Origin of the sequence: Curtobacterium sp. NPDC089689, assembly GCF_044749145.1 — a bacterium.
Classification (GTDB): Bacteria; Actinomycetota; Actinomycetes; order Actinomycetales; family Microbacteriaceae; genus Curtobacterium.
The window spans coordinates 1,331,977-1,386,687 of sequence record NZ_JBIVHJ010000001.1; the positions used below are offsets into that span (position 1 = coordinate 1,331,977).

General features: G+C 71.7%; 59 protein-coding genes and 1 pseudogene (2 of these 60 cut by a window edge). 41 read left to right on the forward strand and 19 right to left on the reverse strand.

All coding sequences use genetic code 11. The features are described 5' to 3' along the window. Positions 1-880 carry the 3' portion of a PP2C family protein-serine/threonine phosphatase gene (locus ACIPYW_RS06495; RefSeq protein ID WP_400411923.1) on the forward strand. Its footprint begins 275 nt before the window's first position, so only the last 880 of its 1,155 coding nucleotides appear in the window; the start codon falls outside the window, past its left edge; the stop codon is at positions 878-880. Between the two features lie 4 nt (positions 881-884). Here the strand turns inward: ACIPYW_RS06495 and ACIPYW_RS06500 are convergent, their stop codons facing one another. After that, on the reverse strand, positions 885-1,319 hold the full coding sequence (locus ACIPYW_RS06500) for a hypothetical protein (protein WP_290133443.1): 435 nt from the start codon (positions 1,317-1,319) through the stop codon (positions 885-887). A gap of 99 nt (positions 1,320-1,418) precedes the next feature. On the opposite strand from ACIPYW_RS06500, the gene ACIPYW_RS06505 reads away from it, so the two are divergent. The 8 genes from ACIPYW_RS06505 to ACIPYW_RS06540 all read left to right on the forward strand — a co-directional run bounded on the left by ACIPYW_RS06505 (position 1,419) and on the right by ACIPYW_RS06540 (position 8,400). Further along, positions 1,419-2,090: a ScbR family autoregulator-binding transcription factor gene (locus ACIPYW_RS06505; RefSeq protein WP_400411925.1), complete on the forward strand. Its 672-nt coding sequence runs from the start codon at positions 1,419-1,421 to the stop codon at positions 2,088-2,090. A gap of 107 nt (positions 2,091-2,197) precedes the next feature. Further along, positions 2,198-3,109: a phosphotransferase gene (locus ACIPYW_RS06510; protein ID WP_400411926.1), complete on the forward strand. Its 912-nt coding sequence runs from the start codon at positions 2,198-2,200 to the stop codon at positions 3,107-3,109. 39 nt (positions 3,110-3,148) lie between these two features. After that, on the forward strand, positions 3,149-3,772 hold the full coding sequence (locus tag ACIPYW_RS06515) for a hypothetical protein (protein ID WP_400411929.1): 624 nt from the start codon (positions 3,149-3,151) through the stop codon (positions 3,770-3,772). Then, complete coding sequence (locus ACIPYW_RS06520) at positions 3,769-4,434, forward strand: DinB family protein (RefSeq protein ID WP_400411932.1); 666 nt, start codon at positions 3,769-3,771, stop codon at positions 4,432-4,434. The genes ACIPYW_RS06515 and ACIPYW_RS06520 overlap by 4 nt, the downstream gene beginning before the upstream one ends. Before the next feature lie 206 nt (positions 4,435-4,640). Next, positions 4,641-5,288 carry an ABC transporter permease gene (locus ACIPYW_RS06525; protein WP_400411934.1) on the forward strand — a complete coding sequence of 216 codons (648 nt, stop codon included), beginning with the start codon at positions 4,641-4,643 and terminating at the stop codon, positions 5,286-5,288. A 91-nt stretch (positions 5,289-5,379) separates the two neighbouring features. After that, the gene (locus ACIPYW_RS06530) at positions 5,380-6,606 is read left to right on the forward strand and encodes an ABC transporter ATP-binding protein (RefSeq protein WP_400412528.1); all 1,227 of its coding nucleotides are present in this window, start codon (positions 5,380-5,382) and stop codon (positions 6,604-6,606) included. Then, on the forward strand, positions 6,599-7,363 hold the full coding sequence (locus ACIPYW_RS06535) for an ABC transporter permease (RefSeq protein WP_400411936.1): 765 nt from the start codon (positions 6,599-6,601) through the stop codon (positions 7,361-7,363). The genes ACIPYW_RS06530 and ACIPYW_RS06535 overlap by 8 nt, the downstream gene beginning before the upstream one ends. Before the next feature lie 5 nt (positions 7,364-7,368). Beyond that, positions 7,369-8,400 carry a glycine betaine ABC transporter substrate-binding protein gene (locus ACIPYW_RS06540; protein ID WP_400412529.1) on the forward strand — a complete coding sequence of 344 codons (1,032 nt, stop codon included), beginning with the start codon at positions 7,369-7,371 and terminating at the stop codon, positions 8,398-8,400. Between the two features lie 77 nt (positions 8,401-8,477). Here the strand turns inward: ACIPYW_RS06540 and ACIPYW_RS06545 are convergent, their stop codons facing one another. Beyond that, entirely contained in the window at positions 8,478-8,849 is a 372-nt protein-coding gene (locus ACIPYW_RS06545) for a hypothetical protein (protein ID WP_290133451.1), read from the reverse strand. Between the two features lie 248 nt (positions 8,850-9,097). Continuing rightward, positions 9,098-9,712: a TetR/AcrR family transcriptional regulator gene (locus tag ACIPYW_RS06550; RefSeq protein ID WP_290133452.1), complete on the reverse strand. Its 615-nt coding sequence runs from the start codon at positions 9,710-9,712 to the stop codon at positions 9,098-9,100. A 57-nt stretch (positions 9,713-9,769) separates the two neighbouring features. Between ACIPYW_RS06550 and ACIPYW_RS06555 the strand changes: the two genes are divergently transcribed. After that, positions 9,770-10,297: a GNAT family N-acetyltransferase gene (locus tag ACIPYW_RS06555; RefSeq protein WP_400411940.1), complete on the forward strand. Its 528-nt coding sequence runs from the start codon at positions 9,770-9,772 to the stop codon at positions 10,295-10,297. A gap of 173 nt (positions 10,298-10,470) precedes the next feature. Here the strand turns inward: ACIPYW_RS06555 and ACIPYW_RS06560 are convergent, their stop codons facing one another. Continuing rightward, entirely contained in the window at positions 10,471-10,746 is a 276-nt protein-coding gene (locus ACIPYW_RS06560) for a hypothetical protein (protein ID WP_290133456.1), read from the reverse strand. 103 nt (positions 10,747-10,849) lie between these two features. Between ACIPYW_RS06560 and ACIPYW_RS06565 the strand changes: the two genes are divergently transcribed. The 3 genes from ACIPYW_RS06565 to ACIPYW_RS06575 are packed head-to-tail and all read left to right on the forward strand — an operon-like array spanning position 10,850 to position 13,463. Continuing rightward, positions 10,850-11,521: a hypothetical protein gene (locus ACIPYW_RS06565; protein WP_400411942.1), complete on the forward strand. Its 672-nt coding sequence runs from the start codon at positions 10,850-10,852 to the stop codon at positions 11,519-11,521. 49 nt (positions 11,522-11,570) lie between these two features. Then, positions 11,571-13,016, forward strand: a complete 1,446-nt coding sequence (locus ACIPYW_RS06570) for a phytoene desaturase family protein (RefSeq protein WP_400411944.1) — start codon at positions 11,571-11,573, stop codon at positions 13,014-13,016. Between the two features lie 3 nt (positions 13,017-13,019). Beyond that, positions 13,020-13,463, forward strand: a complete 444-nt coding sequence (locus ACIPYW_RS06575; protein WP_400411946.1) for an SRPBCC family protein — start codon at positions 13,020-13,022, stop codon at positions 13,461-13,463. A gap of 64 nt (positions 13,464-13,527) precedes the next feature. On the opposite strand, the gene ACIPYW_RS06580 is transcribed toward ACIPYW_RS06575, so the two are convergent. Continuing rightward, positions 13,528-14,346 (reverse strand): shikimate 5-dehydrogenase, encoded by an 819-nt coding sequence (locus tag ACIPYW_RS06580; RefSeq protein ID WP_400411949.1) that lies wholly within the window; start codon positions 14,344-14,346, stop codon positions 13,528-13,530. 76 nt (positions 14,347-14,422) lie between these two features. Between ACIPYW_RS06580 and ACIPYW_RS06585 the strand changes: the two genes are divergently transcribed. From ACIPYW_RS06585 to ACIPYW_RS06595, 3 genes are all read left to right on the forward strand, one after another. Then, entirely contained in the window at positions 14,423-15,361 is a 939-nt protein-coding gene (locus ACIPYW_RS06585; RefSeq protein ID WP_400411952.1) for an NADP-dependent oxidoreductase, read from the forward strand. An 81-nt stretch (positions 15,362-15,442) separates the two neighbouring features. Further along, positions 15,443-15,655 carry a PspC domain-containing protein gene (locus tag ACIPYW_RS06590; protein ID WP_290133462.1) on the forward strand — a complete coding sequence of 71 codons (213 nt, stop codon included), beginning with the start codon at positions 15,443-15,445 and terminating at the stop codon, positions 15,653-15,655. 44 nt (positions 15,656-15,699) lie between these two features. Next, entirely contained in the window at positions 15,700-17,085 is a 1,386-nt protein-coding gene (locus tag ACIPYW_RS06595) for an L-serine ammonia-lyase (RefSeq protein ID WP_400411954.1), read from the forward strand. On the opposite strand, the gene ACIPYW_RS06600 is transcribed toward ACIPYW_RS06595, so the two are convergent. Then, positions 17,066-17,374 carry a hypothetical protein gene (locus ACIPYW_RS06600; protein WP_400411957.1) on the reverse strand — a complete coding sequence of 103 codons (309 nt, stop codon included), beginning with the start codon at positions 17,372-17,374 and terminating at the stop codon, positions 17,066-17,068. The genes ACIPYW_RS06595 and ACIPYW_RS06600 overlap by 20 nt on opposite strands. Positions 17,375-17,457: 83 nt before the next feature. On the opposite strand from ACIPYW_RS06600, the gene ACIPYW_RS06605 reads away from it, so the two are divergent. From ACIPYW_RS06605 to ACIPYW_RS06640, 8 genes are all read left to right on the forward strand, one after another. After that, positions 17,458-17,670 carry a hypothetical protein gene (locus ACIPYW_RS06605; RefSeq protein ID WP_290133465.1) on the forward strand — a complete coding sequence of 71 codons (213 nt, stop codon included), beginning with the start codon at positions 17,458-17,460 and terminating at the stop codon, positions 17,668-17,670. A gap of 89 nt (positions 17,671-17,759) precedes the next feature. Further along, a complete protein-coding gene (locus ACIPYW_RS06610; RefSeq protein WP_400411960.1) occupies positions 17,760-17,939 on the forward strand; it encodes a YegP family protein in 180 nt (59 codons plus the stop codon). A gap of 43 nt (positions 17,940-17,982) precedes the next feature. Continuing rightward, positions 17,983-19,671 (forward strand): bifunctional 3'-5' exonuclease/DNA polymerase, encoded by a 1,689-nt coding sequence (locus ACIPYW_RS06615; RefSeq protein ID WP_400411963.1) that lies wholly within the window; start codon positions 17,983-17,985, stop codon positions 19,669-19,671. Positions 19,672-19,709: 38 nt separating this feature from the next. After that, a complete protein-coding gene (locus ACIPYW_RS06620; RefSeq protein ID WP_400411966.1) occupies positions 19,710-20,516 on the forward strand; it encodes a phosphatase PAP2 family protein in 807 nt (268 codons plus the stop codon). 10 nt (positions 20,517-20,526) lie between these two features. Beyond that, on the forward strand, positions 20,527-22,161 hold the full coding sequence (locus ACIPYW_RS06625; protein ID WP_400411968.1) for a protein kinase: 1,635 nt from the start codon (positions 20,527-20,529) through the stop codon (positions 22,159-22,161). A gap of 36 nt (positions 22,162-22,197) precedes the next feature. Then, positions 22,198-25,335, forward strand: coding sequence for a GH92 family glycosyl hydrolase (locus ACIPYW_RS06630; RefSeq protein WP_400411971.1), 3,138 nt, complete (start codon positions 22,198-22,200; stop codon positions 25,333-25,335). Positions 25,336-25,369: 34 nt separating this feature from the next. Further along, complete coding sequence (locus ACIPYW_RS06635; protein ID WP_400411974.1) at positions 25,370-25,612, forward strand: hypothetical protein; 243 nt, start codon at positions 25,370-25,372, stop codon at positions 25,610-25,612. A 46-nt stretch (positions 25,613-25,658) separates the two neighbouring features. After that, complete coding sequence (locus ACIPYW_RS06640) at positions 25,659-25,859, forward strand: hypothetical protein (RefSeq protein WP_290133471.1); 201 nt, start codon at positions 25,659-25,661, stop codon at positions 25,857-25,859. Between the two features lie 178 nt (positions 25,860-26,037). Here ACIPYW_RS06640 and ACIPYW_RS06645 read toward each other — a convergent pair whose 3' ends face one another. The 3 genes from ACIPYW_RS06645 to ACIPYW_RS06655 form a co-directional block, all read right to left on the reverse strand. Next, positions 26,038-26,964, reverse strand: coding sequence for an aldo/keto reductase family oxidoreductase (locus ACIPYW_RS06645; protein ID WP_400411977.1), 927 nt, complete (start codon positions 26,962-26,964; stop codon positions 26,038-26,040). Positions 26,965-27,025: 61 nt separating this feature from the next. Continuing rightward, positions 27,026-27,646, reverse strand: coding sequence for a hypothetical protein (locus tag ACIPYW_RS06650; RefSeq protein ID WP_400411980.1), 621 nt, complete (start codon positions 27,644-27,646; stop codon positions 27,026-27,028). 23 nt (positions 27,647-27,669) lie between these two features. Beyond that, positions 27,670-28,425 (reverse strand): SDR family NAD(P)-dependent oxidoreductase, encoded by a 756-nt coding sequence (locus ACIPYW_RS06655; protein WP_400411982.1) that lies wholly within the window; start codon positions 28,423-28,425, stop codon positions 27,670-27,672. Positions 28,426-28,459: 34 nt separating this feature from the next. On the opposite strand from ACIPYW_RS06655, the gene ACIPYW_RS06660 reads away from it, so the two are divergent. Together ACIPYW_RS06660 and ACIPYW_RS06665 are read left to right on the forward strand one after the other, a co-directional pair. Continuing rightward, on the forward strand, positions 28,460-29,302 hold the full coding sequence (locus ACIPYW_RS06660; protein ID WP_400411985.1) for a putative RNA methyltransferase: 843 nt from the start codon (positions 28,460-28,462) through the stop codon (positions 29,300-29,302). Then, a complete protein-coding gene (locus tag ACIPYW_RS06665; protein ID WP_400411988.1) occupies positions 29,299-29,742 on the forward strand; it encodes a hypothetical protein in 444 nt (147 codons plus the stop codon). The genes ACIPYW_RS06660 and ACIPYW_RS06665 overlap by 4 nt, the downstream gene beginning before the upstream one ends. 3 nt (positions 29,743-29,745) lie before the next feature. Here the strand turns inward: ACIPYW_RS06665 and ACIPYW_RS06670 are convergent, their stop codons facing one another. After that, the gene (locus tag ACIPYW_RS06670; RefSeq protein WP_400411989.1) at positions 29,746-30,258 is read right to left on the reverse strand and encodes a hypothetical protein; all 513 of its coding nucleotides are present in this window, start codon (positions 30,256-30,258) and stop codon (positions 29,746-29,748) included. A gap of 52 nt (positions 30,259-30,310) precedes the next feature. Further along, on the reverse strand, positions 30,311-30,730 hold the full coding sequence (locus ACIPYW_RS06675; protein ID WP_400411991.1) for a VOC family protein: 420 nt from the start codon (positions 30,728-30,730) through the stop codon (positions 30,311-30,313). 61 nt (positions 30,731-30,791) lie between these two features. On the opposite strand from ACIPYW_RS06675, the gene ACIPYW_RS06680 reads away from it, so the two are divergent. The 7 genes from ACIPYW_RS06680 to ACIPYW_RS06710 all read left to right on the forward strand — a co-directional run bounded on the left by ACIPYW_RS06680 (position 30,792) and on the right by ACIPYW_RS06710 (position 39,811). Continuing rightward, positions 30,792-31,733: a helix-turn-helix transcriptional regulator gene (locus ACIPYW_RS06680; protein ID WP_400411994.1), complete on the forward strand. Its 942-nt coding sequence runs from the start codon at positions 30,792-30,794 to the stop codon at positions 31,731-31,733. Positions 31,734-31,959: 226 nt separating this feature from the next. Continuing rightward, complete coding sequence (gene kdpF, locus ACIPYW_RS06685; protein WP_042724093.1) at positions 31,960-32,049, forward strand: K(+)-transporting ATPase subunit F; 90 nt, start codon at positions 31,960-31,962, stop codon at positions 32,047-32,049. Further along, positions 32,049-33,734, forward strand: a complete 1,686-nt coding sequence (kdpA, locus tag ACIPYW_RS06690; protein ID WP_400411997.1) for a potassium-transporting ATPase subunit KdpA — start codon at positions 32,049-32,051, stop codon at positions 33,732-33,734. Before kdpF ends, kdpA begins: the two co-directional genes overlap by 1 nt. Before the next feature lie 29 nt (positions 33,735-33,763). Further along, the gene (kdpB, locus tag ACIPYW_RS06695) at positions 33,764-35,857 is read left to right on the forward strand and encodes a potassium-transporting ATPase subunit KdpB (protein ID WP_400412000.1); all 2,094 of its coding nucleotides are present in this window, start codon (positions 33,764-33,766) and stop codon (positions 35,855-35,857) included. Between the two features lies 1 nt (position 35,858). Then, complete coding sequence (kdpC, locus tag ACIPYW_RS06700; RefSeq protein ID WP_400412001.1) at positions 35,859-36,458, forward strand: potassium-transporting ATPase subunit KdpC; 600 nt, start codon at positions 35,859-35,861, stop codon at positions 36,456-36,458. A 162-nt stretch (positions 36,459-36,620) separates the two neighbouring features. Beyond that, the gene (locus tag ACIPYW_RS06705; RefSeq protein ID WP_400412003.1) at positions 36,621-39,113 is read left to right on the forward strand and encodes an ATP-binding protein; all 2,493 of its coding nucleotides are present in this window, start codon (positions 36,621-36,623) and stop codon (positions 39,111-39,113) included. Beyond that, positions 39,110-39,811 (forward strand): response regulator, encoded by a 702-nt coding sequence (locus tag ACIPYW_RS06710; RefSeq protein WP_400412006.1) that lies wholly within the window; start codon positions 39,110-39,112, stop codon positions 39,809-39,811. Before ACIPYW_RS06705 ends, ACIPYW_RS06710 begins: the two co-directional genes overlap by 4 nt. Before the next feature lie 190 nt (positions 39,812-40,001). Here the strand turns inward: ACIPYW_RS06710 and ACIPYW_RS06715 are convergent, their stop codons facing one another. Then, on the reverse strand, positions 40,002-41,576 hold the full coding sequence (locus ACIPYW_RS06715; protein WP_400412008.1) for a tetratricopeptide repeat protein: 1,575 nt from the start codon (positions 41,574-41,576) through the stop codon (positions 40,002-40,004). A 304-nt stretch (positions 41,577-41,880) separates the two neighbouring features. Continuing rightward, the gene (locus tag ACIPYW_RS06720; protein ID WP_400412011.1) at positions 41,881-42,186 is read right to left on the reverse strand and encodes a hypothetical protein; all 306 of its coding nucleotides are present in this window, start codon (positions 42,184-42,186) and stop codon (positions 41,881-41,883) included. A gap of 226 nt (positions 42,187-42,412) precedes the next feature. On the opposite strand from ACIPYW_RS06720, the gene ACIPYW_RS06725 reads away from it, so the two are divergent. Continuing rightward, entirely contained in the window at positions 42,413-42,922 is a 510-nt protein-coding gene (locus ACIPYW_RS06725; RefSeq protein WP_400412013.1) for a GNAT family N-acetyltransferase, read from the forward strand. Then, complete coding sequence (locus ACIPYW_RS06730; RefSeq protein WP_400412015.1) at positions 42,919-43,746, forward strand: alpha/beta hydrolase; 828 nt, start codon at positions 42,919-42,921, stop codon at positions 43,744-43,746. Before ACIPYW_RS06725 ends, ACIPYW_RS06730 begins: the two co-directional genes overlap by 4 nt. Positions 43,747-43,832: 86 nt before the next feature. Here ACIPYW_RS06730 and ACIPYW_RS06735 read toward each other — a convergent pair. Further along, positions 43,833-44,270: pseudogene (locus tag ACIPYW_RS06735) on the reverse strand (NUDIX hydrolase); the annotation flags it as partial. Between ACIPYW_RS06735 and ACIPYW_RS06740 the strand changes: the two are divergent. Next, entirely contained in the window at positions 44,164-44,718 is a 555-nt protein-coding gene (locus ACIPYW_RS06740; protein ID WP_400412017.1) for an AAA family ATPase, read from the forward strand. The pseudogene ACIPYW_RS06735 and the gene ACIPYW_RS06740 overlap by 107 nt on opposite strands. Here the strand turns inward: ACIPYW_RS06740 and ACIPYW_RS06745 are convergent. Next, positions 44,708-46,066, reverse strand: a complete 1,359-nt coding sequence (locus ACIPYW_RS06745) for an APC family permease (RefSeq protein WP_400412019.1) — start codon at positions 46,064-46,066, stop codon at positions 44,708-44,710. The two genes, ACIPYW_RS06740 and ACIPYW_RS06745, sit on opposite strands and share 11 nt — an antisense overlap. Positions 46,067-46,229: 163 nt before the next feature. Between ACIPYW_RS06745 and ACIPYW_RS06750 the strand changes: the two genes are divergently transcribed. Further along, positions 46,230-46,997, forward strand: coding sequence for an HAD family hydrolase (locus ACIPYW_RS06750; RefSeq protein ID WP_400412021.1), 768 nt, complete (start codon positions 46,230-46,232; stop codon positions 46,995-46,997). Between the two features lie 64 nt (positions 46,998-47,061). Further along, on the forward strand, positions 47,062-49,572 hold the full coding sequence (locus tag ACIPYW_RS06755; protein WP_400412022.1) for a glycoside hydrolase family 65 protein: 2,511 nt from the start codon (positions 47,062-47,064) through the stop codon (positions 49,570-49,572). A 51-nt stretch (positions 49,573-49,623) separates the two neighbouring features. On the opposite strand, the gene ACIPYW_RS06760 is transcribed toward ACIPYW_RS06755, so the two are convergent. The 3 genes from ACIPYW_RS06760 to ACIPYW_RS06770 are packed head-to-tail and all read right to left on the reverse strand — an operon-like array spanning position 49,624 to position 50,839. Next, positions 49,624-50,037, reverse strand: coding sequence for a VOC family protein (locus tag ACIPYW_RS06760; RefSeq protein ID WP_400412024.1), 414 nt, complete (start codon positions 50,035-50,037; stop codon positions 49,624-49,626). Next, a complete protein-coding gene (locus ACIPYW_RS06765; RefSeq protein ID WP_400412026.1) occupies positions 50,034-50,549 on the reverse strand; it encodes a DUF1697 domain-containing protein in 516 nt (171 codons plus the stop codon). The genes ACIPYW_RS06760 and ACIPYW_RS06765 overlap by 4 nt, the downstream gene beginning before the upstream one ends. A 26-nt stretch (positions 50,550-50,575) precedes the next feature. Beyond that, entirely contained in the window at positions 50,576-50,839 is a 264-nt protein-coding gene (locus tag ACIPYW_RS06770) for a hypothetical protein (RefSeq protein ID WP_290133498.1), read from the reverse strand. Between the two features lie 150 nt (positions 50,840-50,989). On the opposite strand from ACIPYW_RS06770, the gene ACIPYW_RS06775 reads away from it, so the two are divergent. After that, the gene (locus ACIPYW_RS06775; RefSeq protein WP_400412028.1) at positions 50,990-51,466 is read left to right on the forward strand and encodes a hypothetical protein; all 477 of its coding nucleotides are present in this window, start codon (positions 50,990-50,992) and stop codon (positions 51,464-51,466) included. Between the two features lie 123 nt (positions 51,467-51,589). Here ACIPYW_RS06775 and ACIPYW_RS06780 read toward each other — a convergent pair whose 3' ends face one another. Then, the gene (locus ACIPYW_RS06780) at positions 51,590-53,059 is read right to left on the reverse strand and encodes an NCS2 family permease (protein ID WP_400412030.1); all 1,470 of its coding nucleotides are present in this window, start codon (positions 53,057-53,059) and stop codon (positions 51,590-51,592) included. Between the two features lie 139 nt (positions 53,060-53,198). On the opposite strand from ACIPYW_RS06780, the gene folE reads away from it, so the two are divergent. Next, positions 53,199-53,828, forward strand: a complete 630-nt coding sequence (gene folE / locus ACIPYW_RS06785) for a GTP cyclohydrolase I (RefSeq protein ID WP_400412032.1) — start codon at positions 53,199-53,201, stop codon at positions 53,826-53,828. Further along, positions 53,825-54,711: the 5' portion of a dihydropteroate synthase gene (gene folP, locus ACIPYW_RS06790; RefSeq protein ID WP_400412034.1), read on the forward strand. The gene runs 52 nt beyond the window's last position; only the first 887 of its 939 coding nucleotides appear in the window; the start codon lies at positions 53,825-53,827; its stop codon lies off the right edge, out of view. The genes folE and folP overlap by 4 nt, the downstream gene beginning before the upstream one ends.

The following is a 54,711-nucleotide window of genomic DNA, read 5'->3' on the forward strand; positions in this document are numbered from 1 at the left end:
GATCCCCGACACGACGCTCGACGCCCGCTTCGCCACCACGGCGGCGGTCGCCGAGCACGGGATCCGCTTCTACGCCGGCGCTCCGCTGTCGATGCTGGACGGCACCCGCGTCGGGACGCTCTGCATCATGGACGCCCAGCCGCGCGAGTTCGGCGCGGACGACGTCGCTCTGCTCCGCGACCTCGCGCGGTGGGCGGAGCGTGAACTCGGTCACGCGATCGACCGTCGGCGGGTCCGTCGGGTGCTCGAGAGCCTCGCGCCGGAGCCGGTGGACGTCGCGGAGTACACGGTCACGACGGCCTCGGCGCAGCCGGACGGCGGCGGCGGCGACGTCGTGGACCAGCGGGTGGCAGCGGACGGCGCTCTGCACCTGACGGTCGGCACGGTGGCCGCCGGTCGGGCGTCGGCGCTCCTCGCCTCCGCGGTCCGCGGGGCGGTCGCCGCCCGGACGGACGTCCCGCTCGAGCGTGCGGTGGCCGGCCTGGAGGCACAGCTCGCCCCCGACCTGTCCCTCGCCGGAGCGGTCGCCACGCTGGTGCACGCGCGGGTCGACCCGGGGACCGGTCACGTGGACGTCGTGGACCTCGGACACGGCCTGGCGGCCGTCGTCCGCGCGGACGGACCGGTCGAGGAACTCCGGAGCGCGAGCCTGCCGGTCGGTCTGCGGCCGCAGGGCTCCGACCGGACGCCGGTCCCGGTCGACCTCCGGTCCGGGGACGTCCTCGTGCTCGTGTCCGACGGCGCGCTCGCGCTCCCCGGCGTGGACGGCCTGACCGACCTCGCACGGACCGCCGCCGGTGCGGACGGAGCCGTCAGGGCGCTGATCGACGCCGCGGCACCGACGCTCGCGGCGACCGTCACGACCGTCCGCCGCGACTGACCCCTCAGCGCTGCCGCGGGCGTGCGGTGGGTCCGGTCAGGGCGACCACGAGCAGCGTCGCGAGCATGCCGACGCCCGCGAGCACGAGACCGAGGCCGGCGACCTTCCAGTAGGCGCTGCCGACGACCTGCGGCTGCGTGATCGCGTCCGGCCACCACGCATCGATGACGGGGACCGTGGGCGGGAACGGATCGAGCGCGAACACCACGAGCCCGCCGAGCAGGAGCGCGATGCCGACACCGGCCATCGCGCCGCGGGAGCGCCGCAGCATGCGGACGACCAGGGCGGCCGCCATGGCGACGAGTCCGGCCACGGCGACGAGGAACGCCGTCACGACCACGGCCTGCGGCGCGAGCGCGAACCAGTCGAGCACCGCCACGGGCAGCAGCAGCCACCGACCCGTCCGGGCCAGGAGCGCCGGGTTCGTCCACGCCTGCATGCCGACGACCGTAGGGCACGAGGGCTGGACGACGCCCGGTGGTGGGCTGTGACCCGGCCGGACGTCGGACCTCGGTAGCATCCACTCCGGAGGTCGTGCATGGCAGAGGACGGACCCTCCCGGCAGCGGCGGGCCGTCGCGACCCGGGCGGCGATCATCGAGGGTGCCGCGAGGGAGTTCGACGAGCGCGGGTACGTCGGTGCGTCGATGGACGGGGTCGCCGAACGGGCCGGGGTGACGAAGGGCGCGCTGTACTTCCACTTCGCGTCCAAGGCCGACCTCGCCGGGGCCGTCGTCGCCCGCCAGCACGAGGTGTCCCGCGCCTACGCCGAGGTCGCGCACGCTCGGGGTCGGACACCGCTGGAGTCGGTGATGTGGATGTCGCAGGGACTCGCGGTCCAGATGACCACCGAGGTCGTCGTCAGCGCGGGCATCCGGCTCTCGACCGAGCCCGCCGGCAACGGGATCGCCCGCCAGGACCCCTACACCGACTGGATGCGCGTGACGGCCGACATCTTCCGCGACGCCATCGCGGCCGGCGAGGTCGACGACCGCTGGGACCCGGCGCTCATCGGCCGTGTCGTCAGCCCCGCGTACACCGGCGTGCAGGCGGTCTCGGACGTCCTCGCGGACCGGGCGGACCTGTTCGAGCGGCTCCGGGAGCTCTGGACCGTGCTCCTCGCCGCGTTCGTGACGGAACGGACGCGGCCGGAGATCCCGCGCCTGGTCGCGATCATCGCCCCCGACGCCGAGGGACGACCGGTTCGGTGACGCGGGTCCCCCCAGGGACACCCACGTCACCTCAGCACGAGGATACCAACCGGTACGTTCCCGTTCCGGCCCCCGTTCACGGGTGCCGACGGCGGTAGCCTCGAGCCGTGCCCACCCCCGCCGCCGAGGTGCAGGTCGACGTCCCGCTCGTGCGGGCGCTCCTCCGTGCCCAGCACCCCGACCTCGCCGACCGGCCGCTCGAGGTCGCCGCGAACGGCTGGGACAACGTGCTCGTCCGGCTCGGCGACGACCTGGCGGTCCGACTCCCCCGACGGGCGGCGGCCGCGCGGCTGATCGAGCACGAGCAGCGTTGGTTGCCGGAGATCGGCCGTCGGGTCGCGCCGGTGGTCCCGGTCCCCGCGCCCGTGCGGACCGGCGTGCCGACCGACGGCTACCCGTGGGCGTGGAGCGTCGTGCCGTGGCTGCCGGGCGTCGCCGCGGGCGAACGGGTCGGCGGCAGCCGGGTCGGTGCGGCGCTCGCCGCCTTCCTCGACCTCCTGCACGTGCCCGCCCCCGCGGACGCGCCCGTGAACCCGGTCCGGGCCGTCCCCCTCGCGCAGCGCTCCGACGCGGTGCTCCACCGGTTGGCGACCGCGGACGTGCCCCGCGCCCTGGAGCTGGCCGCGGTCTGGCGGACCGCCGCCGCCCTGCCGGCGTCCACCGAGCCTCCCGTCTGGGTCCACGGTGACCTGCACCCCTTCAACCTGCTCGTCGAGCCGGACGCCGACGGCGACCGCCTGACGGCGGTCGTCGACTTCGGGGACGTGACCTCGGGGGACCGCGCCGTCGACCTCGCGACCGCCTGGCTGACGCTCGACCGGGAGGCCCGTTGCGGCTTCCGGACAGCGCTGGCCGTCGACGACGAGACCTGGGAGCGGGCCCGCGGCTGGGCCGTCTCGATCGCCTCGGCCCTGCACACCACCTCCGACCCCGCGTTCCGCGCGGTCGGCCGACGTGCGATCGACGCCCTCCTCGACGACCGAGGGCTGTTGCGGCGCACGGACCCGGGGTTACCCTGACCCCCACACATCCGTGCACGTGAAGATCGGAGGGGCCTGATGACCCTCGAGTTCCGCGTCCAGCACGACGTCGCCACCGACGCCTCCCCCTTCCCCAGTCCGCCCGCACGCCGAGGGATCCGCGGCCTGCTCGACCGGTACGCCGTCCACCGCGCGGCCGTCCGGACCCGCCGTGCCACAGCCCGCGTCGAGGAGCTGCACGAGCTCGAGGCGCTGCTCTCCAGCGCACGCGCGGTCATCGAGCGCGGTTGGATCCAGCACGCCTGGTTCGCGTACCTCGACGACCACGGCCGCGTGCGCAAGGCCTCGAGCGCCTCCGCGGTCGGCGTGCAGGGCCGACCGCTCGTCGGCGCCTGCCTCGTCGGTTCGGTCGTCTACGCGGCCGGCGGTCCGACGGCCGTGCACTCGCAGCGGGTCCAGCGCGCCCTCGACCTCGTGTGGAACGCGCTCGCGGTCGAGGAGGGCTCCCCCGTGCTCTGGTGCCCGGCGCCCGACGTGCGGATGGCACGCGTCCGCGACCTGACGAGCTGGAACGACCGGGCCTCCCGGACCTCGGCGGAGGTCGCCGGGCTGCTCCTGACGGCCGAGCGCGTCGCCGTGCACGAGTCGGCGCGCGTCCAGGCGACCGTCCGCGACCCCGGCCTGGCACGATCGGGAGCATGAACGACGAGGTCCCCGACGACGACGTCCCCGAGGTCCGCCCCGCGGCCCCGGGGACGGCCGTCGCCGACCGTGCGGTGACCGGCTCCGAGAAGGAGACGCTGCACCGCTACCTCAGGAAGCACCGGGCGGCACTGCTCGCCAAGGTCGAGGGGCTGGCCGAGCGGCAGGCGCGCTGGCCGTTGACCCCGACGGGCACGAACCTGCTCGGGCTCGTCAAGCACGTCGCGGGCGTGCAGGCCGGGTACCTCGGCGAGGTCTTCGGTCGCCCGCTGCCCGACTCCCCCGCCTGGCTCGAGTCGTGGGAGGGCGACGACATGTACGCGTCCCTCGACGAGACCATGGCCGACGTGATCGCGTTCCACCACCGGTCCGCCGCGCACGCCGACGCCACGATCGCGGCGCTCGACCTCGACGCCCGCGGCGCCGTCCCGTGGTGGCCCGAGGAGCGCCGCGAGGTCACCCTCCACCAGGTCCTCGTGCACCTCGGGTACGAGGTCGCCCGGCACGCCGGCCACGCCGACATCGTCCGCGAGATGCTCGACGGCACCGCGGGCGACGGGGACGGCAACCTCGCCGAGAAGAGCGCCACCGACTGGGTCGCGTGGCGCGAGCACCTCGTCGACGTCGCCGAGCGGGCCGGGCTCCGCGACCTGCGCGCATAGCCGACCCCCGCTCGGTATCGTTACCGTTCTCCCAGGGAGGACGTGCGGCACCACGGTTGACCAGGCGTTTTCATCGCACCTGCTCGGCCCTGACCCGTCGATCCGAACATTTGCAGATGTACAAGAAGCGACGCGCTGCGTAGCTTGGTCCGCGTTCGTGCCCCGATCTGTGGGCACTTCGACCGACCAGGAAGGAGCGCCCACCCGTGTTCCAGTACGTCGTGGAGCGATGGGACCAGATCTGGTTCTCCTCGTGGCAGCACTTCTCGCTGGTGGTCCAGTGCGTCGTCCTCGCCACCCTCATCGCCGTGGTGCTCGCCGCACTCGTCTACCGCATCCCCGGACTCCGGGCCGCCGCGAACGAGGTGTCGACCGTCGGGTTGACGCTGCCGTCGTTCGCCGTGATCGGCCTGCTGCTCGTCCCGCTCGGCTTCGGTGTCGTCCCGTCCGTGGTGACCGTGACGTTCTTCGCCGCCCTGCCGATCCTCCGGAACGCAGTCGTCGGGCTCGGTGAGATCCCGGACACCGTCGTCGAGTCCGCCCGTGGCATCGGCATGAGCCGCTTCCGCACCCTCGTGCGGGTTGAGCTGCCGATGGCGTGGCCGATCATCCTCACCGGCGTGCGGGTCTCCGCGCAGATGGTGATGGGCGTCGCCGCGGTCGCCGCGTACGCGCTCGGCCCGGGGCTCGGTGGCTTCATCTTCTCCGGGCTGTCCCGACTCGGTGGCGCGAACGCCCTCAACTCCGTGGTCGTCGGCACCGTGGGCGTGGTCCTCCTCGCCCTGGTCCTCGACCTCCTGCTCCTCGGCCTCGGCCGTCTGACCATCTCGCGAGGTATCCGTGTCCAGCACTGAACGCAGCAGCACTGAACGCAGCAGCACCGACCAGGCCAGCGCTGCCCACACCGGCACCGCCACCGCCGACCCCGCCGTCACCGGGCGCGGGATCCTGCTCGACGAGGTCACGAAGCGCTACCCCGGCCAGGCGAAGCCCGCGGTCGACGGCATCACGCTCGAGATCCCGGCCGGCAAGGTCGTCATGCTCGTCGGCCCGTCCGGCTGCGGCAAGACCACCACGCTCAAGATGATCAACCGCCTGATCGAGCCCACCGAGGGCCGCATCGTCGTGGGCGAGGACGACGTCACGAACATCGACGGCGACGAGCTCCGTCGGCGTATGGGCTACGTGATCCAGGCCGGCGGCCTCTTCCCGCACATGACCGTCGCGGCGAACATCGCGATCGTGCCGAAGATGCTCGGCTGGTCGAAGGACAAGATCGCCGCCCGCGTCGACGAGCTGCTCGACCTGGTCTCGCTCGACCCGGACACCTACCGTGACCGGTACCCCCGTGAGCTCTCCGGCGGCCAGCAGCAGCGCGTCGGTGTGGCCCGGGCGCTCGCCGCGGACCCGCCCGTCCTGCTGATGGACGAGCCCTTCGGCGCCGTCGACCCGATCACCCGGCAGCGGCTGCAGGACGAGCTGCTCCGCATCCAGGAGGAGCTGCACAAGACCATCGTCATCGTCACGCACGACTTCGACGAGGCCGTGAAGCTCGGCGACTGGATCGTCGTGTTCTCCGAGGGTGCCCACATCGTGCAGTACGACACCCCGGAGCGCATCCTCGCCGAGCCCGCGAACGAGTTCGTGGAGAACTTCATCGGGTCGGGCGCCGGGCTCAAGCAGCTCACGCTGAACCGGGTGCGGGACGTCGAGGTCGAGTCGGCCGTGACCTGCTCTCCCGGCGAGGAGGCGAAGGCCGTCCTCCAGCGCATGCGGGAGGCCGGTGGACACGGGCACGCCGTCGTGGTGGACCGTCGCCAGCGGCCGATCGGTTGGCCGACCCGCCGCCAGGTCGAGCGGCTCGACCGCATCCCGGAGGGCATCGACCCCGACCTGCCCGTCGTCGGCGAGGCCGCGACCCTGAACGACGCGCTCGACACCATGCTCGTGTCGAGCGCCGGCGCCGCGCTCGTCACCGGACGTCGTGACGCCTTCCGCGGGGTGATCACCGTCGAGACCGTCATGGACGCCATCACGAAGTCGCGCGCCGCCGCGGCCGAGGAGCAGGCGTACACCCCGGTCGGCACGAACACGAACCCGATCGAGACGATGCCGTCCGCACCGGCGCCCACGACGGCACCGGTCGCCGACCCGGAGCGCGCCGATGGCTGACGTCGTCGCGACCGGCACCGACCGTCCCACGCGCAGCGCATGGCGCTCCCTCGTCGTGCAGCCGGTGGTCATACTCGTGGCACTGATCGTGTTCGCCGTTTGGCTGAACACGGCCGAGCTGACCGCCACCGAGCGCAGCACCCTGAACCCGGCGGACATCCTCGACCTGACCTGGCAGCACCTGACGCTCACCGCCGAGGCGACGGCGATCGTCCTCGTGCTGGGGATCCCGCTCGGGATCGTGCTGACCCGAGGCTGGCTCCGGAGGGCGAGCGGGGTGGTCCTGGCCGTCGCAAACTTCGGGCAGGCCGCGCCAGCGGTCGGCCTCATCGTGCTGCTCGCGGCGTGGTTGGGCCTCAACAGCTGGTCTGCTGTCGTCGCCCTCGTCCTCTACGCGATCCTGCCGGTGCTCCGCAACACGATCATCGGCATCGAGAGCGTCGACCAGCGACTCGTCGAAGCCGGCCGAGGGATGGGGATGAGTGCCTCCGCGGTCCTCGTCCGGGTGGAGCTCCCCCTCGCCGTACCGGTCATGCTCGCGGGCATCCGTACTGCGCTGGTGCTCCTCGTCGGGACCGCGACGCTCGCCACCTTCATCGGTGCAGGCGGTCTCGGACTCCTCATCACGACGGGCGTGAAGCTGTTCCTCCCGTCGGTACTCATCTCGGGCGCGGTTCTGGTCGCACTGCTCGCCCTCGCCATCGACTGGCTCGGCCGCGTCGTCGAGACGGTTGCCCGACCGAAGGGACTTCGATGAAGCGCATGTGCTCCGACAACACGGTGCTCGACCCTCGGAGGAGCCGACGACGGCCACGGACCGTTGCGGTCGCCCTCGGTGCCCTCGCAGTGATCTCCCTCGCGGGCTGCGGACTTCAGCCGTCCACGGCCTACGTCCCCGGCGTCGAGCCGGCGTCGATCGAACGGATCGAGGACCTCCCAGCCGGGGCCCACGTCACCGTGACCTCGAAGGACTTCACGGAGCAGCTCGTCCTCGGCAAGATCGGCGTCATCGCGGCCAAGGCAGCGGGCTTCGAGGTCACGGACGAGACCAACGTCCCCGGCAGTGTCGCGGTGCGGCAGCTGATGCTCGACGGGGGAGCGGACATGACCTACGAGTACACCGGAACCGCCTGGCTCTCGTTCATGGGCCACTCCGATCCGATCCGCGACGCGGAGGACCAGTACGTTGCTGTCCGGGACCAAGACGAGCAGAACGGGCTCACCTGGCTGCGACCTGCACCGATGAACAACACGTACGCATTCGCGGTCCGGTCCGAAGCGGTCGACGAACTCGATGGCATCACGCGGCTGTCCCAGGTGAAGGACCTACCGAAATCCGAGCGGACGTTCTGCGTCGAGTCGGAGTTCTACTCCCGGCCTGACGGGTTCAAGCCGATGCTCGAGAAGTACGGATTGCAACTCGGCGATGGTGCTGACGGAATTCCTCGCGACAATGTGAGTATCCTTGACACCGGCACCGTCTACACCGCGACGGACCGGGGGAAGTGCAATTTCGGCGAGGTGTTCACGACCGACGGAAGAATCAAGGCACTCGGACTCTCCGTGCTCGAGGACGACGAGCAGTTCTTCCCGAACTACAACGTTTCGCCCGTGCTGAACAGCACGACACTCAAGAAGTACCCGCAACTGCAAGACGTTTACGACCAGATATCGCCGAAGCTCACCGACGCTGTCCTGCAGGAACTCAACCGTCAGGTGGACGTCGAAGGACGGGAGCCCGCCGACGTGGCGCTCGACTGGATGGTCAACGAGGGGTTCGTCGAGCAGCGCTGACGTCCGGCTCGCCTTGTCGTTCCTGGCTCGGGACGGAAGCCTGCCCCGGATCGACCGGCGGCAGGCTTCCGGCCTCATCAGAGCGAGCAGCTGACGTACGGCTTCTCCGCGGACGTGGCCTTGCCGTAGAGCGTGGTCACCGCGAAGTACGTCGTGCCGACAGGGAGGACGTGATCCTTGACCTTCCCTGCTTTCCACTGCAACGCACCCGATCCCCCGTCTTGGATGAGGATCCCTCCGCGCTTACCGGTCGTGATCCCGACCCCGACTCGTCGTGACGAGCCGCAGTACCCTCCGAGAGCGACGACGTTGCAGGTCGTGACGCCGCCGCTGTACTTGCATTCGATCTTCGGGAGCTTGGCGGCACTCGCCGGCGCGGGTGCAATCATGAGCCCCGCTGCGACGACGACCGCGCCGATGATCCCGAACATTCCCTTGCGTGTGTTCATCACTTTCCCCTTCGTGATTGTACGGCAGGGCCGTTCTGACCCCCTCGACCACCCTCGTGCACATTCGCAGAGTCGGCAACCCCAAGCCAGAAATGATGTCCGAACCACATGACTGCGGCAATTCGGCAGATCCGCCGACGTCGCCTTCGAGTGGATGACGAAGGAAGGCTTCATCAGCAAGGGCTGACGCGACCAGGAGACGGACTGGAGGCCCGTGGCGACCCCGCCACGGGCCTCCAGTCCGCGTGTCAGACGGTCGCGATCCGCGACGCCGTGTCGCGGATCAACGCGACCACCTCGGCGCGCACCTCGTCCGCGCTCTCGCCCTCCTGGCGCGCCGCGCTCCGCAGCGCAGTCATGCACATGCCGAGCAGCATCTCGGCGGCCTGGGCGGTGGCGGCCTCCGGCCCCCACGCCGGGTCGCGTGCCAGCACGGTCCGGACCGCGCCGACCATCGCCTCCGACACCGTCGTCATCCGCGTGACCTGCCGCCGCATGAGCTGCGGGAACCGCACGACGAGCTCCTTGCGGGCTGTCCGCTCGGTCTCGTCCGCGAACGTGTCGCCGAACACCAGGAACGCGAGGTCGACGACCGCCTGTGCCGCCGGCTCCCCCGCGACCGCCTCGAGGTGCGCGGCCAACGCCTCCGCCGACAGGTCGAGCTCGGTGTGCCCGAGGACGGCGTCCTCCTTCGAGTCGAAGTAGTTGAAGAACGTCCGGGGCGAGATGTCCGCCCGCGCCGCGATCTGCTCGATCGTGGTGTGGTCGATCTCGTGTTCGAGCGCCAGCGACCGGGCCGACTCGGCGATGCGTCGTCGCGTCTCGATGCGCTTCCGGTCGCGCAGACCCAGTGGCTCGGGCATGCACCGACTGTAGCCGTCGGTGGGCACCGCGGCGGTGACGTGCATAGTGTCGGGTCCGTGGCGGCGTTCGGACGGGACATCGGGGACGGGTGCACGCTGACGCTGCGCGACCTCACGACCGTCGAGCCGCTGCACGACCTCGTCGTCGCGAACCTCGACCGGCTCCGGGCCGCCGAACCCTGGGCGTGGCAGGTGCAGAGCGTCGACACGATCGCCGTGCACACCGAGCACCTGCTCGGCCAGTACGCCATGGACCGGTCGCTCCCGTGCGTCATCCGGTCGGACGACCGCATCGTCGGGGCTGCGTCACTGGCCTTCGACCCGTACCTGGGGCAGGCGTCGCTCGGCTACTGGATCGACGCCGGCCAGGAGGGACGGGGCATCGTCCACCGCGCGGCCACCGTCCTCGTCGGCGTGGCCCGGTTACGGGGGTGCGCGCGGGTCGAGATCCGGACGGCGGTGGACAACGAGCGCAGTCGCCGGCTCGCCGAGCGGCTCGGGTTCGTGCACGAGGGGACGCTGCGGAGCGCGATGCCGCTGGGGTCGCGGCGTGTGGACGTGGCGGTGTACGGGTTGGTGCTCTGAGCGGGCGCCATCGAGGGCGCGGGGGCGCGGGGGCGCGCGGGGGCGCGGGGGCGCGCGGGCGCGGTGGCGCGGTTCGTCTTCGCACAACGAAAGGCAGCGCGCGCCACGGTTCCCCGTGGTTCGGTGTGCCTTTGGTTGTGCGGCGCTCCGCGCTCGGCGGCCGGCGTCGCGCGTCAGCGGCCGGTGGTCACCCCGTGCCAGACGGCGAAGGAGCCGCCGATGACGAGCAGGGCGCCGACGAGCACCCAGATCGCGAGCGCGACGAGGTTGAGCAGGATGCCCCAACCGGCCCGGCCGCGTGCCATCGGCTCCCGTGACCGCGACGCGATGCCGAGGCAGAGCCCGACGATCGGTGCGAAGAACGTCCAGCCCGCCAGCAGCGAGCAGATGCCGAGGACGAGGCTGGCCGTCCCGAGGCCGGTACGGGGAGCAGTCGGGTACGTGGTCATGTCCCCGACACTACGGGCGCCGTGGTGACGCGTCGTCCGCCCGAGCGCTGACCCGGGGTCCGTCGGACGGTTGACGGTCACCCGTCGCCGGTATCGTCGTGGCATGGCCCTGTTCGGACGACGCAGCAAGAACGACGTGCGCGACCGACCCGTGAGTCAGGTCGAACTGAAGCGCGCCGTGGACGAGGGGTTCCTCATCGCGAAGGCCGCGGTCGTCGTGGCGGTGGCGAACCGGATCATCACGAACGCCCTCCGCGACCAGGGGTACTTCGACCACGCGCTCATCGCCGACGCCGCACGCCAGGAACTCCACCGGATGGCCGAGGAGCAGCGGGGGGACGCCGCAAGGATGCGGGAGATCCGTGCCACCTCCAGCAAGCAGAAGGGCCGATCGCGGCACCAGCACGACTACCGCCGCGGTGACGACCACAAGCTCCGCACACGAGAGGCCACGTACGAGGAGCTCGCCGCCCGGCTCGACGCCCGTCGCGACGACCAGAAGTTCGTCGACGGCATCGTGCTGCAGGCCCGGGCCCGCGCGTGGGACGACATCGGGACGACGGTCGTCGGACGTCTCGGCTGGGCACAGCGTCCGGCCGACGACTACGAGGTCGGCCGCGACGAACGCCTGCAGCAGATGCTCGACGAGGACTTCGCCACCCTGCTCGCCGAGCACCCGGTCGGGTCCACCGCTCCCGATGCCGACGAGCCCGACGACGCCGACGGTGACGAGGACGGCTCCGACCCGGCCGACGCCGACACCGCCCGCGCCTGACGACCCGCCCTGAGCGCTCGCCGACGCCCGGGTCCCTAGGCTCAGACCCATGGTGGACGCGGTGGTGGTCGGAGCAGGGCCGAACGGACTCGCGGCAGCGGTGACGCTCGCGCGCGCCGGGCTGAGCGTCGAGGTCGTCGAACGGAACGACACGATCGGCGGGGGAGCCCGCACGGCCGAGCTCACCCTGCCCGGCTTCCGTCACGACGTCTGCTCCGCCGTGCACCCCATGGCCCTGCAGTCCGAGTTCTTCCGCGCGTTCCGCCTCGAGGACCGCATCGAGTTGCGCCTGCCGGAAGTCCAGTACGGCCACCCGCTCGACGGCGGCCGCGCGGGCATCGCGTACCGGGACATCGCCGAGACCGCGGCGGGGCTCGGCGCCGACGGCCCGGCGTTCCACCAGCTCATGGCCCCGCTGGCGCGGCACTCCGACCAGGTCGCCGACTTCGCGACCGACGCGCTCCTGCACGTCCCACGGCACCCGGTGACCGTCGCGAAGTTCGGCCTCCGGGCGCTCGAGCAGGGCACACGCGCCTGGAACGCCCGGTTCCGCGAGGACGTGGCACCGGCGATGGTCACGGGCGTCGCCGCGCACTCGATCCAGCACGTGCCCTCCCTGTCGACGGCTGCGGCAGCCCTGTCGCTCGGCTCCTACGCCCACGCCCGGGGCTGGCCCGTCCCGATCGGCGGCAGCCAGGCGATCGTCGACGCGCTCGCTGCCGACCTCCTCGCGCACGGCGGCACGATCGAGACCGGCCGTGAGGTCACCAGCCTTGGCGACCTCACCCTCGCCAAGGCGGTCTTCTTCGACACGAGCGTCCCGGGCATGCTCCGGATCGCGGGGAAGCAGATCCCGACCCCGAAGCGCGGGGCACTCCGGCACTTCCGGTTCGGCAACGCCGCGGCCAAGGTCGACTTCGCGCTGTCGGGGCCGGTCCCGTGGGAGAACGAGCTGCTCCGGAAGGCGGGCACGGTGCACATCGGCGGGACGCGCGCCGAGATCGCCGCGGCCGAGGGGGCGGTGGCCCGCGGGCAGCACGCCGAGCGGCCCTACGTCCTCGGTTCGGAGCCCACCGTGGTCGACCCGAGCCGGGCTCCGGAGGGGAAGCACGTCTTCTGGGCGTACGCGCACGTGCCGGCCGGCTCCGACGTCGACCAGACCGAGGCCGTCACTCGGCAGATCGAGCGGTTCGCCCCGGGGTTCCGCGACCTCGTGCTCCACGCCGCGAGCCGCACGGCGGTCCAGATGGCCGAGTACAACCCGAACTACCAGGGCGGCGACATCGCGGCGGGGGCGGCGAGCTTCTGGCAGCTCGTCAAGCGCCCGGTGCTGTCGTCGGACCCGTGGCGCATGGGCGGCGGCATGTACCTCGCCTCCCAGAGCGCGGCGCCGGGTCCCGGCGTGCACGGCATGGCCGGTTGGCACGCCGCGAGGAGCGCGCTGCGGCACACGTTCGGCCTGCCCGTCGACGTCGATCTCGCACCGGAGGACTGACCCATGGCGAAGAACGTCCGCATCCTGCACTGCCGGCCCGAGGACGTCTTCGACGTCCTGCGCGACGGCTGGCTGTTCACGACCTGGGTGGTCGGGGCCTCCCGGATGCGCGGGCAGGACCCTGGGTGGCCAGCGGTCGGCACCCGCATCCACCACTCGTTCGGCGTGTGGCCGGTCGTCATCGACGACACCACGACCGTCGAGGTCTGGGCCCCGCCCCGGGCGATGACGATCCGGCCGAAGGGCTGGCCGATCGGCGAGGCCCGGGTCGCGCTCACGGTGGAGCAGCACCGTCGCGGGTGCAAGGTCACGATCGTCGAGAACGCGATCGCTGGACCGGGTTCGTACGTTCCCGACTTGCTCATGCAGCCGGCGATCTGGGTGCGGAACCGCGAGACGCTCCGACGGCTCGGCTGGGTCGCCGCGGGTCGCGCCGGGCGCGATTGAACGATGGACGGGAGGCCCGTGGCGGCGCCGCCACGGGCCTCCCGTCCGGTGGCGACGGACGTCGCTACTCCGCGCGACTGAACTCGCTCGCGCGACGCACCTGGTCGTCCGTCAGGGCGACGCCCGTGTACCGCTCGAACTGCCGCGCTGCCTGCAGGGCGATGACCTCGGCGCCCGTGATGACGTGCTTGTCGGCCGCGCGTCCCGCGCGGACCAGCGGCGTCTCGGAGGGGAACGCGACCACGTCGAAGACGGTGTGCGCGGCGGCGATGCGGGCGTCGGCGAAGGCGAGGGCGTCCTGGTCGTCGCCCCGCATGCCGAGGGGGGTGACGTTCACGAGGACGTCGGCGTCACCGGCGTCGCGCTCGTCGGCGACCCGCTCGTACCCGTACTGCGCCGCGAGGGCCGGTCCGGTCTCGTCGTTGCGGGCAACCACGGTGAGGTGCTCGAACCCGGCGCCGCGGAACGCCGCCGTGACGGCCTTGGCCATGCCGCCGGACCCGCGCAGCAGCACCCGTGAGGCGGTGTCGACGTCGTGGCTCGCGAGCAGGGACGCGACGGCCTCGTAGTCGGTGTTCGACGCGGTGAGGACGCCGCCGTCGTTCACGACGGTGTTGACGGACTGGATCGCCGCCGCGGACTCCTCGATGACGTCGACGAGCGGGATGATCGCCTCCTTGAAGGGCATCGACACCGAGCAGCCGCGGATGCCGAGCGCGCGGATGCCCGCGACGGCACCGGGGAGGTCGGTGGTCGTGAACGCCTTGTAGAGGAAGTTCAGCCCGAGTTCGTCGTACAGGAAGTTGTGGAACCGGGTGCCGATGTTGCTCGGACGGGCCGCCAGTGACATGCAGACCTGCATGTCCTTGTTGAGGATGGGCATGGCGTCAGTCTCCCATGCTGGTGCTGATGGAGCGGTCCATGTCCGCGGACCGGACGCCTGGCGTACCGTCGGGGGCATGGCAGAGCTCCCCGACACCATGCGCGCCGTCCGGTTCTCCGAGTGGGGTGACCGATCCGTCCTGCACGTGGAGGAGGTCCCGCTGCCGTCCGTCGAGCCGGGCCGGGTGCTCGTCCGGGTGCGAGCGGCCGGCATCAACCCGGGGGAGTCCGCGATCCGTCAGGGTCTGTTCGACGGTGAGGACCCGTCGAAGCTGCCGTCGGGGCAGGGCACGGACTTCGCGGGCATCGTCGTGGCCGTCGGCGAGGGTGTGGACGGCGTCGACGAGGGCGAGGAGGTCCTCGGCTGGTCGTGGGAACGGTCGAGCCAGGCCGAGTACGTGTCCGTGCCGGCCGGTCAGGTCGTGCAGAAGCCGCACCGACTCTCGTGGGAGGTCGCCGGCGGGCTCGACATCGTCGCGACCACCGCGGCCGCTGCGGTCCGCGCCGTCGATCCGCGACCGGGAGAGACGGTCGTCGTCTCCGGAGCCGCTGGTGGTGTCGGCGGCTTCGTCACGCAGCTCCTCACGAACGAGGGCATCGACGTCATCGCCGTCGCGTCCGAGGCGAACCACGACTGGCTCCGGTCGAAGGGCGCGCGGCCCGTGGCCTACGGCGACGGTCTGCAGGAGCGGATCACCGAGCTGGCGACGAACGGCGTCGACGCACTCATCGACACGTACGGCCCCGAGTACGTCCACCTCGGCGTCGCGCTCGGGGTCCCGGTCGACCGCATCGAGACGATCATCGCGTTCGAGGCGGCGTCGGAGCTCGGGGCGAAGGCCTCGGGCAGCGCGGACACGGCGGACCCGGAGATCCTCGGGGCGCTCGCGCTGCAGGTCGCCGACGGGGCCATCGAGGTCCCGATCGCAGCGGCCTACCCGCTCGACCGCGTGCAGGACGCGTACGCCGAGCTCGAGCAGCGGCACACGCGCGGCAAGATCGTCCTCGTCCCGTAGCCGTCCGGGGGACACCCCCACCCCGAGATGGTGGGTGGACCGGGTGTCCGCGGTCGTCGGTCGGTCCGTAGCGTGGTCGGCATGAGCACCTTCCTCCGTCCCCGTTCCGGCCGCCTGCTCGCCGGGGTCTGCGCCGGCATCGCCGACCGGCTCGGCTGGTCCCGTACCCTCGTCCGCGTCGTGTGGGTGATCCTGAGCCTGTTCCCCGGCCCGCTCTGGGTCCTCTACGTCGTGCTGTGGATCCTCATGCCGGGCGAGGGCTCGCAGCGACTACGCCGCGTCCGTCGCCGCTGACCGCTGCTGGGCTCCCGTCCGTCCGGACGGGCTAGTGTGGCGGCGTGCCGGTCTCCGTCTTCGATCTGTTCAGCATCGGTGTCGGCCCGTCGAGCTCCCACACCGTGGGACCGATGCGCGCCGGGGCTGCCTTCGCCGCTGCCCTGCCCACGTCGGGCGTCGTCGGGGTCCGGGTCGACCTCTACGGTTCGCTGGCCTCGACCGGCCACGGCCACGGCACGCTCGGCGCGGTCGCCGCAGGGCTGACGGGCGCCGACCCGGAGACGATCGACCCCGACCGGATGGCGCTCGACCTGGCCGACCTCGAACGTACGGGGGTGCTCCGGCTGGCGAACGGGGCGACGGTGCCGTTCCGGCTCGCGGACATCGTCCTCCACCCGCTGACGATGCTGCCGCGCCACCCGAACGGCATGCGGCTGCGGGCGACCGACGCCGACGGGGGCGTGCTCGCCGACGAGACCTACTACTCGATCGGCGGCGGGTTCATCACCCGTGACGGCGAGACCGACGCCGCGGAGGTCGCGGGCGCGGCCATCCCCGTCGACGACCACGTGCCCCACCCGTTCTCCAGCGGCGCCGAACTCCTCGCGGAGTGCGCGCGCTCCGGCCTGCCCGTGAGCGGCATCGCGCTCGCGAACGAGGTCGCGCTCGACACCTCGGAGGCCGCCGTCCGCGAGCGACTGCTCGCGATCCACGCCGTCATGGAGCAGTGCGTCGACCGTTCGGTGCGCCGTACGGGCACGCTCCCGGGCGGACTCGACGTCCGCCGCCGATCGGCCACCTGGTACGAGCAGCTCGTCCGCGACGACCCCGACCACGACCCGCTGTTCGCGATGGAGTGGGTGAACCTCGTCGCGATGGCCGTGAACGAGGAGAACGCCACCGGCGGCCGGGTCGTCACCGCGCCGACGAACGGCGCCGCCGGGATCATCCCCGCGGTCCTGTCGTACGCGCTCACCTACGTGCCCGAGGTCACCCCCGATCGCCGGGACGACGCCGTGGTCCGGTTCCTGCTCACCGCCGGTGCCGTCGGCTCGATCTACAAGGAGCGGGCGTCGATCTCCGGCGCCGAGGTCGGCTGCCAGGGCGAGGTCGGCTCGGCGGCGTCGATGGCGGCCGCCGGCCTCGCGGAGGTCCTCGGTGGGACGCCCGAGCAGGTCGAGAACGCGGCCGAGATCGCCATGGAGCACAACCTCGGGCTGACCTGCGACCCGATCGGCGGTCTCGTGCAGATCCCCTGCATCGAGCGGAACGCGATCGCGGCGAACAAGGCGATCAACGCCGCACGGATGGCCCTGCGCGGCGACGGCGTCCACCACGTGTCCCTCGACCAGGTCGTCGAGACCATGCGGCAGACGGGCGCCGACATGTCGACGAAGTACAAGGAGACGGCGATGGGCGGGCTGGCGGTCAACGTCCCGCTGTGCTGACCCGGACCTCATCGACTCGGCCCTCGCTGACCCGGACCTCGTCGACCCGGCCCTCGCTGGCCCGGATCTCGCTGACCCGCATCTCGAGCCGGGCTTCGGTGGGGACCACCCTCGGCGCACCGTCCGCGTCGAGCACCACGAGCGCGGTCGCACCCGGTGTCGCGAGCTCGTCGACCACGGTGCCGACGAGCCGCTCGCCGCGGTCGTCGTAGCGCACGGTCGCGTTCACGGGGACCTCGTCAGCGGGCACCTCCCGCCACGCGTCGTGGTCATCGATGGTCTGTTGCACCGCTCCATCATCCTCGAATGTCCGGAAGACGCAGAATCGTCGAACCATCGTCACGTTCATCGGCCGCGCGTACGGTCGGCCCCATGACCGAGCACGACGGACACCAGCACCCCGACCGCGACCACCTCGACGACGGCGTCGACATGTCCTTCGAGGAACGTCGGCAGGACACCCTGCGCCGCATGTCCGGGTCCGACGAGCACGACGCCGAGCCCCGGGTCGAGGTGTCCGAGGCGCCGGACGGTGACGTCCGGATCGACGTCGCCGACACCGCTGCGGTCCGTCCGGGGGAGTGACCTTCCGCGGTTCGCTCACCGGCGGTACTGTTCCGTCAGATCCGCGTTCTGCGGACACGGGCACCACCGGACGCGCCCGAGGAGTCGACATGGCTGGGAAGTTCGAGATCACGAAGGACGCGAGCGGACAGTTCTGCTTCCACCTCGAGGCGGGCAACGGCGAGGTGATCGCCGTCTCCGAGGCCTACACGACGAAGGCCGCCGCGAAGAACGGCATCGCGTCGGTCAGGAAGAACGCGCCGGACGCCGAGGTCGTCGAGCTCGACTGACGGCGCGGACGCCGGGGACGGTGGTCCACGGCATGATCGTCCCGTGCACTACGTCCTCCGCCGCGTCGACGGCGGCGTCTCCGCGACGCCCCTGACCGACGCGGGGACCGCCGGGGGCGAGTCGATCCGCCTGGCCGAGCCGGGCCTCCCGGCCTTCGTCGCGGACCACGACGCCGCCGACGTGCGCTGGGTCTGGGACGACACCACACGCTGGTACCCGGACGTGCTCGCGGCTGGCGGACGGGTCGCGCGCTGCGTGGACCTCCGGCTCGACCGCCGCGTCCTGCGGGGCGCGCTCGCGGCGCGCGGGACGGCGCTGCAGGCGTCCCCGCCCGACGCGCTCGACGCGCCACCCGCCCTGGAGGCACGGGTCGCCCAGCCGACGCAGGCCCGGCTCTTCGACGACGCACTGTTCGCCGCGCCGGTGCCGGACGACGCGCTGGACCCGGTCGCCGAGTTCCGGGCGCAGCTCGACGCCGTCGCGTCGTCGACCGCGCCGAGCGCGCTGCGACTGCTCCTGACCGCGGAGTCGGCCGGGGCGCTCGTCGCGGCCGAGATGCTGCACGCCGGACTCCCGTGGCGCGTCGACGTCCACGAGCGGCTGCTCGAGCAGGAACTCGGGCCACGGGTGCCGTACGGCGTCCGACCGCGACGCCTCGAGGAGGTCGCGACGGTGGTCCGGGAGCGTCTCGACGACCCCGGCCTCAACCCCGACTCGCCCGCCGACGTCCTCCGGTCGCTCCGGCGCGCCGGTCTCACCGTGACGAGCACCCGGAAGTGGGAGCTCCGCGAACTCGACCACCCGGTCATCGAGCCCCTGCTCGAGTACAAGCGGCTCGCCCGGCTCCTCACCGCGAACGGGTGGACGTGGCTCGACGACTGGGTCCGCGACGGTCGGTTCCACCCGAAGTACGTCGTCGGCGGGGTCGTGACCGGACGGTGGGCCGCGGACGGCGGCGGGGCGATGCAGCTGCCGAAGGGCATCAGGAGCGCCGTGGTCGCCGACGACGGCTGGAAGCTCGTCGTCGCCGACGCCGCCCAGCTGGAACCCCGGGTGCTCGCGGCGATGGCGGGGGACCGGGCGATGGCGGCGGCCGGCGACGGACGCGACCTCTACGACGGCGTCGTCGCCTCGGGGGCGGTCGAGACCCGGCAGCAGGCGAAGGGCGCGATGCTCGGCGCGATGTACGGCGCCACCCAGGGCGAGGGCGGCCGGCTCGTGCCCCGACTGGCCCGGGCGTTCCCGCAGGCACTGGCACTCGTGGAGCGTGCCGCCCGGGCGGGGGAGCGCGGCGAGCCCGTCACGACCCTGCTCGGTCGGACGTCGCCCGTGCCGGATCCGTCCTGGTTCGAGGCGCGCAACCGTGCGTACGCGGTGGAGGGCACCCCGGCGATGCAGCGGGCCGTGGAGTCGCGGGCCCGGAGCTGGGGACGGTTCACCCGGAACTTCGTCGTGCAGGGAACCGCCGCGGAGTGGGCGCTCGCGTGGATGGGGTCGCTGCGGACGCGCCTCGCCGCACGCTTCCCGGGGCCGGTGACGGCAGGGCCGCACCTGGTGTTCTTCGTGCACGACGAGATCGTGGTGCACGCGCCGGCCGAGCACGCCGAGTGGGTCGCCGACCAGGTGCGGGCGGCAGCGGTCGACGCCGGCCGACTGCTCTTCCGCGACTTCCCGGTGACGTTCCCGCTGAGCGTCGCGGTGGTCGACTCGTACGCCGACGCGAAGGACTGACCCGGCCGCTCACACCGACGACCGGGCAGGGTGGGTCGATGGACCGTACCCACGCCGAGGCACCCGACGAGCACGTCGGCGACGTCGACCTCACCCGGTGGCGCACCCGCGCGGGTCGGACGGTCGCCGACACCTGGGCAGCGCTGGGTCACCGCTACGGGGCGCTCCCCGTCCTCGTGCTCACGCTGACGATCGGCATCGCGGTGGCGGTCACGGCGACGTGGGCCGCGTCCGAGGTGTACGACGCCGTCCGCGCCGGGGACGACGTGGCGGTGCTCGACCGGCCGGTGCTCGACTGGGTGCTCACGCTCCGGTCACCGACCACGGACACCCTCGTCACGTGGTGGACCGACGTGGCCGGCACCGTCGGGATGCCGATCGTCGCCGTCGGGTTCCTGATCGGCTTCACCGTCCAGCGCCGGGCGTGGACCCCGTTGGTCCTGCTCGTCGCGGCGAGCGGTGGCTCGCTGCTCATGACCGTCGCGGGCAAGGACCTCATCGGACGGGCCCGTCCGCCGCTCGCCGACGCGGTGCCCCCGTACGAGCACTCCGCGTCGTTCCCGTCCGGCCACACCCTGAACGCCACGGTGGTGGTCGGCACGATCGTCTACCTGCTCGTCCTGCGGCAGTCCCGGCTGGTCGTGCGGGTGTGGACGATCGCCGTCGGGACGGCGTTCGTGCTGTCGATCGGGGCGTCGCGCGTGTTCCTCGGTCACCACTGGCTGACCGACGTCCTGGCGGCGTGGGCGCTCGGACTGGCGTGGCTCGCGATCGTCGTCACGGCGCACCGGTTGTACCTGACGGCGCTCCGCCGCGGTGCGCGGCCCGTCAGGTCGCCCCGGTAGGTTGCCGGACATGGAGGAACGGGTCTTCGGCGGCAGGTACCGCGTCACGGGCACGCTCGGGCACGGCGGCATGGCGTCCGTCTACCGGGCGGTCGACGAGATGCTCGGACGCGAGGTCGCGGTCAAGGTGTTCCGCATCGGCCCGGTCGACCACGGGGAGCGAGCCCGTGCCGAGGCGGAGATCCAGGTCCTCGCGTCACTCCGCAGTCCGGCGCTCGTGACGCTCTACGACGCCGCGCTCGACGACGTCGACGGCGACTCCTACCTGATCATGGAGCTCGTCCCGGGCAGCGACCTCGCGACGCGGCTCCGCGAGGGGCCCCTCGACACCGTCACGACCGCGCGCGTCGGTGCGCAGATCGCCGAGGGTCTCGCCGCGGCGCACGCGCAGGGTGTCGTCCACCGCGACGTGAAGCCCGCGAACGTCCTGCTCGAGTCCGACGGCACGCACGTCAAGCTCGCCGACTTCGGCATCGCCCTGCTCCGGGACTCCGCCCGGGTCACCGGGACCGGCACGGTGATGGGCACCGCCGCCTACATCGCGCCGGAGCAGGTGATGGGGCAGCCGATCACGGGCAAGGCGGACGTCTACGCGCTCGGCCTGGTGCTCCTCGAGACCCTCAGCGGCAAGCGGCCGTTCCCGGGCAGCGCCGTGGAGTCCGCGACCGCCCGGCTCGCCCGCAGCCCGGAGATCGACCAGCACCTCCCGACCGCGTGGCGCACCCTCCTGCACGTCATGACCGCCACCGATCCCGACGAGCGGCCCACCGCAGCGGAGGCGGCCGAGCGACTCCAGGCTCTGGGGCGCGACGACGTGGCACCGGCGACGCAGCTCCTGCCGGGCGCGCCCGGGGCGATGACCCGCGCCGGTGCCGCCGGTGCCGCCGGAGCGGCGGCAGCCGCCGCGGCGGCGGCACGTCCGGACGACGCGCAGGCCGCGACCGCCCGGATGGACGCGACCGCACCCATGGACCCGGCCGACCGACCGGACGACGCGACCCGCGTGATGCCGGCGGCCCGTGCCTCCCGGTCGGACGACGTGGCGACCACCGTGCTCGGAGCAGCAGGAGCCGGAGCAGCCGGCGCCGGAGCGGCAGGAGCCGGAGCAGCAGGGGCCGGTGGCGGCGCAGCCGGCAGCGCGCCGCCCCGTCCACCGGCCGGCGGACCGGCCGGGCGACCGGACGAGGACGACCGTCGCCGTCGCCGTGGACCGATCGTCCTCGCCATCGTGATCGCCGTGCTCGTCATCGCGGGCATCGTCGCCGCGGTGGCCGCCCTCGGCCCCGGATCGACACCGGCCCCGACCGAGTCGAGCACGACGAGTCCCGACGACCAGCAGCCGAGCACCGAGCCGAGCCAGCCCGAGGAACAGCCGAGCCAGCCGGAGCAGCAGCCGAGCGAGCCCGAAGATCAGCCGAGCGAGCCCGAAGACCAGCCCAGCGAGCCCGCCGAACCGAGCGAGGAACCCTCGGAGGATCCGGTGCCGTCCGGACTCCCCGAGCCGTCGAGTCCGGCGTCGAACCCGGTCGAGGCTCCCCAGGACAGCACGGACACCGCAGCCGACACCGGACCGGGCAACGGGCGTGACACGGGCCCCGGCGCCGGCCCGGGCAACTCCGGCAACGCGCCCGGACACGGCGGGTAGGTTTCCTCCAGTCGATGGAGCAAATAGGCTCGTCGTGTGGATGAGCTGCAACGGAGCGGCGGGCCGACGACGGCCGTCGCGGCACGCAACGGTGTCGGGTACGCCTCGGCGGAGGCCTGGCTGGTCGAACGACCGTCCGGAGCCGACCCGATCGAGGGGGTCGTGCCCGGGTTCGCCGGCCGCACGATCGCGCCCGGCGACGAACTGTCGTGGGTGTGGTTCCCCGAGCGGACGCTGCCCGACGGCCTGACCGAACCCACCGAAGCCGACCTCCCGCACTTCTGGGATGCCACCGCGTTCGGCGTCGACCTCGTCTGCACCGACGGCACACGGCTGAGCGACACGGCACGCGACCAGTACGGCGACGCGCTGACACCGGACGCCCAGGACGCCGCACGCAAGCAGTGGGTCGACCAGTGGAACCGCCGGGCTGTGGACCTCACGCCTCTCGCAGGCCGGGTGGTGGACCGCCTGGAGGCACGGCTCGGCTCCGCCACGCCGCACCCGACCGGCGACGGCGAGCGTCCGGCACTCCGCGGATGGCTCGACGACGTCCGGCTCGGTCCGGCTCGGCCCGCTCCGGAGACGCCGCTCGACCACGTCCGCACGACCCGGGGCACGCAGGCGTCGTCCCGGTTCTCCCGCGGCAACAACGCGCCGCTCGTCGGCCTGCCGCACGGTGGGGTCTTCGGGCTCCCGATGACCGACGCCTCGAGCAACCGGTGGCCGTACGCGTTCCACGAGCACGCGCGGGTCGAGGGCGACCGGGTCCGCCCGGCGATCCAGGGCTTCGCGACGAGCCACATCCCCTCGCCGTGGATGGGGGACCGCGGCGTGTTCCAGGTGATGCCGTCCCCGCTCGACACCCCGGATCCCGACCGGACCGCACGGGCGCTCGGGTTCGACCACGACGACGAGCACGACGGTCCGCACCGCTACCGCGTCGCGCTCGACCACGGCGTCACGGCCGAGGTGACCGCGGGGAAGTTCGCCCTCGGGTTCCGGTTCACGGGCACCCGCAGCGTCGTGCTCGACCACCACGGCCGCGTCTCCGACGTGTCGGTGACGATCACCGACGGGACGGCCGTGGTCGAGTGCGTGCTCGACGACCGGCCGGGCACACCGCCGCACCACGTGCACGTGCGGGTCCCGCGGGTCACCGCCGACCACACGAGCACCGGGCAGGACGAGCTGCGCGGCTGGCTCACGGTCGACGGGGACGTGGACGTGCTGCTCGGCATCTCGACGGTGTCGATGGCGGACGCCCGCGCGAACCTCGAGGCCGCGGGGGACCACGACGCGATGCGCGCGCACGCCGAGGAGCGGTGGACCGCGGAGCTGTCCACCATGTCCTTCGAGGGAGCGACCCCGGACCAGCTGACCGCGCTGTACTCGGGGCTCTACCGGCTGTTCCTCTACCCGAACCGTGCCGGCGAGACCGCCCGGGACGGCGTGCCGCGCCACCGGTCCCCGTACGGAGCGGTGCAGGCGTCACCGATCCGCGACGAGCCCGGCCCCGAGGTCGTCGAGGGGCTGTTCACCACGACGAACGGGTTCTGGGACACGTACCGGACGGCGTGGCCGCTCCTCGGACTCCTCACCCCGGACACGGCGGGCGAGCTCGCGCAGGGCTTCGTCGAGCACCACCACGACGGCGGGTGGACGCCCCGGTGGAGTGCCCCGGGCGCCGAGGACTGCATGACCGGCACCACGAGCGACACCGTGTTCGCCGACCTCGCGGCGAAGGGCATCGACGGCTTCGACCTCGCGGCGGCGTACCGGAGCGCGGTCCGCAACGCGACCGTCCCGCCGCGTGACGAGCGCGTCGGACGGAAGGGGAGCCTCCCGGGTGCCTTCCGCGGCCACGTCGACACAGCGACCCACGAGGGGATGAGCTGGACCCTCGACGCCGCGATCAACGACTGGGGCCTCGCCGTCATGGCGGACCTGCTCGCGCGTCGAGCGTCGACCGACGCCGAACGGGAGCGTCTGCTCGCCGAGCACGAGTGGTTCGCCCGTCGCTCGCTGCAGTACCGGAACGTGTTCGACGCCGAGCGCGGGTTCTTCATCGGGCGCGACCAGGACGGCACCTGGCGGGTCGGCACCGAGTTCGACCCGCGCGACTGGGGCGACGACTACACCGAGACGAACGCCTGGGGCACCGCGTTCACCGCGCCGCACGACGGCGCCGGCATCGTCGACCTGCACGGCGGACCCGCACGGTTCGACGCCGCCCTCGACACGTTCTTCGCCACACCCGAGACCGGTTCGACTGCCCGCTCCGGCTCCTACGGCTTCCCGATCCACGAGATGACCGAGGCCCGCGACGTCCGGATGGGCATGCTCGGGCTCTCGAACCAGCCGGCGCACCACATCCCGTTCTTCCCGATGTTCACGGGGCGACACGACGACGCCCACCGGATCGTCCGCTCGGCCCTGGACCGCCTGTTCGTCGGCTCGGACCTCGGGCAGGGGTACCCGGGCGACGAGGACAACGGCGAGATGAGCGCCTGGTACGTCTTCGCGACGATCGGCCTGTACCCGCTCGCGCCCTCGACGGGGACCTACGTGCTCGTGCCGCCGTCGGTGCGACGGACCGTGCTGCGTCCCGCCACGTCGGACGGTCGCGCCACGCCGACCGTGATCGAGGTCGAGTCCGGACCGGTCGGCGGCTTCGTCGCGTCGGTCACCGTCGACGGGACGCCCTGGGAGGCGGTCAGCATCCCGCACGAGGTCGTGGCCGCGGCGTCGCGCATCGCGTTCACCCTGTCCCCGGAACCCACCGGGTGGGCATCGGACACGCGGCCGGTGTCCGCATCCGCCGTGCACGGGTTCCGGGACACCCCGGTCGACCTCCTGCCAGGGGGGACGCACCCCCTCGTCGACGACACGGGGCGGACCGCGACGGCGCTCGCCGCCGGTGCGTCCGTGACGTTCGAGGTCCCGTCGGCGCCCGTGTCGCTGTACACGGTCACGGTCGAGGCGCCGGGGACGTACTCGTGGGACGTCGCCCTCGGCGCGACGGAGGCGTCGGTGCACGACGCCGAGTTCGCCTGGGCCGGGCAGACGCGGGTCTTCCGGCTGGAGGGCACCGGGTCGGCGTTCACGTTCTCCGCGGTGACGGACGTCGCGCTGACCCAGCTCGAGCTCGTCGCGGCGGACGGACACCGTTGACCCGCCGTTCACCCGTGCGGAGCATGCTCGCCGCATGTCGATGAGCACACCGTTCGATCCGGAGCAGCCCGGCGCGTCCGTCCCCGTGGACGGCTCCGACGCCACCGAGCTCGAGGTGGAGGAGGAGCGTGGCGCCGACGTCGGGCCGGACGCCGGTCCCGCCGCTGCCGACCCGAGCGTCTCGCCGGTCGACCACCACGACGAGGACGAGGCCGGCGGCGGTCCGGTCTTCCGACGGCCGCAGGCAGGCGCCCGGCTCCACCCGGACGACCTCTGACGCGCCTCTTGGCGGATTGCCATGCGCGTCGGGCATGCTCGGCCGCATGTCGATCGCGAACTCCTGGGACCCCTCCGGTGGCCGAGCCATCCCCGAGGACCAGGTGAAGGAAGACGGACTCGAACTCGACGAGGACACGGCTGCCGAGCTCGGCATCTCGTTCGACGTCGTCGGAGGAGCGTCGTCCGACCCGGCGCGCGTGTCGCCGGTGGACGTCGCCGTCCCCACCCCGCCGACGTCCGACTGACGCGGGAGCGCGCCGTCGGGGGCTGCGCCCGCGGTGGCGTGCTCCGGTTCCGCACGACCGAAGTCGTCTCGAACCACGGGGAACCGTGGTTCGACGTGACTTCGGTTGTGCTCGGCGCGGCGACCGCGGCGCGGCGCGGCGACCCCGGCGACCGCGGCGGGCCCGACCGGCCGCCGGCTCAGGGGACGGTGTGCCCCGCCGCCGTGAAGATGCGGTACCACTCCTCGCGCGAGAGCACGACGTCCGACCCTGCCGCCGACTCCCGCACGCGCTGCGGGTTCGTCGTCCCGAGGACCACCTGGAAGTGCGCCGGGTGCCGGGTGATCCACGCCACCGCGATGCCGGTCGGCGTGACGCCGTGCGCCGCCGCGACCTCGTCGAGGACGTCGTTCAGCTCCGCGTAGTGCTCGCGGTCGCCGAGGAAGACCCCGTCGAAGAAGCCCTTCTGGAACGGCGACCACGCCTGCAGCGTGATGTCGTTGAGGCGCGAGTGGTTGAGGATGTCGTTGTCCCGGTCGACGGACTGGTCGAGGCCACCCATGTTCGCCGCGACGCCCTGCGCGATGACGTTCGCGTGCGTGATGCTCAGCTGCACCTGGTTGAACGCGAGCGGCTGGTTCACCGAACGACGCAGCAGGTCGACCTGGCCGGGCGTGTGGTTCGAGACGCCGAAGTGGTGCACCTTGCCCGCGGCGTGCAGCTCGTCGAACGCCTTGGCGACCTCCTCCGGCTCCACGAGGGCGTCGGGGCGGTGCAGCAGCAGGACGTCGATGTAGTCGGTGCGGAGGGCAGCGAGGGATTCCTCGACCGACGACAGGATGTGCTCGTACGAGAAGTCGAAGTACCCCTGTCGGATGCCGACCTTCGTCTGGAGCACGATCTCGGAGCGCTCGGACGGCGAGAGCGTCACGGCTTCGGCGAACCGAGCCTCGCAGCCGTGCCAGCCGCCGTAGATCGCGGCGTGGTCGAACATCGTGACGCCCGCGTCACGCGACGCTGAGTACAGCGAGCGGACGTCCTCATCGCTCATGTCGTTGATCCGCATGAGGCCGACGACGACGTCGGACGCGGTGAGGTCGGTCTGTGGCAACTCCAGTGTCTTCACGGGGTCGATCCTGCCAGCCGGACCATTCCCGCGGCAGGCACTGCCGGTACCCCGTGAGCCGTCAGGCCGACGGCTCCGCGAGCACCACGAGCACTCCGGCGCCGGTCGGCCAGGTCGCGCGCAGGGTCTCGCCGGACGGCACGGGCGACCCGACCACGCGGAGGACGACCAGCTCGCCGTGCCCCGTGTCGATCGTCGTCTCGCCCTCCTCCGTCCGGGTCTCGACCGTTGTCACCGTGGGCGACGACGAAGCCGACCCGCTGCCGACCGCCGTGCTCTCCTTGTCCCACGAGCCCGAGCCGTCCGCGCGCTCGAGCTCGGCCTCGTGGCCGCCGGTCGCGATCGTGCGACGGACCACGTCGGCGTAGACGGGGTCGCCGGTCGCGTCGTACACCCACCGTCGTCCGAGCACCGAGTGGTCCATCTCGGTCACGAGGAACGCGTCGGCCCGGTCGAGCGGAGCACCCCGGTAGGTGAGCGGCGTGTGCAGCAGGCGCCCCGATGGGGTCCGGACGACGATCGTCTCGATGCCGACCTCGCCGTCCGGGTCGTCGAACCGGAAGCGCCCGACGACCTCGATGCCCGCACCCGGCGTGACACCGCTCCAGGGCTGGGTCGGCAGCCAGGCGCCGAGCGCCTCGGCCTTGGACGGTCGGAGTTCCGCACGGTGGATGATCGCCATGCCCCGAACCTACCGAGCAGTGCTCAGTGCACCGAGAACCCCCCGTCGACCGCGATCGACTGCCCCGTGACGTAGCCCGAGCCCGGCCCGGCAAGGAACACCGCCGCCGCGGCGAGGTCGGCGGCGACCCCGTTGCGGCCGACGAGCGTGCGGGCCGCGAGCCGCTCGACGGTCGCGGGGTCGGCGCTGAGCCGGCGGTTCAACGCGGTCTGCACGAAACCGGGCACGAGGACGTTCGAGGTGACCCCCTGCCCGGACCAGGCCTCCGCTTGCGACCTGGCCAGGGCCTCCAGACCGGCTTTCGACACCCCGTACGCGCCGCTGGCCGCGAAGGGGCGGTGCGCCTGCTGCGAACTGATGCCGATGATGCGGCCGTGACCGCGCGCCGCCATGCCCGGCGCGAGCCGCTGCCCGAGGACGAACGGGGCGTCGAGGTTGACGCGCATCGTCGCGTCCCAGGTGTCCTCGTCGAGTTCCGCCATCGGCGGCCGGAGGTTGATGCCCGCCGAGTGCACGAGGACGTCGACGTCGCCCACGACGTCCGCGAGGCCGTGGGCGCCCGCACGCGTCGCGAGGTCCGCCACCACGCCCTCGGCCGAGCCGCCGCCGCTCCGGATGCCGTCGACGGTCGCGTCGATCGTGCTCCGCGTGCGCGCCGCGACGACGACGTGTGCTCCCGCGCCGGCGAGGGCCTCGGCGATCGCGCGTCCGATCCCGGAGCTCCCGCCGGTCACGAGTGCGGTGCGGCCGTCGAGTCCGAAGAGCTGCTGCAGCGACATCCGGCCAGGCTACCGACGCCCCTACGCTGGGAGGGTGCGCGACGACCTGCTCCCCGTGCTCGCCTGCCCCGTCTGCGCCGAGCCGCTCGGCCGTGTCGGCGGACAGGTGGGCTGCGCGGCCGGGCACCGGTTCGACGAGGCCAAGCAGGGACACCTCACGCTCCTCCCCGCCCGCCGTCGAGCCCTGACGGCCGACACCCCGGAGATGGTCGACGCCCGCGTCCGGTTCCTGGGTCGCGGGCACTACGCGCCCGTCGAACGCGCGATCGCCGCGGTGGTCGGAGCATCGACCGCGCCCGGCGTCGTCCTCGACGTCGGGTCCGGGCCCGGGACCTACCTGGCGCATGCGTTGCGCGCGTCGGACGCGAGGCCGGTGGCGGCGTCCGACGCGGCGCCGCGCGTCCGGCTGGGGGTCGCCCTGGACCTCTCGCCGGTCGCGATCCGGCGGGCGGCCCGTGTCCACGAGCGGGTCGGGGCCGTCGTCGGTGACGTGACCGAGCGCCTCCCGGTCGTCGACGGTGCCGCTGCGGTCCTGCTGGACGTGTTCGCGCCGCGCAACCAGGCGGAGTACGCCCGAGTCCTGCACCCCGACGGCGTGCTCGTCGTGGTGACCCCGCGCGTCGGACACCTGGCGGAGCTCGCGGAGGCGACCATCTCGGTCGACCCGGAGAAGGAGCGCCGACTGCACGACTCGTTGTCGCCGTCGTTCGTGCGGCGGTCGTCCGAGGACCTGACGTGGACGATGGACCTCAGCGCCGAGGACGTCCACGACGTGGTGCACATGGGTCCGAGCCACCACCACGTCGCCGCGGACGCGGTGTTCCGACCGACGGTCGTCACGGCTGCGGTGACGATCACCACGTGGGGTCGCTCATGAGCGAACCTCAGGGCATGGTCGTGACCCACACCCGATCGCGCCTCGTCGCCGCCGTCGTGCTGGTCCTCGCCGCCAGCAGCGCGCTGACGGGGTGTACCGCGTCTCCGGAGGGCGCGTTCGGCTGTGTCCCGCGGTTCACGGTGACGCCGGAGCGGGCCGCGGCGGGCGACACGGTGACGTTCGCCACGACGGACGAGTGCGACGTGGACGTGCCCGACGGTGGCTGGCGGATCGCCGTCACCGACCACGGCGCGCACAGCCATGCGGACGTCGCGCGTTCGGACGACCCGTTCGACGGATCGTGGTCCGTGCCCGTCCCGCTGCCCGCGGACCTGGAGCCCGGCGACGCGTCGGTGTCGATCGCGAACTGGGACTACTCGCCGTGCCCCGCGGACGCGAGCTGCCCAGGCCCGTCGCAGAGCTTCACGATCGAGCGCTGAGCGTCACTCGCCCCGGGCTGCCCGCCGACGGGCGGCGTGCGCTCGACCCCGTGCCCGGTCCACCGCGCGCCCGAGCTGCACGAGCAGGAACCCGACACCGACCACGCCCGCGGCGATCGGGGTGACGACGAGTTCCAGGTCGATGCCGGGCGCCCGCCACCAGTCGATCGACCACGCTGCGACGGCCCCGAACAGCAGGACCGCCGCACCGACCCACCAGCCGCGGCCCGGCAGGGTCCAGAAGCCGAACGCCGCGAGGACGACGAGCACCCACGAGCCGAACGGCGCGAAGGACCGGGGGTCGTTCGTTCCGCAGGACGACACCGCGCACTCCCAGACGACGGTGTGCGCGACACCCGCGTACCAGTGGACGAGCAGGCACGCGGCGACGAGGGCGAGCAGTCCGACCGGCGGCCCGGCCCACGGTCGGACGCGGCCGAACCGGGAGCGACGTCGTCGCGCGGCGGTCCACCCCTCGCCGAGCTCGTAGCCGGGCAACGGTCGGTACTCGGGCATCCCCGCACCGTACCCGCTCCGGGTTTCCGTGCAGAAGTGCTCCGGAAAGGCGTCAGCCCTGCGGCCCGGCGACGTCGAGCGCCCAGACGACGCCGAAGCGGTCGCGGAGCTGCCCGGCGAGCGGTGCCCACGCCGACGGTCCGAGCGGCTGCCGCACCTCGGCGCCGTCGAGGAGACCCGCCCAGTACCGCTCGACCTCGGCAGCGTCGTCGCCGTGCACGTACACGTAGAAGGCGTTGCTGCCCTGGTCGTACGGCTGCCCGGGCCAGACGTCGAACGCCATGATGCGGAAGCCGGCCTCGGTCGTCACCTGGCCGAAGACGATCCGGTCGGCCCAAGCGGGCTCGTCGGTGGCGCCCATCGCGCCGTAGGTCATGGACACGACCTCGCCGCCGAAGACGCGGGCGTAGTGGTCGAGGGCCTCGCGGGCCTGTCCGTCGAAGTTGAGGTGGGTCGTGGTCTCGATGCTCATGGGACGAGCATGACCGTCAATGCGGTCAGATCGTGACCGCTTCTCGACGGATACTGGATCCATGCCCGGACCGTCCTCGCGCATGCTCACGCTGCTGTCCCTGCTGCAGGTGCACCGGGACTGGCCGGGCGGTGAGCTCGCCGGCCGCCTCGAGGTCAGCCCGCGGACCCTCCGCCGCGACGTCGACCGCCTCCGCGAGCTCGGGTTCCGCATCGATGCCCTGCGCGGACCGGCCGGCGGCTACCGGCTCGCCGCGGGTGCCGATCTCCCGCCGCTGCTGTTCGACGACGACCAGGCGGTCGCGATCGCAGTGGCACTGGCGGTGGCCCCGGCATCGGGTGCCGACATCGCCGAGGGGGCCGTGCGCGCGCTCGCGACGATCCGGCAGGTGCTGCCCGAGCGGCTCCGGAACCGCGTCGGTGCGGTCGACGTCGTGACCACGGCCGCGCGGACGACCGTCGACCCGGACGTGCTGGTCGAGGTCAGCCGCACGGTGTCCGCGCACGAGGTGCTCCGCTTCGGCTACGGACCGGACGAGCACCCCCGCCGGGTCGAGCCGCACGCCGTGGTCGCGCGGGCCGGCCGCTGGTACCTCCTCGCCTGGGACCCCGCGCGCACGGACTGGCGGACGTTCCGGGTCGACCGCATCACCCCGCGGCCGCCGACGCGGCTGCCGTTCGTGCCGCGGCCGGTGCCCGGAGACGACCCGGCGTCCTTCGTGGCGGCGCGCTTCAAGGGCTCCGCCGTCACGGACGTGTGGCCGTGCACCGGCACCGTCGAGCTGCACTGCGCGGCGAGCGCCGTCGAGCCCTACGTCGACGCGGCGGACGACCTCGTCGCGACCGGCCCGGACCGCTGTCGGCTGACCACCGGTTCGTGGTCGTGGGAGGCGCTGGCGGCTCGGGTCGCGGGCTTCGCCGTGCCGTTCGTGGTGCTGGGTCCTCCGGAACTCCGCTCGGCCACGGCGGTCGTCGCCGACCGCCTCCGCGAGTCGGCCCGTTAGGACCGCGCATGCGTCCGTCAGGACGCCGTCAGGGATCCGTTAGGACCGGCCTGGAGGCGCGACACCGGTCGCACCATCGGTGACGCACCAGGAATGGTGCGGTCCGCGCCGCCCGGTGCCGGGCCCGTGCAACCTACGGAGTCCTCGTGTTCGACGTGTTCGTCGTCGCCGGTGTCCTCGCCGTGTTCGGCGTGGTCGCCCTCATCGCCAAGGGGCTGGAGCGGCTGTGATCGGCATCACCATCGCCGCGGCCGTCCTCGGCGTCGCTGCTGTCGTCTACCTGGTCTGGGCGCTCGTCCGGCCGGAGAAGTTCTGATGAGCGCGGGGGACACCTGGGCGGGCATCGCCCAGGTCGCACTCCTCGTCCTGCTCCTCGTCGTCTGTTACCGCCCGGTCGGTGACTGGATGGTGAGCGTCTACACGCCCGTGCGGCACAGCCGGGTGGAGCGCGGGGCCTACCGGGTCATCGGCGTCGACCCGGACGCCGAGCAGTCCTGGCCCGCGTACCTCCGTGGCGTGCTGCTCTTCAGCGTCGTCGGCCTGCTCGTCGTCTACCTCCTGCAGCGCATCCAGGTCGTGTTGCCGGGTGACCTCGGCCTGCCGAACGTCGGGCCGTCGCTCGCGTTCAACACGGCGGCGTCCTTCGTGGCGAACACGAACTGGCAGTCGTACTCGCCCGAAGCCACCGTCGGGTACTCCGTGCAGGTGGCGGGCCTCGCGGTGCAGAACTTCCTGTCGGCAGCGGTCGGCCTCGCGGTCGCCGTGGCGCTGGTCCGCGGCTTCGCCCGTCGGAAGTCGGGCACGCTCGGCAACGTCTGGGTCGACATCGTGCGCGGCACCGTCCGGCTCCTGCTCCCGGGCGCTTTCGTCTTCGCGATCGTCCTGGTCGCGGGGGGCGTCATCCAGTCGTGGGGCGCCGGCACGGACGTGACCACCCTGGTCGGTGGGACCCAGCACATCCCGGACGGCTTCGTCGCGTCGCAGGAGGCCATCAAGGAGCTCGGCACGAACGGCGGCGGGTACTTCAACGCGAACTCGGCGCACCCGTTCGAGAACCCGCAGGCGTGGACGAACCTCGTCGAGGTCTTCCTCATGCTCGTGATCCCGTTCTCGCTGCCGCGCACGTTCGGCCGCCTCGTCGGTGACGACCGCCAGGGCTACGCGATCCTCGCCGTCATGGGAGCGATCTTCCTCGTGTCGCTCTCGGTGATGTCGATCGCCGAACTCGGGGGAGCCGGCACCGCCACCCACGCGGCCGGAGCGGCGATGGAGGGCAAGGAGATGCGCTTCGGCATCCTCGGCACGACCCTCTTCGGCACGACGTCGACCGCGACCTCGACCGGCGCCGTGAACGGCATGTTCGACAGCTTCACGCCGATCGGCGGGATGATGGCGATGCTCAACATGATGCTCGGCGAGATCAGCCCCGGCGGCGTCGGGTCGGGCCTCTACGGCATGCTCGTCCTCGCCGTGATCACGGTCTTCATCGGTGGTCTGCTCGTCGGACGGACCCCGGAGTACCTCGGCAAGAAGATCCGCGCACGTGAGATGACCTTCGCGGCGCTGTACATCCTCGTCACCCCGACGCTCGTGCTGCTCGCCACCGGACTGTCCCTCGTGATCCCCGGCGTCCGCGAGCAGGTCGTCGGCACGAGCGTCTTCAACCCGGGCAACCACGGCCTGTCCGAGCTCCTCTACGCCTACACGTCCGGCGCGAACAACAACGGCTCGGCGTTCGGCGGGATCACCGCGAACACGACGTGGATGAACTCCTCGCTCGGCGTCGTGATGCTCCTCGGACGCTTCCTGCCGATCGCCCTCGTGCTGGCGCTCGCCGGCTCCCTCGCCCAGCAGGACAAGGTCCCGGCGACCGCCGGCACCCTCCCGACCCACCGGCCGCTGTTCGTCGGCCTCCTCGGTGGCGTGGCGGTCATCGTCACCGCCCTCACCTACTTCCCGGTGCTCGCACTGGGACCCCTCGCAGAAGCGCTCGCACGATGAACGCACCGTCGACGTCCAAGGACCACGCCATGACCACCGCGACCTCCGTGCCGGAGGCGACCACCGCCTCCAGGCCGACCACCTCGTCCGCGTTCGGGCCCCGCCAGCTGGTGGCGGGCCTCCCGGGCGCCCTGCGCAAGCTCGACCCGCGTCTCATGTGGCGCAACCCCGTCATGTTCATCGTCGAGGTGGGCGCAGCCCTCACTACCGTCTCGCTGTTCGTCGAGCCGTCCGCGTTCACGATCGCGATCGCGGTCTGGTTGTGGCTGACCGTCGTGTTCGCGAACCTCGCCGAGTCCGTGGCCGAAGGCCGCGGCAAGGCGCAGGCCGACACCCTCCGCAAGACCCGCTCGACCACGAGCGCCCGCCGGGTCCTCGGGTACGACGCTGCCGACCCGGCCGCCACCGGCAACCAGACCGAGGAGGTCGCGTCCGTCGACCTCGCCAAGGGCGACGTCGTCGTGGTCGTCGCGGGTGAGGTCATCCCTGGTGACGGCGACGTCATCGACGGCATCGCCTCCGTCGACGAGTCCGCGGTCACGGGGGAGTCGGCGCCGGTGATCCGCGAGTCCGGCGGCGACCGCAGTGCCGTCACGGGCGGGACCCGGGTGCTGTCCGACCGGATCGTCGTGCGCATCACCTCGACCCCGGGTGAGACCTTCATCGACCGGATGATCCGGCTCGTCGAGGGTGCTGCCCGGCAGAAGACGCCGAACGAGATCGCGCTGAACATCCTGCTCGCGTCGCTGTCGATCGTGTTCGTGATCGTCTGCCTCACCATGCAGCCCATCGCCGGGCTCGTCGGCGCGACCGTGAGCATCCCGGTGCTCATCGCCCTGCTCGTCTGCCTCATCCCGACCACCATCGGCGCGCTGCTCTCCGCGATCGGCATCGCCGGCATGGACCGTCTCGTGCAGCACAACGTGCTCGCGATGTCCGGCCGTGCGGTCGAGGCCGCCGGGGACATCACGACCCTGCTGCTCGACAAGACCGGCACGATCACGTACGGCAACCGCCAGGCGTCCCGCGTGGTGCCGGTGCCGGGCGTCAGCGAGGCCGACCTGATGGAGGCCTCCGCACTGTCCTCCGCCGCCGACAGCACCCCCGAGGGGCGCTCGATCGTCTCGCTCGCCGAGGCGGCCGGCGTGGCCACCGCACTGCCCGCCGGAGCCGTCGAGGTGCCGTTCACCGCGCAGACGCGCATGTCGGGCCTCGACCTCACCGACGGCACCGAGGTCCGGAAGGGTGCCGCGGCCGCGGTGCTCGCGTGGGCCGGGGCAGCCGACCCGGCCGTCACCGCCGCGATCGACGCCACCGTGGCCGAGGTCTCCGACCAGGGCGGCACCCCGCTCGTCGTCGCCCGTCGCGCGCCCGGTGGTGCCGTCGACCTGCTCGGTGTCGTGCACCTCAAGGACGTCGTGAAGGACGGCATGTCCGCCCGGTTCGCGCAGCTCCGCGAGATGGGCATCCGCACGGTGATGATCACGGGCGACAACCCCCGTACGGCGAAGGCCATCGCGGCCGAGGCCGGCGTCGACGACTTCCTCGCCGAGGCCACCCCGGAGGACAAGCTCGCCCTGATCCGCAAGGAGCAGGAGGGCGGCAACCTCGTCGCGATGACCGGTGACGGCACGAACGACGCCCCGGCCCTGGCGCAGGCGGACGTCGGCGTCGCGATGAACACCGGCACGACGGCGGCGAAGGAGGCGGGCAACATGGTCGACCTCGACTCGGACCCGACCAAGCTCATCGACGTCGTCCGGATCGGCAAGCAGCTGCTCATCACCCGCGGTGCCCTCACCACGTTCTCGATCGCCAACGACGTCGCGAAGTACTTCGCGATCATCCCGGCCATGTTCCAGCTGGCGTTCCCGGGCCTCGCGGCACTGAACATCATGGGGCTGCACAGCCCGTCGTCCGCGATCCTGTCGGCCGTCGTCTTCAACGCGCTCGTCATCGTGGCGCTCATCCCGCTGTCGCTGCGCGGCGTCAAGTACCGCGCCGCCTCGGCCTCGTCGATCCTCGGCCGCAACCTGCTCGTCTACGGGCTCGGCGGCGTGATCGTCCCCTTCATCGGCATCAAGCTGATCGACCTCGTGGTCGGTCTCATCCCGGGGTTCTGACATGTCTCGTTCGTCTTCGTTCCGTTCGATCGGTGTGGCCGTCCGCCTCACCCTCCTCAGCACCGTCGTCCTCGGCGTCGCGTACCCGCTCGCGGTGTGGGGCGTCGGCCAGGCCGCCTTCCACGACCAAGCCAACGGCTCGATGGTCACGAGCTCCGACGGCACGGTCGTCGGGTCGTCGCTCATCGGCCAGTCGTTCGAGGGGTCCGGCTCGGCGCGCTGGTTCCAGTCCCGTCCGAGCGCCGCGGGCGAGCAGGGCTACGACGCGAACGCCTCGAGCGGCTCGAACCTCGGCCCGAACAACCCCGACCTCCTCAAGGCGGTCGAGGAACGTCGTGCCGCGGTGGCGAAGGCCGACGGGGTCGCCGAGTCGTCGGTCCCCGCTGATGCCGTCACCGCGTCCGGCTCCGGCCTCGACCCGGACATCAGCCCCGCGTACGCGATGCAGCAGGTGGCGCGGGTGGCGTCCGCCCGTGGTCTGTCCGAGACGGTGGTGCGGAAGCTCGTCGAGCAGCACACCGAGCCGCGGCAGCTCGGGTTCCTCGGCGAGCCGGTCGTGAACGTGCTCGAGCTGAACCTGGCGCTCACGAAGGCGTCCTGACGACGGTGCCGGTCGCTTCCGCACAACCGAAGTCACCTCGAACCGCGCCGAACCGTGGTGCGGACCGACTTCGATCGTGCGAGGCGCGTCGGCACCACGACCCCGACCACCACCACGACCCCGACCACCACCACCACGACCCCGACGCGAGAGGATGAGCACGTGAAGCGAGGCAAGCTGCGGGTCCTGCTCGGCGCCGCGCCCGGCGTCGGGAAGACGTACACGATGCTCGAGGAAGGACACCGGATGGCCGCCGAGGGCCGGGACGTGGTCGTCGCCGTCGTCGAGACCCACGAGCGCGCCGCCACCGCCGCCCTGGTGCACGGCATCGAGGTCGTGCCCCGGCGGATCGTCGAGCACCGCGGCGTGACCCTCGACGACATGGACCTCGACGCCGTCCTCGCCCGGCGCCCCGACGTCGCCCTCGTCGACGAGCTCGCCCACACCAACGCCCCCGACGGCCGGAACGAGAAGCGCTGGCAGGACGTCGAGGCGCTGCTCGCCGCGGGGATCAGCGTCATCTCGACCGTGAACGTCCAGCACATGCAGTCCCTCGGCGACGTCGTCCGCGAGATCACCGGCACCGTGCAGCGCGAGACCGTCCCCGACGCCGTGGTCCGCGCCGCCGACCAGATCGAGGTCGTCGACCTGTCCCCGGCGGCCCTGCGCGACCGGCTCTCCGACGGTCTCGTGTACCCGGCGGCCCGGATCGACGCTGCGCTCTCGAACTACTTCCGGCTCGGCAACCTCACCGCCCTCCGTGAGATCGCCCTGCTCTGGCTCGCCGACGAGGTCGACGACGCCCTGCGCGCCTACCGCGCCGAGCACGGCATCGACCACCGGTGGGAGGCGCGTGAGCGGGTGCTCGTGGCCCTCACCGGCGGACCCGAGGGCGAGACGCTGCTCCGGCGCGCGGCCCGCATCGCCGCACGCAGCGCCGGCGGCGAGCTCGCCGCGGTGCACGTCACGACGAACGACGGGCTCCGCGTCCGGCACCCCGGCGCCCTCGGGAAGCAGCGGACCCTGCTCGAGCAGCTCGGCGGGACGTACCACCAGGTGGTGGGAGACGACGTCCCGGGGACCCTCGTGCGGTTCGCGAAGTCGATCGACGCCACCCAGATCGTGATCGGGGTCAGCCGGCGGAGTCGCCTCGCGGCAGCACTGACCGGTCCGGGCATCGGGAACACGGTCGTCCGCGAGTCGGGCGACATCGACGTGCACGTCGTCACGCACGAGCGGGCCGGCGGCGGGTTCGCGCTCCCGAAGCTCGGCGGCAGCCTGTCGCGCGGCCGCATCGTCGCCGCGTTCGTCCTCTCGCTCGTGGCGGGGCCACTCCTGACGTGGCTGCTCTCCCTCGGCACGGACCCCGACGCCATCACCGTGGACGTGCTCGCGTACCAGCTGCTCGTGCTCGTCGTGGCGCTCGTCGGCGGTGTGTGGCCCGCGGTGTTCGCCGCCGTGCTCTCCGGACTGAGCCTCGACTTCTTCTTCGTGCAACCCCTCTACATGGTCACCGTCCAGCAGCCCTGGCACCTCGTCGCGCTCGTGATGTACGTCGTCAGCGCCGTGCTCGTGAGCTTCGTCGTCGACCGCTCGGCACGACGCTCGCGCGCTGCCCGCCGTGCCGCCGCCGAGTCCGGACTCCTCGTCGGCATCGCCGGCAGCGTGCTCCGCGGTGACGACGCCCTCCAGGCACTGCTCGACCGCACCCGCGAGGCCTTCGGGTTCGCGGGTGTCCGGATCCGACAGGGCGACGAGGTCCCGGCCACGTCGGGGGAGTTCGGCGACGTCCCGGACGCCACCACGAGCCTCCCGTCCGGCGCCGTCCTGGAGTTCGCTGGCGCACCCGACGACCCGACCCAGCGCCGGCTGCTGCGCGTCGTCGAGCAGCAGCTCGACGCTGCGGTCGAGCACCGCGAACTGACCCGCACGGCGATCGACGCGGAGCGGATCGCCGCGGCGGACCGCGTGCGCAGCGCCATCCTCGCGGCCGTCGGCCACGACGTGCGTCGGCCGATCGCGGCCGCCTCGGCGGCCGTGCAGACCCTCCGCGCCGCGGACATCACCCTGTCCGACGCCGACCGGGAGGCACTGCTCGCGACCGCCGACGAGAGCCTCGGACACCTCGCGGTGCTGTTGGCGGACCTCCTCGACGTCAGCCGCGTGCAGGCGGGAGTGCTCGCCGCCCGGCCCGTTCCCACCGCGCTCGAGACGGTCGTCGCGCCCGCCCTCGACGAGCTCGAACTCGGGCCGGAGGACGTCGACCTCGACCTGCCCGCCGACCTGCCGCCCGTCCTCGCCGACCCCGTGCTGCTCCAGCGCGTCGTCGTGAACCTGCTCGCCAACGCCAGCCGCTACGCCCCCGAGGGCACCCGCGTCCGCGTCGCCGCGAGCGCCTTCGGCGGCGGGGTCGAGCTCCGCGTCGCCGACCACGGTCCCGGCATCCCGGAGGACCGCCGCGGCGAGGTGTTCCAACCGTTCCAGCGGCTCGGCGACACCGACAACGACACCGGACTCGGCCTCGGACTCGCACTCGCCCGCGGGTTCACCGAGGGCATGGGCGGCACCATCGAGGTCGACGACACCCCCGGCGGCGGACTCACCATCGTCGTGCGGCTGCCGATCGCCGGACACGTGGGGGTGTCGGTCCTGTGAGCACCAAGGTCCTCATCGCCGACGACGACGCCCAGCTCGTCCGGGCGCTCGCCGTCACCCTCGCCGCCCGCGGGTACGACGTCGTCACCGCGCGGGACGGCCGGGCCGCGCTCGACGCCGTCATCACCGAACGCCCCGACCTCGTGCTGCTCGACCTCGGCATGCCCCGCCTCGACGGCATCGGCGTGCTCGAGGGCCTCCGCGCCTGGACGCAGGTGCCGGTGCTCGTGCTCTCCGGCCGGACCGACTCGTCCGACAAGGTCGACGCACTCGACGCCGGCGCCGACGACTACGTGACGAAGCCGTTCCAGATGGACGAGCTCCTCGCCCGGCTCCGTGCGCTCGGCCGTCGACAGGCCGCGGTCGCCGCGTCCGCCGGGGGAGCACCGACCGTGGCGATCGGCGACCTCGTCGTCGACCTCGTCGCCAAGCAGGTGACCCCGCCCGCGGGTCCCGCGATCCGCCTCACCCCGACGGAGTGGCGGCTGCTCGAGGTCCTCGTGACGAACCCCGACCGGCTGATGACCCGCGAGATGCTCCTCACCGAGGTGTGGGGACCGTCGCACGGCAACGACTCCGGGTACCTCCGGCTGTACATGGCCCAGCTCCGGCGGAAGCTCGAGCCGGACCCCGCGAACCCGCGCTACCTCGTCACCGAGTCGGGCATGGGGTACCGCTTCAGCCCTGGCCACGCGTGATGGACCTCCGCTGAGTGAACCCGGAGGACGTCGTTGTGGCGCGGGCATAGCAGCGTCCAACCTCACGGTCGCCAGCATCGGAGCACCGGTGTCGACTACAGGCCTTCTCCAACGCGTCGACTCGGTCGTCATTGACCGACATGAAACCTCCGACAGACGCCTCTCTCCGGATCGTGCAGCCGTTCTTCGATTACATTCTCGAAACGGAACAGGGAGCGCCGGATCGAATGTGTTCAATCAGCTGATCTATGTACTGTTCTGCCTTGACGTTATCTAGGAGCTTATTTCGGGGCTCGGCAGGGTGTGCCCACATCACGGCGGTTGCGTGGGAATCGACTCCTGCGGGACGTTCAAGCGCGGCTAACTTGAGGGCTTGGTCATCTTGACCTAGCCGGTGGTGGGCCAAAATGCGATTCCCGATATTGACAAGCGAGTTGCCCTGCCTCATTGTGGCCGCATGGCGCAGCGTCCCAAGTGCTTCGGCGTCATCTTCGGCCATCTGACAGAAGCCAAGATTATTCCAGGCACCGTGATCGGTGGGAAGCATCTTCGTCAATCCCTCAAATATGCCGATGGCATCGCGCCACTCCTCGTTCATGAGCGCATGCTTCGCTGGATCGACGAACAGATCAGGGCGAATCGGCTGTGCGGGGACGTGCTTAGGCCGACGGCTACTGATTGCATCCAGTGCTCGTTCCGCTATCAACGCGCGGTCCATCGGGCGCTCGGCAAGAATCAACGCCGGGCAATCCGAGTCTTCATAGCCGCTGAGATGCCGCCATTCGAGTGTCAGAGAGCTAGACATCCAGTGATCGACGTTAGTTTGAGTGAATCGGTCACTCAGCCACTTAGCCACTTCGTCCCTAGGACGGAGGGGAAAGGCGCCGAATGTGCTTACATGCTCCGGTGCTTCAGAACCCAGTGCGGCTTCGAGGTTCGTCTCGAAAAGATGTGCCAACCAAGACCCGATCCTGTGAAGGGAATCGGGCCTCAATGCATAGCTCAGAAGAGGATCACTCTCAAGGAGGGCGTCGAGCATATCATCGGTGACTGATTCCGATAGGAGCGGACCTAGAATGCTGCGTGCAAACGCTGTCGTAGACACCCGTCGTTGGGGCTTGTCCGCTCCTAACCTCTTGTGCCAGGAGTCGGAGGCCGCGCCGAGTACACCTGTCCAATCCGCTTGCAACTTTGATTTCAGACCATCGCGCAAATGGACACCGGAACCGAAGGGAGTGACGCCGCGCTCGACAAGAATCGGAGTCACTACAGAAAGAGCTACGGTCACGGCAAACCCATCTACCAATCCGCCGGTGGCTATCCGTTCGATCGGAAATTGCCTTCGTTCCAATTCCCCCCAATAGGCAAGGCCTTCACCAGTATTTGAGGAGCCCTGGAATGCTCCACCAGTGATTAGGTCGCGCAAACCGAGCAGCAGAGAAGTTGTTGGTTGCGCGAATAGCTCGAGACCCTTGTGTTGCAGACGGATCTCTGCCGCATCGAAGCTTTGCTCGCCGGCCAGCACTCGGCCTGGTAACTCCCGCCCCAGGAGCACGAGTCCACCGACGTTTTTCGCGCGCACCCTCCTGGGAGCTGCTCCGCGCGCCTGTGCGATGTCTCGACATTCCTCGCCGCAGGACGGCCTTCCATCCTGTATCGAGAAGAATGGGCAGGAAGGAGTGAGATTAGGCAGGGTGCAAGAGTCCGAATAGGAGATCAACGCATCTAGAAGGATGCGTTGTTCCTTGTCTTTGTCGTCGTTCATCGTGAATACTTTTAAGGATGGGGCGTGATTGCAACGATTGTAATAATTCCTGCGCCGGGACCGTAATGCCAGAAGATTCGCCAAGCTGAGGGGGTGTTGTTCTCAACATACGAGTCCCACACTTCCTCGTCATCCGAACCCTTCAGGGACGAATATTTGTGTGAGTTGAGCGAGGGATATCTTGGGTCCACTTCGAGCCGTGCTAGGGCTCTACGAACTTTCTTCAAACGCACTTTGTCTGACGCGCCTGATAGCGAGTCGAGGTTATCCCTCGCTTCCTGCGTGAATCGCAGCGAAAATGCCATCAGTAGGTCTTTTCTTCGTCTTCGTCTTCGTCGAGATCGGCAGCGAACGAACCTAGGTCGAACGTCTCCCCTTGTGCGCTCTGTGCCAATCCGCGAGCCAGTGAGCTTCTCACGAGCTCGTTTTCCCAGACTAGGAGCTCGCGCTTGGGTACGGAGACGAGCGGAGTAAGCAGAATCGAGCCATCGTCGTTTACTGCGACAGCGTACCGGTCATCTCGGCGAACGCCAGCCTTACCCGCTGGGATGCGGGCGCGGTCGTCAGCGACAACTTCGCCGACTGGCTTGAACCCCGTGTGGTTGTCCATAAGTCCTCCGTGTGGGTGCAGCCCCGATGGGGCAGTGCCCCATTTAAGCAGTTCACGATGTGTGCCGCCTGTCCGCCAAAAGGGGGACATCAGGCGGCGGGTGGTGTCGGGCAGCGTCTGCTGCCCGGAAACCACGTGTCGTCACGTGCGATCTGGTAACGCTTTCCGGCGCACGAGGCAGCTCGCCCAGGAGGTGGCGTGGAGCCGCCCGCTGTAGCGTCCCCTCGTGACGATCGAGCTGCGCCGGGTGACCGCCGAGGACTGGGCAACGTGGCGCCCGGTCCGGCTCGCGGCGCTCGCCGATGCCCCGGACGCGTTCGGCTCACGACTCGACGACTGGCGGGACGCTCCGGAGCACCGCTGGCGGACCCGGCTCTCGCTCCCGGGAGCGATCGACCTCCTGGCGGTCGACACGGACAGCGGCGACGGTCGAGCGATCGGGATGGCGAGCGGGGTCCCGGACGCCGACGACCCGCACCGCGCCGAGCTCATCTCGATGTGGGTCCAACCGGTGGCCCGTCGCCGCGGGGTCGCCCGTCTGCTGATCGACGCCGTCGCGGACTGGGCGGCCGAGTGCGGCTCACACGAACTCGTGCTCTCCGTGATGCCCGACAACCGCGACGCGCAGGAGACCTACGCCCGCACCGGGTTCTCGGTGACGGACGAGCCGGGGGACGTGCTGCCGGACGGCCGGCGCGAACTCGTCGTGCGACGCGACCTGGAGGAACGATCGTGAACCGAGCACTGCGCATCACCGCGTGGATCGTCGCAGCCGTGGTGCTGGTCGCCGTGGTGTTCCTCGTGTACGCCAACATCGTCATGCAGGGGACCCGGAGCGCCGCGCTGCAGGTCTGGCGTGACGACCGGGTCGCCGTCCGTGACGCCGGCGACTCGATCGTGATGACGCCGACCGGGCAGGCCGACGGCAAGGGGATCGTGTTCATCCCCGGCGCGAAGGTCGACCCGTACGCGTACATGGCGACGTTCCGGCAGGTGGTCGCGACCGGGACGACGGTGGTGATCACGAAACCGACGCTCAACCTCGCCTTCTTCGACACCCGGCCGCTCTCGACGTTCGAGGCGCACGCCCCGGAGGTCACGACGTGGGCCGTCGGCGGACACTCCCTCGGCGGTGTCCGCGCCTGCCAGCTCGCGAAGGACGCCGACGGGCTGCTGCTCCTCGGGAGCTACTGCGCGAACGACATCAGCCGCTCGTACATCCAGGTCCTCAGCGTCTCCGGCTCGCGTGACGGGCTGTCCACCCCGGCGAAGGTCGACGCGGCCCGGCACTTCCTGCCGTCCACCGCCACGATGGTCGAGGTCCAGGGCTCGAACCACGCGGAGTTCGGCGCGTACGGCGATCAGCCCGGTGACCGTACGGCGACGATCTCCCCGGCCGAGGCCCGCGGCGAGATCAGCGCGGCGGTCGAACGGTGGGTGGCGCGCACTGCCCCCGGGGACCGACCTGCGCTGACGGCCATCCGCACCGCGTCGACGGCGAGCGGCGGCACCAGCCCGACCGCTTCGACGTCCGCGATCGGCACCCACGCCGGCCGGTAGCGGTTCGTCGGCGAAGCGCCGGCTCGCTCCGGCGCGTCGGTCGCCAGCGCGGGCACACCCGGTCCGGCCTCGACGTGGAGGTACACGGCGGGCGCAGTGCGGTCGAGGCCGACCGGTAGGAGGGCGACCACCTCGCCGTCGAGTCCGGTCTCCTCGCGGAGCTCGCGGAGACAAGCCCGCTGCGGGGTCTCGCCTTGCTCGACGCCCCCGCCGGGCAGGACGGCGTAGCGCCGTCCGTCGCGCTCGCGGAGGACGACGAGCACCCGGCCGTCGCGGACCGCGACGGCGGCCGCGCGGAGGCGGAGCGGACCTGGAGCAGACACGTCGTCACCGTACGCCGCGTCGAGGAGGTGAGCCGTGCCTCCCGGCCGATGACTCGCCCTGGCGACTGCAGCCGGTGGCTGGCAGCATCGGCGCATGGCGTTCCTCGTCCTCCTCAACGGCATCCCGGCGAGCGGCAAGTCGACGGTCGCCCGCGCGTGGGCCGAGCGGCACGCTCCGGACCTACCGGTGGCGTTCGACATCGACGTCCTGCGCGCCATGATCGGCGGGTGGCGGACGGCACTGCGTCCTGCCGGGGAGGCCGCGCGGGTCATGGCCACGGCGGCGATCGGGGCACACCTGCGGTCCGGCCGGGACGTGATCATTCCCCAGTACGCCCGCCGGGCCGACTTCGTCGACGACCTCGCCGCGCTCGCCACCGACTCGGGAGCGGTGTTCGTGGAGCTCGCGTTGCGCGCCGACGCGGCGGAGGCGGACCGTCGCTTCGCGACGCGGGCTGCGGAGGGACCGAGCGTGCACGGTGACCTCGGCGGCGACCGGATGGTGGACGTGCACGTCGGACTGGAGGCATTCCTCGCCACCCGTACCCGCGTCCAGCGGGTGGGCGGTCCGGACCAGGGCGTCCCGGACGTCGTCGACGAGATCGACGCGGTCCTCGCCGCGGTGGCGGCGGGCTCCGTCAACGGGTGACGTCGGTCTCACGGGTGTGCGACGAGCGCCGTCGCGTTGCCCGTGCGATGAAGTACAGCACGACGCCGACGGCGAGCAGCAGTGCGGCGTACAGCCACACCTGCCCGCTCTGCTGCGTGAGCAGCAGCACGCACGACGCGACGCCGAGCACCGGGACGAACGTCCACACCCGGAAGTGGTCGTGCTCCACGCGGTCGCGGCGGAGGACGAGGACGGCGACGTTCGTGCTGATGAAGACGAACAGGAGCAGGAGCACGACGGTCTCGGCGAGGGTGCCGACGTCACCGACGAGGGTGAGGAGCATCGCCACGACGGTGGTCGCGACGATGGCGGTCCACGGGGTCCCCCGGTTCGGGAGGACCTTCGCCAGCACGGCGGGCAGGAGTCGCTGCTCGGCCATGCCGTACGTGACGCGGCTCGCCATGATCATCGTGAGCAGGGCGCCGTTCGCCACCGCGACGAGGGCGATCAGGCTGAACACCCAGTCCGGGATCGGGACGCCCGAGGCCGAGACCACGGCGAGGAGCGGACCGGACGAACCCTCCAACTCGGAGGCGGGCAGCGCGATCGCGCTGGCGAGTCCGACGAGCACGTAGACGACGCCGGCGGTCGCGAGGGCGCCGAACAGGGCGTTCGGGTAGACACGGCGGGGTTCGCGGACCTCCTCGGCGACGTTGGCGCTCGTCTCGAAGCCGACGAACGAGTAGTAGGCGACGATGGCGGCGCTCAGGGTCGCGAGCGCCGGGTTCGCGTCCGCCGGGAACGCCCCGACGCGGCTCACGTCGCCGCCTCCGGCGCCGAGCATCACGGCCACGACGACGATCACGATGACGAGGCCCGACACCTCGATGATCGTCATGACGACGTTGCTCTTCAGTGAGTCCGAGATGCCGCGGGCGTTGAGGCAGGCGATGAGCGCGAGGAAGACGATCGCGGTCGGCACGGGTGGCAGGTCGACGAACGTGCCGAGGTAGTCGCCCGCGAACGCGAGGGACAGCCCGGCGGCGCTCGTGACCCCGGCGGCGAGCATGCTGAACCCGACGAGGAACGACACGAGGGGCACCTTGTACGCCCGCTCGGCGAACACCGCTGCGCCGCCGGCCTTCGGGTACTTCGTGACGAGCTCGGCGTAGGAGCCCGCCGTGAGCAGGGCCAGCAGCAGGGCGAGGACGAGCGGTGCCCAGAGCGCCCCACCGACGTCCTCCGACAGCGTCCCCATCAGGGCGTAGATGCCGGCGCCGAGGACGTCGCCGAGGATGAACAGGTAGAGGAGCGGGCCGGTGATCGCCTGGTGGAGCTTCGACTCCGGCTGTCCCGGAGCTGAGCGTTCGGCGGTGTCGCTGGTCATGGTGGTGCCTTCCGTCCCCGTCAGGGTGTCCGAGTGCTCCCGAGCGGCCTCACCGGTCCGTCCGCATCGCGCGGAGCCCTGCACACTCCGCTCTCGGTGAACTCTCTCCACACATCGGCGTCGCGCCTGAGTGCACCGGCGGGAGCGGTCCTAGAGTGGGCGCATGACCGCACCGGACCGGCCCACCCCCGCCCGCCTCGCGGATCAGCGCGCGCTGCTGTTCGACCTGGACGGCGTCCTCACGCCGACCGCCGAGGTGCACATGCGCGCGTGGAGCCGCCTGTTCACGCCGTACCTCGCCGCGCACGGCGTCGCGCCGTACACCGAGCAGGACTACTTCGACCACATCGACGGCAAGCCCCGCTACGACGGGGTCCGGTCGCTGCTCGCGTCGCGCGGCATCGACCTGCCGGAGGGCACCCCCGACGACGACCCGTCGGCCGACACGGTCTGCGGCCTCGGCAACCGGAAGAACGCCGAGTTCACGGCCGAGCTGGACGAGCACGGGGTCGAGCCGTACCCGGGCTCGCACCGGTTCCTCGTCGCCGCCATCGACGCCGGCTACTCGGTCGCCGTCGTGTCGAGCTCGGCGAACGCGGTGTCGGTGCTCCGCACGGCGGGCATCCTCGAACGCTTCCCGGTGATCGTCGACGGCCTCGTCGCCCGGCAGGACGCGCTCGAGGGCAAGCCCGCGCCGGACACCTACCTCGACGCCGCGAGCCGCTTCGGACTCACCGCGGCCGAGTGCGTGGTCGTCGAGGACGCCACGAGCGGGGTCGAGGCCGGCCGCAACGGCGGCTTCGGACTCGTCATCGGCGTCGACCGCGGAGCCGGCGCGGACGCACTGCGCGCCCACGGTGCCGACGTCGTCGTGCAGGACCTCGCCGACCTCGTCGACGACCTCCGCCCCGTCCCCACCCCCGCGACCTGACGGACGGCGGCCGTTCCCGGGCCGCCACGACCCGCCCCCACACCTCCCTCCCCCACGGAGCAGCATGAACCCCATCACCTCGGACCCGCTCGACCGCGTCCGCTACCCGATCGACGAGTGGGCGCTCGTCGAGACCGAGTACACGCCGGACGAGCAGGGCGTGGCAGAGACGAACTTCGCGGTCGGCAACGGCTACCTGGGCCTCCGCGGCAACCTCGACGAGGGCCGTGGCGGCGTCCAGTACGGCACGTACGTCAACGGGTTCCACGAGACCTGGCCCATCCGGCACGCCGAGGACGCCTTCGGCTTCGCGAAGACCGGGCAGACGATCATCAACGCGCCCGACGCCAAGGTGATCCGGCTCTACGTCGACGACGAGCCGCTCGTCCTGGCCGAGGCCGACATCCTCCGGCACACGCGCCGCCTCGAGTTCCGTGGCGGCTACCTGTTCCGTGAGACCGAGTGGTCGACACCGTCGGGCAAGCGCGTCCTCATCCGGTCGCGCCGCCTCGTGTCGTTCACCGACCGGCACCTCGCCGTCATCGACTACGAGGTCACCGTCCTCGACGCCGACGCCTCGATCCTCCTCTCCAGCCAGATCCTCAACCGGCAGGACGTCCAGGACGAGTACCACGCGGGCATGCGCGCCGCCGCGAACGCCTTCGACCCGCGCAAGGCCGAGGCGTTCACCGAGCGCGTGCTCGAACCGAAGCTCAAGCGCAGCACGGGTGCGCGGTCGCTCCTCGGCTACCAGGCCGCGAGCTCCGGCATGACGATCTGCGTGGGCGTCGAGCACCACCTCGAGACCGACAACTCGTGGGACGAGTCGTCGTCGATCGAGGACGACCTCGCGAAGCACGTGTACCGGGTGCAGGCGCGGGCCGGCGTCCCGATCCGCCTCGTGAAGAGCATCGTCTACCACACGTCCCGCGGCGTCCCCGCGCGCGAACTCGCCGACCGCTGCGACCGCACGCTCGACCGTGCCCACGCCGAGACCGTCGACGACGTGTTCGCCACGCAGCGCGCCTGGATGGACGACTACTGGGCACGGAGCGACGTCGAGATCCCCGGCAAGCCCGACGTGCAGCAGGCCGTTCGTTGGAACCTCTTCATGCTCGCGCAGGCGACGGCCCGCACGGACGGGCACGGCATCGCCGCGAAGGGCGTCACCGGGTCCGGGTACGGCGGTCACTACTTCTGGGACATGGAGATCTACGTCCTGCCGTTCCTGTCGTACACGGCACCGATCGTCGCGCGGAACGCTCTCCGCTTCCGTTACAACATGCTCGACGCCGCCCGCTCCCGGGCGCGCGAGCTGAACCAGCACGGGGCGCTCTTCCCGTGGCGGACGATCAACGGCGAGGAGTCCTCGGCCTACTACGCCGCCGGCACCGCGCAGTACCACATCGACGCGGACATCGCCCACGCCCTCATGCAGTACGTGCGAGCCTCCGGTGACAAGGAGTTCCTCAAGCGCGGCGCGATCGACATCCTCGTCGAGACCGCTCGGCTGTGGGAGGACCTCGGGTTCTGGCGGTCGAACGGCGACAAGAAGTTCCACATCGACGGCGTCACCGGGCCGGACGAGTACACGACCGTGGTCGATGACAACCTCTACACGAACGTCATGGCCCGGGCGAACCTCTGGTCCGCCGTGCAGGCCTGCCGTGAGCTCGCCGTCGACGACCCGGAGGAGTACGGCCGCATGGTCCGGCGCACCGGGCTCCAGGAGGACGAGGTCCAGGGCTGGGAGCACGCCGCCGAGTCGATGGAGATCCCCTTCGACCCGCACCGCGGCATCCACCCGCAGGACGCCCAGTTCCTCGACAAGGAGCTCTGGGACCTCGAGAACACGCCGGAGTCGAAGCGGCCGCTGCTGCTGCACTACCACCCGCTCGTCATCTACCGGTTCCAGGTGCTCAAGCAGGCCGACGTCGTGCTCGCGCTGTTCCTGCAGGGCCACGAGTTCACCGCGGCGGAGAAGCGTCGCGACTTCGACTACTACGACGCGCTGACCACGGGCGACTCGACCCTGTCCGCCGTGGTGCAGTCGATCATGGCGGCCGAGGTCGGCTACTGCGAGCTCGCCGAGCAGTACTTCCAGACCGCCCTGTACGTCGACCTGGCGGACCTCCACGGCAACACGGCGGACGGTGTGCACATCGCGTCGACGGGCGGCATCTGGGGAGCGCTCGTCAACGGGTTCAGCGGCATGCGGGACCACGGCGGGCGCATGACGTTCAACCCTCGGCTGCCGCGGACGTGGGAGCGCATCACCTACCGGCTCAACGTGCGGGGCTCCCGGGTGAAGGTCGACCTCGAGCAGGACACGCTGACGTTCACCGTCGAGCAGGGCGAGGGCCTCACGGTGTGGGTGCACAACCAGCAGTGGGACCTCTCCGCCGCGGAGCCCACGGTCGTGCCGTTGCCGCACCAGGGGCCGCGGATGACCGGTCGGGCGCCGACGACGAGCGACATCCAGGGCACGCTGCGTGCGGACGGGTCGGTCATCACGGCATCGATCCCGACGATCTCGCTCGAGCGGCAGTTCGAGGTGGACGAGACGACCGCGTAGCACCGGCGGTCGGCCTGGAGGCCCGGGGCGCGTCCGCCGTGCGGGCGCGCGTCAGCGGGTGGTCACCACCAGTTCCACCTTCGCCCGATCGGCGTCCTCGAGGAACGCCGCGTGGTGGTCCGGTCCGCCGGCGTACGGGTGCCGGTCGGCGTAGAGGTGCGTCCACCCGTGCGCCGGGGCCGCGTGCCAGAGGCGGTCGACGTCGGCCGGGGTGCCGGCGTGGAACGCCAGGTGGCTCAGGCCGGGTCGGCGCCGGTCGTGGGTGCCGTCGAGCGGTGCCGCCTCGAGGACGACGTACGTGCCGCCCGCGATCCAGCTCCGTCCGCGGTCCCACCGCTGGTACGGCTCGTACCCGAGCTCGCCGAGCAGCCACCCCCACGTCGGCACGGCTCGATCGAGGTCGGCGACACGCAGCTCGACGTGGTGCAGCGCACCACGTCGGGCGCCGTCGGGGACGCGGGTCACAGGAGCTTCCGGAGCGTGTTCGTGTTCCGCGTCGTGGTCGTGCGCTTGAACCGCGCCGCTGCCGCACGCTTCGCGAAGGCCGTGTCCGTGCTCGACCCCTTCGGGCACGACCAGTACACGACGCCGTCGCCCCGGGCGACCCGTTCCACCGGATCGTCGGGCGTGCGGTCGGCCAGCAGGTCGTCGAGGGCCGCTGTCTCCGACGCGAAGACGACGTAGTCGTGCCGGTCGGGCGCGGAGGGGAAGGGGAACCCGTCGACGATGCCCGCCAGGTCGTCGTGCCGGAGCAGCACGATCCAGGCGTCGTACCCGAAGCGGTCCCGGAGCGCGTGCTCGACACCGGCCTTGATCGCGGTCGCGTCGCCGGTCGCGGTGAAGACGACGTTGCCGGAGGCGAGCACCGTTCGGACGTCCTCGTGGCCGAGCCCGCGGAACGTCTCGGCGAGGTCCGCGCTCCGGATGGTGATGCCGTTCACGTTGACGCCACGGAGCAGCGCGATCCACCTGGTCATGTCCGGACCGTAGCGCGCCGTCGCGGTCACGTCCACGTCCGGGCCACACCCCAGCCGCCGCCCTCGGGCACGATGTCGACGACGAGCGTCTCGCCGTCCTCCGCGGTCGCCTGGAAGCGCCACCCGACGGTCCGCTCGGGAGCGTGCGTGATCGCCGTCGGCAGCTCCGCCCGCGTGACGGTGAGCCGTGTCGGTGTGTCCGTGACCCGCCAGCGACGGCCGGACCACACCAGCCGATCGGGCACGCCGGCGGTCCACCAGACCGTCGCTGCCGTGTCGATGATCACCACGATGACCTCCTGCTGTTCGAACGTGTGTTCGAATGGTAGGCCACGACCGGCCGCTCGGCAACGGCCCGGTGCGGTGTGCGGACGGACGACTCCGGGCCGGGGGACGCCGACCTCGGAGCAGCCGCAGCGGCGCTCCGGTAGACGAGACGCATGACGGACGAGCGACACGACGACCACGGATCCGACGACCAGGGACCCGACACAGCGCACCAGGTCCCGGAGGGGGTGTCCGAGGCGACCGTCGAGGCGCTCGGCACGCTGTCCGCGGCGCTCGAGGTCATCGAGCACGCGCGGGGTCTGCTGTACGGCTTCCACCGCCTCACGGGCAAGGCCGACCTCGACCTCGGTGACGCCGTCGAGCAGCTCCGGAAGGCCGGGCACGCGGACCTCGCCGACCGCATCGACACCGAGCTCGTCGGGCGCAACGTCATCGCCGGCCGGTGGACCTTCCAGATCATGGAGGACTACGACGACGGCTACTACGCGCTCGCCAAGGAACTCGAGCAGGCTGCTCGCGACGAGCTGGTCGACGGGAAGCGCCACCTCTTCGAGGCGGGCATGAAGGAGGACCGGCGCACGCAGGGCCGACGCCACCACGAGGCCCGCCCGTCCGACCTGCCGGACTGACACCGCGCCTCCAGGCCGGAGCGACGGGCGTCGCACAACCAAAGTCACCCCGAACCGCGGCGATCCGTGGTTCGGGGTGACTTTGGTTGTGCGGAAGCTGCGCCGTGCGCCGCGCGCCGCGCGTCAGCCGACGCCGAGCAGCGCCTCCAGCGGCCCGCGCGCGAAGTACAGCAGGAAGCCGAACGCGACGACGTACAGGAGCCACGAGACCTCGCGGCCCCGGCCGGACAGCAGCTTGATGAGCACCCAGCTGATGAAGCCCGCGCCGATGCCGTTCGCGATCGAGTAAGTCAGCGGCATCACGACGATCGTGAGGAACGCCGGCAGCGCCGACCCGAAGTCCGTCCACGAGATGTCCGCCACCTGCGCGACCATGAGCGCGCCGACGACGACGAGCCCGGCGGCGGCGACCTCGAGCGGGACGACCTGCGTCAGCGGCGTGAGGAACATCGACGCCAGGAACAGCACGCCGGTCACGACCGAGGCCATGCCCGTGCGGGCGCCCTCGCCGATGCCGGCCGCCGAGTCGATGAACACCGTGTTCGACGACACCGAGGCGCCACCGCCGGCGATCGCCCCGACGCCCTCGACGACGAGCGCCGACTTGAGCCGCGGGAAGGTGCCGTCGGGGTGTGCGACCCCGGCGGCCTTCGCGAGACCGGTCATCGTGCCCATCGCGTCGAAGAAGTTCGTGAAGACGAGGGTGAAGACGAGCATCGACGCGGCGAGCGGGCCGATGCGGCTGAAGGCACCGAAGTCGAAGTGCCCGACGAGCGACAGGTCCGGCACGGCGAACAGCGCCGAGGGCAGGCCCGGGGCGTTGAGGTTCCAGCCGGTCTTCGACTCGACCGAGGTCGGCACCTGGAAGACCGCCTGCAGGATGATCGCGATGATCGTGGTCGCCACGATGCCGATGAGCAGGGCGCCCTTCACACGGCGGGCCATGAGCGTGCCGATGATGACGAGGCCGATGAGGAACACGATCGTCGGGAGCGCCCCGACCGAGCCGTCCTCGCCGAGCTGCAGCGGGGGTGAGGCCAGCCCGGACGACCGCACGAAGCCGGAGTCGACGAGGCCGATGAAGGCGATGAACAGGCCGATGCCGACCGTGATCGCGGCCTTGAGCTGGGCGGGCACGGCCGTGAAGATCATCGTCCGGATGCCCGTCAACGCGAGGATCACGATGATGACGCCGTTGATGACGACGAGTCCCATCGCCTCGGCCCACGTCACCTGGTGGACGACGCTGACGGCGAGGAACGAGTTGATGCCGAGGCCCGCCGCGATGCCGAACGGCAGGTTCGCGATGACGCCCATCGCGATGGTCATGAGGCCGGCGACGAGACCCGTCGCCGCGGCGACCTGGGCGTTCTCGAGCCAGCCGCCGGTGACGTCCTTCGCGGCCTGGTCGGCGCTGAACCCACCGAGGATCAGCGGGTTGAGGATGACGATGTAGGCCATCGTCACGAAGGAGACGAGACCACCACGGATCTCTCGGGGGATCGTCGACCCGCGGCTCGTGATCGAGAAGTAGCGGTCGAGGCCGGACGCGAAGCGGTTCCGGGGCGGCGTGTCGGTCTGCTGGGCGCTCACCGGACGAGTTTACAGAACGCTGGGAGCGCGGCGCGTCGCGCCGGGGGCGTCGGCCCGGAGGCACGGCTCGCCTCCGCGGGGTACGTCACCTCGGGTGCGCGCTCGCGTTCTGCGGCCAGCGACGGTGTTGGATGAGGACGTGAACGAACGACTGGACCGCGCGCGGATCGAAGCCGCCGTGCGCGAGCTCCTCCTCGCCGTCGGCGACGACCCCGACCGCCCCGAACTCGCCCGCACCCCGGGGCGCGTCGCGGACTCCTACGCGGAGTTCTTCTCCGGCATCGGGACCGACGCCGTCGCGATCGCCCGGGACGGCGTCGTGCACGCCGAGGACGGCGACCGCGGGCAGCTCGTCATCGTCCGTGACGTGAAGTTCCGGTCGATGTGCGAGCACCACCTGCTGCCGTTCATCGGCGTCGCACACCTCGCGTACGCACCGGGGGACCAGCTCATCGGGCTCGGCACGCTGTCCCGCGTGCTCGACGCCGTGGCCTCGCGCCCGCAGCTCCAGGAGCGGCTCGGTGAGCAGGTCGCTGCCACCATCGCCGAGGGCCTCGACGCGACCGGCGTGCTCGTCGTCCTCGACGCCCAGCACCAGTGCGTGACGACGCGCGGTGAACGCCAGACCGGCTCGACCACGGTGACGGTCGCCGCCACCGGGACCCTCGCCACGCCGGCCGGCCGCGCCGAGGCGATCGCCCTCATCGGCGCGGGCGTCGGCGCCGCCGGTGGACCGGCAGCCGGAGCCGACCACGGGACGGACGCATGACGACCGAGCAGCGCGATCCGAGCCTCCGAGCCGTCACGACCGGACGCGGCTGGGTGGTCCCCGACCTGCGCGACCCGGTCCGCACGATCGGCCGCCGCACGTTCGACTTCGACCACCGCGTCGCCGTCATGGCGATCGTGAACCGCACGCCCGACTCGTTCCACGACCAGGGAGCGACGTTCGCGCTCGACCAGGCCGTGGCCGCCGCGGTCCGTGCCGCCGAGCAGGGCGCCGACTGGGTCGACATCGGGGGCGTGAAGTTCGCGCCGGGGCCGGAACTCTCCGCTGCCGACGAGCTCGACCGGGTCTTGCCGGTGGTGGCCCAGCTCGCGCAGGAGTCCGACGTCGTGATCTCGGTCGACACCTTCCGCCCCGAGGTCGCCGAGGCCACGATCGCCGCCGGTGCCAGCGTCGTCAACGACACCACCGGGTTGTCGGACCCGCGGATGGCCGCCGTCGTCGCCGACTCCGACGCGACCATCGTGATCACGCACTCGACCGCCCCGCCCCGGCAACAGCTGCCCGAACCGCCGCACTACGACGACATCGGCCGGGAGGTCGTGGACTTCCTGCGCGAACGGGTCGACCGAGCACTCGCCGCGGGCATCCCGGAGTCGCGGATCATCGTCGACCCGGGCCACGACCTCAACAAGAACACCGTGCACACCCTCGAGCTCACGCGGCGACTGCCCGAGGTGGTGGCGCTCGGCTACCCGGTGCTCGCGGCCGTGTCGAACAAGGACTTCGTGGGGGAGTCGCTCGGGCGTCCCCGCGGGCAGCGGCTGTCAGGCTCGCTGGCCGCCGCCACCGTCAGCGCGATGCTCGGCGCCCGGATCGTCCGGATGCACGACGTCGTCGAGAGCGTCGACGCCATGCGCATGGT

Bases quoted from the DNA above. Each gene is read 5' to 3' on its own strand.
- ACIPYW_RS06500 (WP_290133443.1), bottom strand. From the start codon at position 1,319: ATGCAGGCGTGGACGAACCCGGCGCTCCTGGCCCGGACGGGTCGGTGG.
- ACIPYW_RS06505 (WP_400411925.1), top strand. From the start codon at position 1,419: ATGGCAGAGGACGGACCCTCCCGGCAGCGGCGGGCCGTCGCGACCCGG.
- ACIPYW_RS06515 (WP_400411929.1), top strand. From the start codon at position 3,149: ATGACCCTCGAGTTCCGCGTCCAGCACGACGTCGCCACCGACGCCTCC.
- ACIPYW_RS06520 (WP_400411932.1), top strand. From the start codon at position 3,769: ATGAACGACGAGGTCCCCGACGACGACGTCCCCGAGGTCCGCCCCGCG.
- ACIPYW_RS06535 (WP_400411936.1), top strand. From the start codon at position 6,599: ATGGCTGACGTCGTCGCGACCGGCACCGACCGTCCCACGCGCAGCGCA.
- ACIPYW_RS06540 (WP_400412529.1), top strand. From the start codon at position 7,369: ATGTGCTCCGACAACACGGTGCTCGACCCTCGGAGGAGCCGACGACGG.
- ACIPYW_RS06545 (WP_290133451.1), bottom strand. From the start codon at position 8,849: ATGAACACACGCAAGGGAATGTTCGGGATCATCGGCGCGGTCGTCGTC.
- ACIPYW_RS06550 (WP_290133452.1), bottom strand. From the start codon at position 9,712: ATGCCCGAGCCACTGGGTCTGCGCGACCGGAAGCGCATCGAGACGCGA.
- ACIPYW_RS06560 (WP_290133456.1), bottom strand. From the start codon at position 10,746: ATGACCACGTACCCGACTGCTCCCCGTACCGGCCTCGGGACGGCCAGC.
- ACIPYW_RS06565 (WP_400411942.1), top strand. From the start codon at position 10,850: ATGGCCCTGTTCGGACGACGCAGCAAGAACGACGTGCGCGACCGACCC.
- ACIPYW_RS06570 (WP_400411944.1), top strand. From the start codon at position 11,571: ATGGTGGACGCGGTGGTGGTCGGAGCAGGGCCGAACGGACTCGCGGCA.
- ACIPYW_RS06575 (WP_400411946.1), top strand. From the start codon at position 13,020: ATGGCGAAGAACGTCCGCATCCTGCACTGCCGGCCCGAGGACGTCTTC.
- ACIPYW_RS06580 (WP_400411949.1), bottom strand. From the start codon at position 14,346: ATGCCCATCCTCAACAAGGACATGCAGGTCTGCATGTCACTGGCGGCC.
- ACIPYW_RS06585 (WP_400411952.1), top strand. From the start codon at position 14,423: ATGGCAGAGCTCCCCGACACCATGCGCGCCGTCCGGTTCTCCGAGTGG.
- ACIPYW_RS06590 (WP_290133462.1), top strand. From the start codon at position 15,443: ATGAGCACCTTCCTCCGTCCCCGTTCCGGCCGCCTGCTCGCCGGGGTC.
- ACIPYW_RS06605 (WP_290133465.1), top strand. From the start codon at position 17,458: ATGACCGAGCACGACGGACACCAGCACCCCGACCGCGACCACCTCGAC.
- ACIPYW_RS06610 (WP_400411960.1), top strand. From the start codon at position 17,760: ATGGCTGGGAAGTTCGAGATCACGAAGGACGCGAGCGGACAGTTCTGC.
- ACIPYW_RS06620 (WP_400411966.1), top strand. From the start codon at position 19,710: ATGGACCGTACCCACGCCGAGGCACCCGACGAGCACGTCGGCGACGTC.
- ACIPYW_RS06625 (WP_400411968.1), top strand. From the start codon at position 20,527: ATGGAGGAACGGGTCTTCGGCGGCAGGTACCGCGTCACGGGCACGCTC.
- ACIPYW_RS06635 (WP_400411974.1), top strand. From the start codon at position 25,370: ATGTCGATGAGCACACCGTTCGATCCGGAGCAGCCCGGCGCGTCCGTC.
- ACIPYW_RS06640 (WP_290133471.1), top strand. From the start codon at position 25,659: ATGTCGATCGCGAACTCCTGGGACCCCTCCGGTGGCCGAGCCATCCCC.
- ACIPYW_RS06650 (WP_400411980.1), bottom strand. From the start codon at position 27,646: ATGGCGATCATCCACCGTGCGGAACTCCGACCGTCCAAGGCCGAGGCG.
- ACIPYW_RS06655 (WP_400411982.1), bottom strand. From the start codon at position 28,425: ATGTCGCTGCAGCAGCTCTTCGGACTCGACGGCCGCACCGCACTCGTG.
- ACIPYW_RS06665 (WP_400411988.1), top strand. From the start codon at position 29,299: ATGAGCGAACCTCAGGGCATGGTCGTGACCCACACCCGATCGCGCCTC.
- ACIPYW_RS06670 (WP_400411989.1), bottom strand. From the start codon at position 30,258: ATGCCCGAGTACCGACCGTTGCCCGGCTACGAGCTCGGCGAGGGGTGG.
- ACIPYW_RS06675 (WP_400411991.1), bottom strand. From the start codon at position 30,730: ATGAGCATCGAGACCACGACCCACCTCAACTTCGACGGACAGGCCCGC.
- ACIPYW_RS06680 (WP_400411994.1), top strand. From the start codon at position 30,792: ATGCCCGGACCGTCCTCGCGCATGCTCACGCTGCTGTCCCTGCTGCAG.
- kdpA (WP_400411997.1), top strand. From the start codon at position 32,049: ATGAGCGCGGGGGACACCTGGGCGGGCATCGCCCAGGTCGCACTCCTC.
- kdpB (WP_400412000.1), top strand. From the start codon at position 33,764: ATGACCACCGCGACCTCCGTGCCGGAGGCGACCACCGCCTCCAGGCCG.
- kdpC (WP_400412001.1), top strand. From the start codon at position 35,859: ATGTCTCGTTCGTCTTCGTTCCGTTCGATCGGTGTGGCCGTCCGCCTC.
- ACIPYW_RS06715 (WP_400412008.1), bottom strand. From the start codon at position 41,576: ATGAACGACGACAAAGACAAGGAACAACGCATCCTTCTAGATGCGTTG.
- ACIPYW_RS06720 (WP_400412011.1), bottom strand. From the start codon at position 42,186: ATGGACAACCACACGGGGTTCAAGCCAGTCGGCGAAGTTGTCGCTGAC.
- ACIPYW_RS06740 (WP_400412017.1), top strand. From the start codon at position 44,164: ATGGCGTTCCTCGTCCTCCTCAACGGCATCCCGGCGAGCGGCAAGTCG.
- ACIPYW_RS06745 (WP_400412019.1), bottom strand. From the start codon at position 46,066: ATGACCAGCGACACCGCCGAACGCTCAGCTCCGGGACAGCCGGAGTCG.
- ACIPYW_RS06750 (WP_400412021.1), top strand. From the start codon at position 46,230: ATGACCGCACCGGACCGGCCCACCCCCGCCCGCCTCGCGGATCAGCGC.
- ACIPYW_RS06755 (WP_400412022.1), top strand. From the start codon at position 47,062: ATGAACCCCATCACCTCGGACCCGCTCGACCGCGTCCGCTACCCGATC.
- ACIPYW_RS06765 (WP_400412026.1), bottom strand. From the start codon at position 50,549: ATGACCAGGTGGATCGCGCTGCTCCGTGGCGTCAACGTGAACGGCATC.
- ACIPYW_RS06775 (WP_400412028.1), top strand. From the start codon at position 50,990: ATGACGGACGAGCGACACGACGACCACGGATCCGACGACCAGGGACCC.